This window comes from Rhodococcus sp. HM1, assembly GCF_023218075.1.
Classification (GTDB): Bacteria; Actinomycetota; Actinomycetes; order Mycobacteriales; family Mycobacteriaceae; genus Rhodococcus.
In genome coordinates this window covers 1-57,142 of record NZ_JALPTB010000037.1, presented here as the reverse complement: position 1 = coordinate 57,142, position 57,142 = coordinate 1, and the positions used below count along the sequence as shown (strand labels likewise).

Genomic DNA, 57,142 nt, shown 5'->3' with positions numbered 1-57,142 from the left:
GCAGACGGTGGTGCAGGTGCATCTTGTCCGGGCTGAACGGGCTGACGCCCGCCCGGGTGCGCCGCACGATGGCGAGCAGCAGGTCCAGGATCGGGATGAACATGACGGCGCCGACCAGGAGCAGCGGCGACAGCAGACCGAGCAGGTCGCGGGTGCCGTACGCGGCCAGCGGGATCCTGCCGGAGGCGCTCGTGGACACCGCGGCGAGCATGAGTCCGATGAGCATCGATCCCGAGTCGCCCATGAAGATCCGGGCCGGCTGGAAGTTGTGCGGCAGGAAGCCCAGGCACGCACCGGCCAGGGCCGCGGCGATCAGCGCCGGCGGGTAGGCGCTGACGTCGCCGCCCTGATCGTGCAGCAGCCCCACGGAGAACAGGCAGATCGCGACGGCAGCGATGAGCCCGATACCTGCGGCGAGACCGTCGAGACCGTCGACGAAGTTCATCGCGTTGATCATCACCGCCGCGACCGCGACCGTGACGAGACCGCCCTGCAGTTGGTCGAGAACCAGGGTGTTGCCGCTGAACGGATCGAAGATGACGATCCAGCTCACCCCCATCACCGCGAGCACCCCCGCGGCGGTGACCTGACCGACGAACTTCGTCAGCGCGTCGAGACCCCAGCGGTCGTCGATGATGCCGACGACGACGATGATCGACCCTGCCACGAGCGCCGCGCTCATGTCGGATGTGTATTCGAATCCCCGTGTCAGCGCGGGCAATTGCTGTGCGAAGACCAAACCGGCGACGAGCCCGAGATACATGCCGACGCCACCGAGCCGGGGCGTCGGAATCACGTGTACGTCGCGTTCGCGGGGTGCCGCGACGGCACCGAACCGGATCGCGGCGATCCGGACGAGCCCGGTCGCGAGGAACGTCACGACAGCGGCGGTGAGCAGCACCAGCAGCAGTTCGCGGAGAGGCACACCGGCGCCGCGGCCCGACTGGGCCAGCACCAGGGCAGTGTCGACGGAAGTCACCTACGCAGGTCCCTGCCCGTCACTCCCCGCCGGGGCGCAGACGGGCCGGGTCCTCGCCCAGCACCTCCGCGATGTCCTCGATCGGCACGGCGCCCTCGCGGAGGATGCGCGGACGGTCCGAGGTCATGTCGACGATGGTCGAGGCGACCGCGTGCTCCGACGGTCCGCCGTCGAGGTAGACGCTCACCGAGGCGCCGAGCTGCCGGCGGGCGTCCTCGACGACCGCGGCGGGCGGCTGCCCGGAGACGTTCGCGCTCGAGACGGCGAGCGGGCCGACATCGCGCAGCAGTTCGAGGATCACCGGGTGCAGCGGCATCCGCAGCATCACCGTGCCGCGGGTGTTTCCGAGATCCCAGGCGAGTGACGGCGCCTGGGGCACCACGAGGCTGAGCCCGCCCGGCCAGAACGCCCGGATGAGTTCCCGGGCCTCGGGACGGACCGTGCTGACCAGGCCGTCGATGGTGTTCCATGAGCCGACGAGCACCGGGACCGGCATGTCCCTCCCGCGACCTTTCGCGCGCAGCAGACTCGCCACCGCGTCGCCGTCGAAGGCGTCGGCGGCGATTCCGTAGACGGTGTCGGTCGGCACCACGACGAGCCTGCCCGCCTTGAGGGCACCACGTGCCGCGTTGATGCCTGCTGATCGGGAATCCGGCTTACTGCAGTCGTAGACGGTGCTCACGCGACCATCCTTCCATCCGCGATTGCGTGCCCGACGTCACCCTGTTCCGTCACGCGTCCGCTCCGGTTCCCTTGGCTGCACGGGAGCGTTGCGCCTCGACGTCCGTGGGCACCCGCATCGCGACGACGAATCGCGGCCGCCCCGCCAGATCGGGGTGTTCGGCGACCTCGCCGAACACCCGGCGCTGGGCGAACAGCTCTGCGGTCTGCGCGCCGTTGGTGTCGTCGTGTTCGACGGCGACGGCCCCTCCGATGCGCAACCAGCGCGCGATGTTGGAGACCATCGGCTTGATGACCGACAACCCGTCGGGGCCACCGAAGAGCGCGGAGTGGGGGTCGTGGTCGATGACCTCGGGCTCGAGTTCGGCGCCTTCGGGAATGTAGGGCGGGTTCGCGACGATCAAGTCGACGCCGCCTTCGAGTTCGGTGAGCAGCTCGCGGTCGGTGACGTCACCCTGGTGCAACACGATCGGGGTGTCGCCCTGCGACGCCCGGTACTCGGCGTTCCGCCGGGCCCACGCGAGCGCCTTCGGCTCGAGCTCGACCGCGTGGACGACCGCGTCCGGCCGGGCGTGCGCGATCGCCAGTGCCAGCGCACCGGAACCGGTACACAGGTCGAGCACGACCGGGGACCGTCGCGGGTAGCTCTCGAGGAACGCCAGTGCCCAGCCGAGCAGCAGTTCCGTCTCGGGACGCGGCACGAACACTCCGGGTCCCACGGCGAGGTCGATCTCCCCCATCGCCGAGGTCCCGGTGATGTATTGCAGCGGGATTCGCTTGGCGCGCTGGGCGATCATCGCCCGGTAGGCATCGACCATCGCAGCATCGACCAACGGCACCAGGCCCAGCCTGGTCCGTTCGATTCCGAGCAGGTGCGCGGCGAGCAGTTCGGCGTCCGCGCGGGGGCTCGGCACACCCGCTTCCTCGAGCACCGACACCGCCTCGATGATGGCCAGGCGCAGAGGTTGACGATTCACGGCGTACAGACTGCCATGCCGGTCACGATCGGAGAACGGACAGGTCGGGGTCGGCACGACCGTAACCGTTCCGGGTCGACCCTCGGACCCGCCGGGCAGGGGTAGCAGCAGGCCGGTCGGCGGCGGATTGAAGAACGTGTCGGGCGGGAAACAGAACAGTGACCGATACCTTCGGGTCGGTTCTGTCGACGGAAAGGATTTCTCGTGAAGACACGGACTGTTCGCGGATTGACGATTCTCGCTGCTACCGGCGCCGCCGCGCTCACGGCACCCGCACTCTCGGGTGCCGTGCCCATCGATGTCCAGCCGATCCCGATCGGATGCCCCGCGGGAATCGGGCCGGTGGACACCGAGACGGTCGTCGACGAAGAGGATGTCGCGACCGACGAGATCGAGTACGAGATCGAGCAGGACGGCAGCGGCGGTGGCCAGGTCGCCTGGCTCAACATGTCGACGCTGCAGCAGGGCACAGACGCGTTCCCGGGTCCGGTGGACGACGAGGAACCCGCCGTCGTCGTCGAGACGGGAGAAGGCCTCGTGGTGAGCGCCGTGTGGGGCACCCACGAGAACGCCGACGGCGAGTCCTGCTTCCTGCTTCCGGGCTTCGACCTCAGCGACGTTCCTGCCACGCCTCGTCCCGCAACCGAATAGGCCGTGGCCGATCCGGCCTCACCGCAGACGACGATCCGAGCCCGGCTTCGACCGTTATTCCGCGGCGAGCCGGGCTTCGCGGTCGGCCTGCCCCAGCGCGTCCAGCAGAGCGTCGAGGTCGCCGTCGAGCACGGCGTCGAGGTTGTGCGCCTTGAACCCGATCCGGTGATCGGTGATGCGGTTCTCGGGGAAGTTGTAGGTGCGGATGCGCTCGGACCGGTCGACGGTACGGACCTGGCTGGCACGGTCCGCGGACGCCTCGGCCTCGGCGGCCTCTTCGGCGGCGGCCTGCAGGCGGGCCGCGAGAACCTGCATGGCGCGAGCCTTGTTCTGCAGCTGCGAGCGCTCGTTCTGGCAGGTCACGACGATTCCGGTGGGCAGGTGGGTGATGCGCACGGCCGAGTCGGTGGTGTTGACACCCTGGCCGCCCTTGCCCGATGAGCGATACACGTCGATACGCAGATCGTTTTCGTCGATCTGCACTTCCTCGACCTCGTCCGGCTCGGGGTAGATGAACACGCCCGCGGCGGACGTGTGGACCCGGCCCTGCGATTCGGTGACCGGCACGCGCTGCACGCGGTGCACGCCACCTTCGAACTTCAGGCGTGACCACACGCCGTCGCGCACGTCGGTCTTCGACTTGATCGACAGCGTCGCGTCCTTGTAGCCACCGAGATCGGAGTAGGTGGCACCGAGGACCTCGACACGCCAGCCGGCACGCTCGGCGTACCGGGTGTACATGCGGGCCAGATCCGCCGCGAACAGAGCGGATTCCTCGCCGCCCTCCCCCGACTTCACCTCGAGGACGACGTCGTCGCCGTCGTGCGGGTCGCGCGGAGCGAGCAGGTCGGTGAGCGTCTTCTCGAGTTCGGCGACGGTCTCTTCGAGTCCGGGGACCTCCGCGGCGAACGCGGAATCGTCCGACGCCAGCTCACGGGCCGCCTCGAGATCTTCGCGGGCGGTCTTCAGCTTCGTGTAGGTCGCCATGACCGGGGCGAGCTCGGCAAAACGCTTGCCGACGCGGCGCGCCGCCGCCGGGTCGTTGTGCAGTGCCGGATCGGACAACTGCTGTTCCAGACCCGCGTGTTCGGCCAGGATGTCGTCGACGGCCGACGGCTTGGTCTGCCCCGCCATGGGTTCGCTCCACTCTGTCTGTCGTGCTGTTCGTGTGTCGGTGCACGCGAACGGGAAAAGCCTGTGAAAACACCGACGCCCGGTCTGTGACGATGACAGAACCGGGCGTCGGCAGGGCTGCTAGCTGTCGGCAGCGGCCTTCTTCGGGGCGCGCTTGCCGTAGCGAGCCTCGAAGCGGGCAACGCGTCCGCCCGTGTCGAGGATCTTCTGCTTGCCCGTGTAGAACGGGTGGCACTGCGAGCAAACTTCGACCGTGATCCGGCCGGACTCGGCGGTGCTGCGCGTCTCGAACGTGTTCCCGCAACCGCAGACGACGGTCGTCGCCACGTAGTTCGGGTGGATTCCTGCCTTCATGGTGTCCCTTTCGATGGCCGCCGGGTCGCCTTCGCCGTTCGAAGACGTGAACCGGGACCGGACTCAGCTGTTCGATTATGCCAAACGCCTGCCCGGGGAAAAAATTCCCCGGGCCGCGCTTCTAGTCCTCGAGCGCCCCGGGCGCGGTCTTGGCGACCTGCAGGAGGAACTCGACGTTGCTCTTGGACTTCTTGAGCCGGTCGATGAGCAGATCGATCGCCTGGTGCGAATCGAGTCCGGAGAGCACGCGGCGCAGCTTGTGCACCACCGCGAACTCGTCGGGGCTCATGAGCAGCTCGTCCTTGCGGGTACCCGACGGATTGACATCCACCGCCGGGAACACACGGCGCTCGGCGATCTTGCGGTCGAGCTTGAGCTCGGCGTTGCCGGTGCCCTTGAACTCTTCGAAGATCACGGTGTCGCCGGTCGAACCGGTCTCCACCATCGCGGTCGCGATGATGGTGAGCGAACCGCCGTTCTCGATGTTGCGGGCAGCACCGAGGAACCGCTTCGGCGGGTACAGCGCGGTCGAGTCGACACCACCGGACAGGATGCGTCCCGATGCCGGCGAGCTGTTGTTGTACGCGCGCCCGAGACGGGTGATCGAGTCGAGCAGCACCACGACGTCCCGGCCCTGCTCGACCAGGCGCTTCGCCCGCTCGATGGCGAGCTCGGCGACCGAGGTGTGGTCTGACGGCGGACGGTCGAACGTCGAGGCGATGACCTCGCCCTTCACCGAACGCTGCATGTCGGTGACCTCTTCGGGACGCTCGTCGACGAGAACGACCATGAGGTAGCACTCGGGGTTGTTCGTCGAGATCGCGTTCGCGATGTCCTGCAGCACCGTGGTCTTACCGGCCTTCGGCGGCGAGACGATGAGTGCACGCTGGCCCTTGCCGATCGGCATGATCAGGTCGATCACGCGGGTGGTGAGCACATTCGGCGTGGTCTCGAGACGCAGCCGCTGGTTCGGGTACAGCGGGGTGAGCTTGTTGAACTCGGGGCGACGCTTCGCCGCCTCGACCTCACCGCCGTTGACCGAGTCCAGACGCACCAGCGGGTTGAACTTCTGCCGCTGGTTGCTCTGCTCGCCCTCGCGCGGGACCCGGACGGCACCGGTGATCGCGTCACCGCGGCGCAGGCCGTTCTTGCGCACCATGTTCATCGACACGTACACGTCGTTGGGGCCGGCCAGGTAGCCGGAGGTCCGCACGAACGCGTAGTTGTCGAGGACGTCGAGGATGCCTGCGACGGGCTGCAGGACGTCGTCCTCGCGGATCTCGGGCTCGCGCGAATCGGTGCCGGTCGCCTCACCGCGGTCACGTCCACGACGGCGCTCACGGAAGCGACGACCCCGGCGGCCGCGGCCGCCTTCCTCGTCCTCGCCACCGCGGTTGTCGCGGTCCTGGCGCGGGCCCTGGCCGCGATCCTCGCGCTGGGCACGGTCGCCCTGGTCGCGCTGAGGCCGCTGGCGGCCGTCGCCCTCGCCCTTGTCCTCGCCGCGTCCACCCTGCTCGGGGGCCTGCTCCGGGGCCGGAGCCTCGGTCTTCCGATCCTGCTCACCCTGTTCGGTGGCCTGCTCGGCACCACGGCGACCGCGACGCTGACGACCGCGGCGGGGGGCTTCGACCTCGCCGTCACCCTGCGGACGCTCGCCGGCCTCGACCTGGGTCTTCGGCTGCTCGGCAGCCTCGGCCTTCGGCTGCTCGGCAGCTTCGGCCTTCGGCTGCTCGGCCTTCGGCTCGTTGTCGGCGCTTTCCGGTGCGGCCGTACGCGTCCGGCGCGTCCGCGCCGGTCGTGTGGTCTCGGCGGGCGCCTCGGACACCGCCGCCTTGTCTGCGGCCGGAGCGCTCGACACGCCCCCGCCCTGGCGTTCCTTGATCGCGGCGATCAGGTCGCCTTTACGCATCCCGGAGGTGCCCTTGATGCCGAGTTCGGACGCGAGGGCCCGCAGCTCGGCGAGCACCATGCCCGAGAGGCCGGCGCCGCGACGCCCAGCGGCGCGCGGCGAAGAGGTCTGCGAAGAATCGTCCGCCTGCTCCCCCGCGGATGACCCCGGGACGTCGAGAACAGGCGTAGCGATCAGATCCGTATCGGTCACGGAGATCCTTTCCTTCCCTCACTCGCGCCACGCAGAGTCGAGGGTTCGTTCCCACAGATCAGCTCGTGCACCGATCCGGGATTTGCCTAACTGTTCACAGGATCGAACGGTCGGCACGTCCGCTATCACGCCATCCCCCGGCAGTTACAGTCCCTTGACCCCTGGAACGAGGACATGTGAGGGTCGGTCAGGATCTGGCGCTCCGATGGAGCTGGAGACAATATCCTGAAGAGCCGACGGCTGAAACGCACGACGTGCGGACAAAGCACAGGATAGCGACGAACTGTACGTTGAGCAAGAACGCGATCCCGCCCCGGCGTGTTCCCGGCCCCGCAAGGAGGCTCAGATCACCTCGACCCCGCCGGCGACCTCGAGTTCGAGGACCGTCAGGTCGTCCGCTTCCGCCGCAGCGCGCAGTTCGGCGGGGAACGGCTCGGTCGTCAGCGCCAGCACGGTGGGTCCGGCTCCGGACACCGTAGCGGCGATTCCCGCCTCGCGGAGCCGCGCGATCCACTTGGTGGTGAGCGGCAGCGCCGGAGCCCGCTGCCCCTGGTGCAGCATGTCCTCGGTCGCGGGCATCAGCAGGTCGGGACGCTGGGTCAGCGCGACCACCGCCAGTGCGGCGCGGCTGACGTTGAACGACGCGTCGCGATGCGGCACGAGATCGGGCAGCAGTCCGCGGGTGTGCGCGGTCGACGAGCGGACCGACGGGACCAGCACGACGACCTTGATCGCCGGGTCCACGGCCAGCTTCACGGCCCGGTAGACACGCTGCTCGGCGTCGACACCGGCTTCGCTCCACGATACGACGGCACCGCCGAGGACGCTCGCCGACGCGTTGTCCGGGTGCCCCTCGAACTCGGAGGAGAGCTGCACGAGCTGCGCGTCGTCCAGTGCCCGCTCCGGCGCGACCTTGCGCACCAGGCCGTTCGCCGCGGCGAGCCCGCCGACGACGGCGGACGCCGAGGACCCCAGACCCCGCGAATGGGGAATGACGTTGCGGCACACGATCTCCAGGCCGTCGGCCCACACACCCGCGGCTTCGAGGCCACGTTCGACCGCACGCACCACCAGGTGGGTGGGGCCCCACGGCACCTCCTCGGCGCCCTCCCCTTCGACGCGGACGTCGAGACCGGATCCGGTTGTGGTGACGGTGATCTCGTCGTACAACCCGAGAGCGAGACCGAGCGAGTCGAATCCGGGCCCCAGATTCGCACTCGACGCGGGAACCCGGGCCGTCACCGAGATCCCTACCGGCAGAGTCTGCGTCATGTCGTGATTCCCAACAGAGGAGGGCGAGGCGGTCACTGTGTCTGCTCGAGGACTAGGCCAGTTCGAGCGCCGAGGCCACAGCGACGGGGTCGACCGGGATCGGCTGCACCACGGGAACGTCGCGCAGGGCGGTGTCCGGGTCCTTGAGGCCGTTGCCGGTGACGGTGCACACAACCCGGAGGCCGCGCGGCAGCCAGCCCTCCTTGCTCGCGGCGAGCAGACCCGCGATCGACGCCGCCGACGCCGGCTCGACGAAGATCGACTCGGACTTCGCGAGCAGGTGGTACGCCTCGAGGATCTCCTCGTCGGTGGCGGCACGGAACGCGCCGTCCGACTCCTCCTTCGCGGCGACCGCACCGTTCCACGACGCGGGAGCGCCGATCCGGATCGCGGTGGCGATGGTCTCGGGATCCTTGACCGGGTGGCCGAGCACGAGCGGGGCCGCACCGGCGGCCTGCACACCGAGCATGCGGGGACGGCGGGTGCTCACGCCGTCGGCGAAGTACTCGGAGTAGCCCTTCCAGTACGCGGTGATGTTGCCCGCGTTGCCCACCGGGAGCACGTGCACGTCGGGAGCGTCGCCGAGCGCGTCGACGATCTCGAACGCGGCGGTCTTCTGTCCCTCGATACGGACCGGGTTGACGGAGTTGACCAGGCCGATCGTCGGGAACTCGGCGGTCGTCTTGCGGGCCAGCTCGAGGCAGTCGTCGAAGTTGCCCTCGACCTGGACGATCCGGGCGCCGTGCATGACGGCCTGGGCGAGCTTGCCCATGGCGATCTTGCCCTGCGGCACGAGCACCGCGCAGCCGATTCCCGCGCGGGACGCGTACGCGGCAGCCGACGCAGAGGTGTTGCCGGTGGAGGCGCACAGCACCGCCTGCTTGCCGGTCGCCAGCGCCTCGGTGACGGCCATCGTCATGCCGCGGTCCTTGAAGGAACCGGTGGGGTTGAGCCCCTCGACCTTGACGTGGACCTCGCAGCCGGTGATCTCGGACAGGCGGGGTGCCGGGAGCAGCGGCGTACCACCCTCGCGCAGCGTCACCGTCTTCCAGCCCTCACCGATCGGCAGTCGAGAACGGTACGCCTCGATCAGGCCGGGCCACGGGGTGTGCACGGGGGTGATGTTCTTCTCGGCCGCGCTCATTCGGCGGATCCCTCCAGTCTCAGGACACTGGTCACAGCAGTTACGGATTCGAGTTCATCGAGTGCTGCGACGGTACTCGACAACGCTTCGTCGGTGGCGCGGTGCGTGAGCACCACCAGGCGCGCACCGTTCCCGGCGCCTTCCTGGCGCACGGCGGAAATGCTGACCCCGCGCTTGGCGAACTCGGCGGCCACGGCGGAGAGCACACCTGCCCGGTCCGCGACCTGCAGGTTCACGTAGTAGCGGGTCATGATCTCGCTCATCGGCGCGATCTCGAGATCGGCGTACTTCGATTCGCGGGGACCGCGACCGCCCTGCACGCGGTTGCGCGCGGCCATCACCAGGTCGCCCATCACCGCGGACGCGGTGGGAGCGCCGCCGGCACCCTGGCCGTAGAACATCAGGCGGCCCGACGCCTCCGCCTCGACGACGACGGCGTTGAACGCGCCGGACACGCTCGCGAGGGGATGCTCCCGCGGAACCAGCGCGGGGTAGACCCGCGCCGAAACCTTGTCCTTGCCGTCCTCGGTGGTGATGCGCTCGCAGATCGCGAGGAGCTTGACGGTGCAGTTCAGCGCGCGAGCGGACGTCAGGTCGGCGGCGGTGATCTTCGAGATGCCCTCGCGGTACACGTCGGCGGCGGTGACGCGGGTGTGGAAGGCGATGGACGCGAGGATCGCGGCCTTGGACGCGGCGTCGAAGCCCTCGACGTCCGCGGTCGGATCGGCCTCGGCGTAACCGAGCCGGCCCGCCTCGGCGAGCGCCTCGGCGTAGTCGGCTCCGGTCTCGTCCATCGCCGACAGGATGTAGTTGGTGGTGCCGTTGACGATGCCGATGACGCGGTTGACGCGGTCGCCGGCCAGGGACTGGGTCAGCGGGCGGATCACCGGGATCGCACCGGCGACGGCGGCCTCGAAGTACAGGTCGACGTGCTTGGCCTCGGCGGCCTCCGCGAGTTCACCGGTGTACTCGGCGAGCAGCGCCTTGTTCGCCGTGACCACGGACTTGCCGGCGTCGAGCGCGGTCCGCACGAGCTTGCGGGGCAGGTCGATGCCGCCGATGACCTCGACGACGATGTCGACGTCGTCGCGCGCGATCAGTCCCTCCGCGTCGGTGGTCAGCAGCTCGACCGGGATGCCGCGGTCCTCGGAGACGGTGCGCACGGCGACACCGCGCAGCTCCAGCGGCGCACCGATGCGTGCCTCGAGATCGGCTGCGTCGTCCCGGATGATGCGGACGACCTCGGCGCCCACGGTGCCGTGGCCGAGCACCGCCACGCCGACGGGACGCGGCGCCTGACTGGTCCCCGTTTCGGTCGTCACTCCGTAACCTCCAAGCTGAGCAGATCTTCCACGGTTTCCCGACGCAGGATGACGCGGGAAACGCCGTCCTTGACCGCCACGACGGCGGGACGGGCCAGCAGGTTGTACCTGCTGGACATCGAATAGCAGTATGCACCGGTCGCGGCGACGGCCAGCAAATCCCCGGCTTGGACGTCCTCGGGCATCCAGGTGTCGCGGATCACGATGTCACCGCTCTCACAGTGCTTGCCGACGACTCGCGAGACGACCGGATCCGCGTCGCTGACGCGGGAGACCAACCGGGCCTCGTACTCCGCCTGGTACAGGGAGGTGCGGATGTTGTCGCTCATGCCGCCGTCGACGCTGATGTAGCGGCGGCTGTGACCCGCGGCGACCGCGACGTCCTTGATCGTGCCGACCTCGTAGAGGGTGATCGTGCCCGGTCCGGCGATGGCGCGGCCCGGCTCGACCGCGAGGGTCGGGGTGGGCAGTCCCGCCAGCGCGGATTCGGTGCGCACGATGTCGAGGAGCTTCGCGGCGAGTTCCTCGACCGGCGGCGGATCGTCGCTCGGCACGTACGAGATGCCGAGTCCACCGCCGAGGTCGACGATGTTCAGCTGGGACGTCTTGTCCACACCGAACTCGGCGACGATGTCGCGGAGCAGGCCGATCACGCGGTGTGCGGCCAGTTCGAAGCCGTCGACGTCGAAGATCTGCGAGCCGATGTGGCTGTGCAGGCCGACCAGCCGGAGGTTGGCGGTCTCGAAGACCCGGCGCACCGCGGACATCGCAACCCCTCCGGCGAGCGAGAGACCGAACTTCTGGTCCTCGTGCGCGGTGGAGATGAACTCATGGGTGTGCGCCTCGACACCGACGGTGACCCGGATCAGCACATCCTGCACGACCCCGGCTTCCCCGGCGATCGCGTCGAGCCGGTCGATCTCGGCCATCGAGTCGAGCACGATGTGCCCGACGCCGGCCGCGACCGCGGTGCGCAGTTCGGCGACGGACTTGTTGTTGCCGTGCATCGCGATCTTCTCGGCGGGGAACCCGGCGTGCAGTGCGACCGCGAGTTCACCGCCGGAGGCGACGTCGAGGCACAGGCCCTCCTGCTGCACCCAGCGGGCGACCTCGGTGCACAGGAACGCCTTGGAGGCGTAGTGCACCTTGGTGTCGGGCCCGAACGCCGCGGCGATGTCGCGACACCGGGACCGGAAGTCGTCCTCGTCGATCACGAACAGCGGGGTGCCGTACTTCTCGGCGAGTTCGGTGACGGGAACCCCGGCGATGCGGACGGCGCCGTCGTCGCCGCGGCTCGTGCCGCGCGGCCACACCTGCCGGTGCAGCGCGTTCAGTTCCTCGTGGGTGGTGGGCCGTTCGGGCAGGCCCGGTGCGTGCGGGATCTCCGCGTGCCGCGGACCGGCGGGGTGCGCGTTCACATCCGCTCCGGAGCGCTGACGCCGAGCAGGCCGAGGCCGTTGGCGAGAACCTGACGGGCCGCTGCGCACAGCGCGAGCCGCGCGGTGTGCAGGTCTCCGGGCTCCTCGTCGCCCTGCGGGAGGATGCGGCACGCGTCGTAGAACCGGTGGTAGGCGCCGGCGAGTTCTTCGAGGTAGCGTGCGACCCGGTGCGGTTCGCGCAGTTCCGCGGCCTTCGCGACGACGCGCGGGTACTCGCCGATGGTGCGGATCAGGTCGCCCTCGCGGTCGTGGGTGAGCAGCGCGAGGTTCGCGCCCTCGGCGCTGAGACCGAGGTCGGCGGCGTTGCGCGCGATCGACGAGAGGCGGGCGTGCGCGTACTGCACGTAGTAGACCGGGTTCTCGTTGCCGGCCGACGCCCACAGCTCGAGGTCGATGTCGATGCTCTGGTCGACCGACGAGCGCACGAGCGCGTAGCGGGCGGCGTCGACACCGATCGCCTCGACGAGGTCGTCGAGGGTGATGACGGTGCCGGCACGCTTGCTCATCTTCACGGCCTGGCCGTCGCGCACGAGGTTGACCATCTGGCCGATCATGACCTCGACGGTGTCGGGGTCGTCACCGAATGCGGCCGCGGCGGCCTTGAGCCGGCCGATGTAGCCGTGGTGGTCGGCGCCGAGCATGTAGATGCACAGGTCGAAGCCGCGCGAGCGCTTGTCCTGGAAGTACGCGATGTCGCCGGCGATGTAGGCGGCGTTGCCGTCGGACTTGATGACGACGCGGTCCTTGTCGTCGCCGAAGTCGGTGCTCTTGAGCCACCACGCGCCGTCGGCGTTGTACAGGTTGCCGGAGCCCTTGAGCGTCTCGACGGCCTTGTCGACCGCGCCGGATTCGAACAGCGAGTTCTCGTGGAAGTACACGTCGAAGTCGACGCCGAACTCGTGCAGCGTGCGCTTGATGTGCGCGAACATCAGGTCGACGCCGATGGACCGGAACGTCTCGTGCCGCTCGGCCTCGGGCAGGTCGAGCGCGCCGGGCGCACGCTTCTGCACCTCGGCGGCGATGTCGACGATGTAGTCGCCGGCATAGCCGTCCTCGGGGGCCGGTTCGCCCTCGGCCGCGGCGATCAGCGACCGCGTGAAGCGGTCGATCTGCGCGCCGTGGTCGTTGAAGTAGTACTCGCGGGTGACCTCGGCGCCCTGCGTCGACAGGATCCGGCCGAGCGCGTCGCCGACCGCGGCCCAGCGGGTGCCACCGAGGTGGATCGGGCCGGTCGGGTTCGCGGACACGAACTCGAGGTTGATCTTGCGGCCGGCGAGCGCATCGGAGTTGCCGTACGCCGAGAGCTCGGTGAGCACCTTCGCGACGATCGCGCCCTGCGCGTCGGCCGCGAGGCGGATGTTGAGGAAGCCCGGTCCCGCGACCTCGGCCGATTCGATGCCGTCGGCGGCGGTGAGCGCTTCGGCGAGCCAGGTTGCGAGCTCGCGCGGGTTCACACCGGCCTTCTTCGCGACCTGCATCGCCACGTTGGTCGCATAGTCGCCGTGCTCCGGGTTCCGGGGCCGCTCGACGGTGAGGGTCTCGGGCAGGACGGACACGTCGAGGTCACGCTCGGCGAGCACCCTCGCAGCGGTTCCGTGGAGCAATTCGGCAAGGTCGGCAGGAGTCACAGGAGTTCATCCTATTGGCTGGCCCCTGCGAGCACCGACGGTGCCCCACAGGAGCGCGCCCGTACAGTTGTGGGGGCACGCGGCCCGGGGCCGCGGTCTCGTTGTCCATCCGATGTTGTCCATCCGATCGAAAGAGCTACCAGCGATGCCCAGCGGTTCGGTTAACGGTGGTTCCGGCAAGAAGTCCGGCGCCAAGTCCGCGAAGGCCATTTCGGCCGCCGCGAAGAAGAGCGGCGGGGGCCGCGGACTTCCCAAGCAGCGTCAGATCCCGTGGATGGTGATCGGTGGCGTCGTCGCGGTCGTCGCGCTGATCGCCGTGATCGCCGTCAGCATCGTCCCGAAGTACCAGGATCAGCAGAAGCTGGCTGCGTGGACGCCGTCCGAATCGAATCAGGATCCGTCGACCGCGCTCGAGGGCATCGTCACGGTCGACTATCCCGCCGGGCAGCACATCGATTCCACCCAGCGGGTCGCCTACGACCACACCCCGCCGTTCGGCGGTCCGCACGACTCGATCTGGGCCACGTGCACGGGCGTCGTCTACCCGGAGGCGATCCGTACGGAGAACGCGGTGCATTCGCTCGAGCACGGTGCGGTGTGGATCACGTACAACCCGGACCTGGTCGACGCCGCGGGGGTCGAGACGCTCAGCGCGAAGGTCGACGGCAAGTCCTACACCATGATGTCGCCGTATCCGGGCCAGGCTTCGCCGATCTCGCTGCAGTCGTGGGGCCACCAGCTCACGGTGGATTCCGCCGACGACGAGCGGATCGACCAGTTCATCGCCTCGCTGCGTCAGAACCGGTACACCTACCCGGAGGTCGGTGCGAGCTGCGCGACGATCCCCGGCTCGTACGATCCGGCGAACCCGCCGCCGTTCGATCCGTCGGCTCCCGGCCCGGACGCCGTGCCGATGACCGGCGGAACGGTCGACTCCGCCGAGGTCCAGACGGACATGCAGGCTCCGGCGGGTAGCTGACCATGAGCGACGGTTTCTCGCAGGGTTCGGGACAGCGCCGAATCCTCGTGGCACTCGGGATCATTGCTGCGCTCGCGATCGGTTTCCTGGTCGGTTTCCTGATCCCGCGCGGGGATGCGCAGGAGGTTCCGGCGGCCGATTCCGTGGCCGTCGGTTTCTCCCAGGACATGAGCGTGCACCACAACCAGGCGATCGAGATGGCGTCGATCGCGCTGACCCGTTCGACGGATCAGCGGGTGCAGAACCTGGCGTACGACATCCTCACGACCCAGCAGAACCAGGTCGGGCAGATGCAGGGCTGGCTGACGCTGTGGAATCAGGCGCCGTTGCCCCCCGGTGAGTACATGACGTGGATGAGCGACGACAGCGAGACCATGCACGACGGTCACGCCGCGGGTCACGGTTCGTCCGCCGCGGCGGTCCCGATGCCGGGCATGGCGACCTCGCAGGAACTGGCGGCGCTGCGGGCCGCGTCGGGTCCGGAACTCGACGTGCTGTTCCTGCAGTTGATGCTGCGGCACCACCAGGGCGGGTTGCCGATGATGGAGTACGGCGCCGAGCACGGCGAGGTCGCCGCGGTGCGGACGCTGGCGCAGACGATGGTCGATACGCAGACCGGCGAGTCGGAGTTGATGACGGCGATGCTCGCCGAGCGCGGCGCACAGCCCCTGCCGATGAACTGACCCCCGATCCGGGCCGAAAAACCCGCGCTGACCAGGCGATGTGGCGTATGGGCAACAATGCGCTAGGCTAACTCCGCACCGCCGGTCAGCTGGTGGGCCCGGATTGCCCTCGTAGCTCAGGGGATAGAGCGCTTGCCTCCGGAGCAAGAAGTCGCAGGTTCGAATCCTGCCGAGGGCACCACGAGCAGTAGGCCCCGCTTCGAATTCGAAGCGGGGCCTACTGCTTTTCGTAATTTTCGGGCTGGTCGCCGGTCCCTATCCTGTGGTCGCCGCGAGCGGGCCCATGTCGAAGTAGTCCCGCCACGCGGCGATCTTCCCGTCGGCCACCTCGAACGAGCCCATGACGGGGACCTCGACCGTGCGCCCGTTGACGGTCAGCACGTCGGTGCGCTCGTTGAGGACGAGGTTGTCGCTCGCGAGCTGGCGATGGATGCGGAAGTCGATACCGCCGAACGTCGCGACCATCCCGGCGAAGTACTCCTCGATGGCGGCACGGCCGTGGACCTCCTCCAGCGGAATGTTGTGGTACACGGCGTCGTCGGTGAAGTACGCAGCGAGCGCGGCCGGATCCGGTTCCGCCCAGGCGGCGCAGAATTCGGTGACGAGCTGGTCGGGCGTCATCGCCTGCCTCTCCGTTGCAGTCCGATCGAGTGTCACACGCGGACGAACCGCGCCGGATCGGTTCCGGGGACGCGGCGGGCGCGCCCCCGCTCGATGAGGTGGCGGATGTGCGCCGAGCCTTCGGACATGGCCATCTGCTTGCCGCGCGGCGGTGTCTCGTCCCACGGCCGGTACCACGTCATGCGTTCGGTGGCCTGCCACAGCGTCAGCTCCTCGTCCCCGAACGACTCGTAGAGATCGTCGAGGCGACGTTCGTGGTGTTCGACGAGCGCCTCCGTCCGGGCTGCGAGGTCGTCGATGGGCTGCCGGTGCGCGGGCAGGGTGCGGCGGGCGGGCAGAGTCGCGACGGCGCGCAGCGAGTCGAGGAACTCCCCCAGCGCGTCGCGTTCGGCCACGGGGAAGTCGAATTCGCCGACGTGCGGGGTGGTCTTGGCGAGCACGTGGTCGCCGCTGAAGAGGATGCCGTGTTCCTCGATGAAGAAGCACGCGTGGCCCGGGGTGTGGCCGGGGGTGAACACGGTTCGCAGGGTGCGTCCGGCGAGCGGGATGATCTCGTCGGTCTTCAACACCCGGTCCGGTTTCTCGTCCGGGACGCCGTCGCGATCACGGCCGGCGGCGAGGAATTCCTCGATGTACTCGGCGGGCGCCCCGGCCTTGACCCACTGGTCGAGTTCCCGGTTCGTCCAGTCGTGGCCGGCCATCATGTGTCCGAGCTGTTCGAAGTCCGCTTCGTGCATGCCGACCCAGCATCCGGACGCTTCGCGGATGCGGCCGGTGAGGCCGACGTGGTCGGGATGGAAGTGTGTGACGACCACCCCTTCGACGTCGGTCACCGACAGTCCGGCCGATGCGAGCCCGGCCTGCAGCGCATTCCAGGAGGTGTCGTTGTTCCACCCCACGTCCACGAGGATCACGCCGCGTTGGGACTCGACTGCGTAGACCTGGGTGTCGCCGACCGGCAGGTCCGCGACGGGAACGGGGATCGCGTGGATGCCGTCCCCGATGTCCCGGGCCTCGTTGAACTGTTCCATATTTGCGCCTCCGAAATCTGCACTACTGCATCTTCTTTCTTCGAAGCTAGCGCAAAAGGTTCAACTATTCTTCGGACAGGGGCTCGATGATCGCGAGAATCGAACGGATCTCCCCCGCCGGGATGTCGAAGTGCTCGGTGATCGACACCGTCATATCGGCACCACTGCCGGTATCTATCTCGAGCAGGAAGCGCGCAACGACGTTGTTGCCCCACTCGTGGAACGTCAGATTCCGCACCCGGCGGAGCGGCCGGTACTCCGGGCCGTGCTCGAGCCGGTACCGGATCTCGGCCCCGGTGTCGCCGGTTCGCTGCCCGTTCTCCACCCGCCAGGCATCGGCGGCCAGGCGGACGTGGGACGCATCGTGGCTGATCAGCGACCGGATGTAGGCCCGAGCCATCGCGACCCGGGGGCTGTCGGTCGGCGCGGTCGCGTGCTCGGCGACGGCCGCCATGAGCGTCGGCGCCCAGTCCGGCCGGCAGATCACCAGATCCGGCAGATAGGGGTGGGGGCGGTTGTATTCGAGTTCCGAGCCGTCGATCCGCGCGCAGAACAATCCGGCCGCCTGCGCGACGGCGACGGGGGCCGCCGAGTCCCACTCCCACTGGCCACCGGCGTGAACATAGGCGTCGACCTCGCCGCGGAGCACCGCCATCGCCTTCGCGCCCGCCGAACCCATGCGCACGAGGTCGGCACCGACGGCGCGGGCCACCGCACCGGCGAACTCCGGCGGGCGGCTACCGCTGACCACGATGCGGGGACGTCCCTCGCCGAGCGGACGCCGTTCGACGACGGGCGCCTCGTCGGTGCTGTACACGGCGCCGAGGCCCGGCTGGGCGACCGCCCCGGCGGTCAGGCCGCGACCGGCCTCCCACAACGCGACGTGCACGGCCCAGTCGGTGTGGCCGAGCATCCCGTATTCCTTCGACCCGTCGAGCGGGTCGATGATCCATACCCGCTCGGCGTCGACGCGCGCCGGATCGTCCGCGGATTCCTCGGACAGCACGGCGTCGCCGGGACGGTGCTCGGCCAGCATTTCGAGGATGAGCACGTTCGCGTCGTGGTCACCGCGGCGGCCGAGTTCGCGCCCGCTCAGGGCGTCGGCCTCGGCGGCTCGAACGGTCAGCAACAGTTCTCCTGCCGCCGTGGCGATCTCGGCGGCGAGAGCAGCATCGTCTGTCATGGCATCAACACTTCCATGATCCGGGCGGCCTGCGCGACCGGATCGCCGTCGGAGGGGCGGAGCACCAGGTCGGGGTTCTGTGGCGGTTCGTACGGATCGTCGACGCCGGTGAAGCCGCTGATCTCCCCGGCCCGGGCCCGGGCGTACATGCCCTTGGGGTCGCGGGCCTCGCAGTCGGCGAGCGGGGTGTCGACGAACACCTCGACGAACGGGATGCCGGCGTCGGCGTGCTGCTGCCGGATCCGGTCGCGGTCGGCTCGGTAGGGGCTGATCAGCGAGCAGATCGCGACGAGGCCGGCGTCGGCCATCAACTGGGCGACGGCCCCGACGCGGCGCACGTTCTCGGCGCGGTCCTCGGGTCCGAATCCGAGGTCGGAGTTGAGTCCGTGGCGCAGATTGTCGCCGTCCAGGCGATAGGCGGGAATTCCCGCCGCGAGCAGCTTTCGTTCGAGTTCCGCTGCGACCGTGGACTTTCCGGATGCGGACAGCCCGGTCAGCCACACCGTCCTGCCCGTGGTGGCGCGGTCGGCGCGGACGACCTCGGCGGGGTGCCACACGGCGCCCGTCTCGGCGAGGGTGGGTCCGGTGATCATGCCGGCGGCGACGGTGTTGCCGGTGGCCTCGTCGACGAGGACGAAGCTGCCGGTGGTGCGGTTGCGCCGGTACGGATCGGACAGCAGCGGCTGCTGAGTGCGCAGCTGTACGCGCCCGATCTCGTTGAGGCTCAGCGTGGTTGCGGTCTCGTCGCGGTGCAGCGTGTTGACGTCGAGCCGGTAGTCGAGCCGCACAGGCCGGGCATGGACCGCCTTCGTGGTGTGCAGCAGGGTGTAGCGGGTGTCCGGATCGAGGCTCGAGCGTTCGGTGAGCCAGCAGACCATGGCATCGATGTCGGTGCCGACCAGCGGCCGGTTGTTGGGCCGGCACAGCATGTCCCCACGGCCGAGGTCGAGTTCGTCCGCGAGTTCGACGCACACGGCGACGTCGGCGAACGCATGCTCGAGCGGTTCTCCGCCGGGACCCCAGATGCGCTCGACGCGGGTACCGAACCCGGACGGCAGTGCGACCACCTCGTCGCCGGGTTTGAACACGCCGCTGGCGACGGTGCCCGCGTAGCCGCGGAAGTCGCCGGTGCCCGCGTAGCCGCGGAAGTCGCCGGTGCCCGCGTAGCCGCGGAAGTCGCCGGTGCCCGCGTAGCGGCGGAATTCGCCACTGCGGCGGATGACGTACTGCACCGGCAGGCGCGCGTCGATGAGGTTGTGGTCGGACCCGATGTGCACCTGTTCGAGGTGATGCAGCAGCGAAGTCCCTTCGTACCACCGCATGTTCGCGGTGCGGCTGACGACGTTGTCGCCCTGCAGCGCCGAGATCGGCACGAAGTACAGGTCGTGGATCTCCAGTTTGGCTGCGAAGAGCCGGAATTCGTCGCAGATCTCCTCGAACCGTTCCTGCGACCAGTCCACCAGATCCATCTTGTTCACACACAGCACCAGGTGCGGCACCCCGAGCAGACTCGCCAGGAAGGCATGCCGCCGAGTCTGTTCGAGGATGCCCTTGCGGGCGTCGACCAGGATCAGCGCGAGGTCGGCGGTCGAGGCGCCGGTGACCATGTTGCGGGTGTACTGCTCGTGTCCCGGCGTATCGGCGATGACGAAGCTGCGGTGCGGCGTCGCGAAGTAGCGGTACGCGACGTCGATGGTGATGCCCTGTTCCCGTTCCGCGCGCAGGCCGTCGGTGAGCAGCGCCAGATCGGTCTGTTCGGCGCCGCGGTCCCGGCTGGTACGGGCCACGGCCTCGAGTTGATCCTCGAAGACGGCCTTGGAATCGAACAGCAGCCGGCCGATCAGCGTGGACTTGCCGTCGTCGACACTGCCGGCGGTCGCGATGCGCAGCAGTCGGGACATCAGAAGTACCCCTCCTTCTTGCGGTCTTCCATGCCCGCCTCGGAGATCCGGTCGTCGGCGCGGGTGGCGCCGCGTTCGGTGACGCGGCTGGCGGCGACCTCGGCGACCACCTGTTCGGCGGTGGCTGCGGTGGATTCGACGCAGCCGGTGCAGGTGGCGTCGCCGACGGTGCGGAAGCGCACGAGCGCCTCGCGCGGCTGCTCTCCGGGCTGCAGAGCGAGAAACCTTGTGTGCGCCAGGAGCATGCCGTCGCGTTCGACGACGGGCCGGCGGTGCGCGTAGTACAGCGCCGGCAGGTCGATGTTCTCGTCGCGCAGGTACGACCAGATGTCGAGTTCGGTCCAGTTCGACAGAGGGAAGACGCGGATGTGCTCGCCCTTGCGGTGCCGCCCGTTGTACAGGTGCCACAGTTCGGGTCGCTGCGCCTTGGGATCCCACTGGCCGAACCGGTCGCGGAAGCTGAAGATGCGTTCCTTGGCGCGGGCCTTCTCCTCGTCGCGGCGGGCGCCCCCGAAGACCGCGTCGAAGCCGCCTTCGCGCAGGGCACGCAGCAGAGTGCCGGTCTGCAACCGGTTGCGGCCGCCGTGCGGACCGGTGTCCTCGACGGCACGGCCGGCGTCGATGTCGTCCTGGACGGACGCGACGATCAGACGCAGGCCGAGTCGCTCGACGACCCGGTCGCGGAATTCGACGACCTCGTCGAAGTTGTGGCCGGTGTCGATGTGCAGGACCGGGAAGGGCAGCGGCGCGGGCCAGACCGCCTTGGCGGCGAGGTGGAGCATCACCGCCGAATCCTTGCCGCCCGAGAACAGCAGCACGGGCCGCTCGAAGGTCGCCGCGACCTCCCGGAAGATGTGCACGGATTCGGCTTCGAGCGCGCGGAGGGGCGGCAACTCGTAGGACGGTGGTCGAAACGGCTGCGCCGTGGTCATCGAGGTACTCCCCACCCGGGATGTCGGTCCAAATATGTACCGATTCGGTCGAAGTCGGACTATCGAAACGATAGAACGAGTTTCAATTCGGGGTCAACGGTTTGGGGAGACCCGGAGCGGCGGTCAGCGCTCCGGACGTCGCCCGCCGAGCTCCGCGGTGATCGCGTCGGCCGCCTCGACGAGCGCCGCGCCGCGCCGCGCGATCTCCGCGGCGTCGATCTCGGCCTCGACGTGCAGCGCGAGGACCAGCGATTGGTGTCCGTCCGGGTCGTAGGCGGGCGCGGCGATCAGGTTCACCGCGAGCGGTTCACCGGCCGGGGCCTCCTCCGGGAACAGGACGCGCTCGCCCGGACTGGACACCAGCTCCCCGAGCAGTTCGCGCAGTTCCGGCGCCAGGTCGTGCGCGACCACGCCGGCCATCAGCGCGTACAGCCGCCGCCCGCCCCGGGTGAGCGATTCGACGAGGTATCCCGTGCGCCGGCACCGGTCGACCACGCGCTGCAGATGCGGGCGGTCGAGCCGTACCGGCAGGGTCGGCTCGCGGCGCAGCCATTGTTCGAGGCGCCGGTCGGTGTCCCACAGCACGTACATCAGGCCGACGGGCGGCGCGAACGGGTACACCTCCCCCACCCGCGCGCTCGCCGTCGCACCCCGGGGTCCCACCACGTCGAGCACCGCGATGCGGTCGCCGACCACGGCGGAGGCGGTGCAGGCGGCGTCGAACCGGGCGCTGAGCCGGGCGAGATGCCGGTGCGCGACCGGACCGGCCGCGAAGCCGCGCTGCGCCGCGCGCCCGGCGACGATCAGGGCGGGGCCGAGCCCGTAGGTCTTGTCGACCGGGTCGCGCATGAGATAGCCCGCGTCGGCGAGCGCGGTGAGGATGCCGAGGCAGGTGGGTTTGCTCAGGCCCAGCTCGCGGGCGAGCTCGGAGAGGCCGAACCGGACGCCGGGGTGCGCGACGAGGTGGTCGAGGACCTGCACGACCCGTTCGGTCGGCGGCGAGCGCCGGGCGGACCCGGCAGCGTCCCCGCTCGGCGCGGTGGAATCGCTGAGACGAACCATTGACCACTTCCTGTAACACGTTCTATCGTCGGTCCAACCAGACCTTACCGCAGCGGTACATATTTGGACCACAGGGAGATCGATGTGATCACCGATCCGCTCACCGCGGCGATCGCCGAGGCCGAGAAACTCGTCGCCACCGCGCCGCACGTCCGCACCGACCAGGATCTCGCCGAGGGCTACGGCTACCTCGCCGGGGGAATCGCCGCGTGCGTGCACGCCGCCTGGGCCCACAGCAGCACCCACCCGGTCCTCATCACCGGCACCGGTCCCTACACCAAGATGGGCCTGGACAACCCCGACACCCTGTACTGGGGTGCGGCCGTGCGCGACGACGCCGAGTACGTGGTCTCCGGACGCCGCGGCACGACCTGCGACCTGAGCTTCCAGGTGCTCGCCGGCAACTACACCGACGCCGACGTGCCCGGCAACGTCACCGCCTTCGACGACCGTGCGATCCACATCGAGGACGACGGCACGTTCGAGGTGCGATTCGGCCCCGGCCCCGCCGATCCGGAGCGCAACTACTTCACCCTCGCGCCCGGATCGTCGCAGCTCGTCATCCGGGAGGTGTACAACGACTGGTCGCAGCGACGCGGCACCGTCCGCATCGACCGGGTCGACACGCTCGGCACCCCCGCGGCCGAACCGACGCAGGAGGACGCCGTCAAACGCTACGAGCGCGCCGGACGTGCGCTCGTCTCGCGGGTGAAGACGTGGCTGCAGTTCCCCGAGTGGTTCTACCTGAAGCTGCCGGTCAACACCGTGACCGCACCGCGCCGCACCCCCGGAGGCCTGGACACGCAGTACTCGTCCGTCGGGCACTACGAACTCGCCGACGACGAGGCGATGATCCTCACCGTGCCCGCGTCCGACGCCCCCTACCTGGGGTTCCAGATCGGCAGCCTCTGGTACATCTCGCTGGACTACATCCACCACCAGACGTCGCTGAACAACACTCAGGCCCAGGTGGATCCGGACGGCAAGGTCCGCATCGTGATCTCGAACCGCAACCCCGGCATCACCAACTGGATCGAGACGCTCGGCCGCAGCCGCGGCATCCTGCAGTTCCGCTGGCAGCGCATCGACCGCGAGCTCACGTCCGCGGACGGTCCGACGGCGCAGGTGGTTCCGTTCGACAAGATCGCCGAGTCGCTGCCGTTCCACGAGTCCAACCGCATCACCCCCGAGGCGTGGTCCCGGCGGATCGCGGCGCGCCAGACCGCGATCGCCGATCGGATGCAGGCGTGAGCGCGCCGGCGGGGTTGCTGCACGACCGGGTGGTCGTGATCTCCGGCGTCGGGCCCGGCCTCGGGCACACCCTCGCGGTCCGGTGCGCCGAACATGGAGCCGACGTCGTGCTGGCAGCCCGCACCCGCGAGCGGCTCGACGAGGTCGCCGCGGAGGTCACCGCGCTGGGCCGGCGCGCCTTGGGAGTGCCCACCGACATCACCGACGACGAGTCCGCGGCCGCATTGGTCGCCGCGGCCGCCGAGGAATTCGGCGCCGTGCACGTGCTGGTCAACAACGCCTTCTCGGTCCCGTCGATGAAGCCGTTGGCGCGCACCGACTTCCAACACATCCGGGACAGCGTGGAACTGTCCGTGCTCGGCGCGCTGCGCTTGACCCAGTTGTTCACCCCCGCCCTCGCCGAGGCGAAAGGTGCAGTGGTGAACATCAATTCGATGGTGGTGCGGCACTCCCAGGAACAGTACGGCAGTTACAAGATCGCGAAGTCGGCGTTGCTGTCGATGTCGCAGTCGCTGGCGACCGAACTCGGCCCCCAGGGAATCCGCGTCAATTCTGTTGCTCCCGGCTACATCTGGGGCCCGATTCTCCGGAGCTACTTCGAGCACCAGGCCGGTAAGTACGGCACCACCGTCGAGCAGATCTACGAGCACACCGCAGCCGCCAGCGACCTGCGTCGCCTGCCCACCACCGAGGAGATCGCCGACGCGGTGATCTTCCTGGCCTCGCCGATGGCATCGGCGATCACCGGGCAGTGCCTCGACGTCAACTGCGGCGAATTCCACCATTGAGCCGTGTGCCTTTGTGGCGGCGGGAGCCGCCACAAAGGCACACGGGGACGGAGTCCACCATGTCCGAACGCACCACGGTCGGCAGCGCCGAATCCCTGCACGAGTCCGCAACCCGGATCACCGGGCTGACCGACTTCGGCAGCGACGACTACCGCGAGGCCCTCGACGTCCTGCTCGAGTCGTACGCCCGCGACGAGAAACTGACGCCGCTCGGCAGCAAGATGTCGCGGGTGTTCCTGCGCGGCGCCCTCGTCGCGCGCCTGCTGTCCGAGGCCGCCTGGAAGCAGCATCCCGAGCACGCCGACGTCGAGATCACCCGCCCGATCTTCGTCACCGGGCTGCCCCGCACCGGCACCACCGCGCTGCACCGGCTGCTCACCGCCGACCCGGCCCATCAGGGGCTCGAGATGTGGCTGACGGAGATGCCCCAGCCGCGGCCGCCGCGGGACACGTGGGCGGACAATCCGGTGTTCGCCGGGATCGAGGCCGGGTTCGCGCAGCACCACATCGAGCATCCGGAGTTCATGGGTGTGCACTACATGTCCGCCGGTGAGGTCGAGGAATGCTGGCAGCTGCTGCGTCAGTCCTTCCGGTCCGTGTCGTACGAGTGCCTCGCGCACCTGCCCACCTACTCCCGGTGGCTCGCCACCCAGGACTGGACGAGCGCCTACGAACGGCACCGCCGCAACCTGCAGCTCATCGGCCTGCCCGACGCCGACAAGCGCTGGGTGCTGAAGAACCCGAGTCACCTGTTCGCGCTCGACGAGTTGCTCACCGTGTACCCGGACGCGCTCGTCGTCGTCACCCATCGCGACCCGCGCACCGTCATCCCGTCGGTGTGCAGCCTCACCGCGCAGGCCTCGGAGGGGTGGTCGGAGGTCTTCGTCGGCGACACGATCGGCCGCAGCCAGCTCGACCTGTGGGCGCGCGGTTTCGAGAAGTTCACCGAGGTCCGGGCCCGGCACGACCGGGCCCGGTTCGTCGACGTCGCCTACCGCGACTTCGTCGAGGACCCGATCGGCACGATCGGGTCCCTCTACGACCGCTTCGAGATCGGTCTCAGCGCCGAGGCCGAAGCGGCGATGGTGGCCCTGCACACCGAAAGCCGCCAGGGCGACCGCAAACCCGCGCATCGCTACACCCTCGCGGAGTTCGGGCTCACCGTCGAAGACGTCGACGAACGCTTTCCCGACTACGCCTTCCGCTGACCATCCGCGGGCACGAAACATGCGGTGGCACCCCATGGTTGGTGATCACCGTCGGAACAGCGGTCGTTTCGGGTCCCGGTGCCGGCCGTTCGAGCCCTCACTGCCCCGAAATCACCGTCCGCGACACCCGCGGAATCGATTTCGGACGGTGTCCGCTATCCGCTGAGGCGTTCCGTCGTGGGATGATCGACGTATGCCTGCACCGCTACCGCTCGACCCCATCGCCGAAGCCCACCGCCAGTGGATCGACCACGGCTGGGGTGAGGTCGCGGACGGCATGGCCGTGGTGACGTCGCTGATGCGGGCCCAGCAGATCCTCATGGCGCGGGTCGAAGAGGTGCTCAAACCGTTCGGCCTCACCTTCGCGCGCTACGAACTGCTGACGTTGCTGCACTTCACGCGCCAGGGCGCCCTGCCGATGGCCAAGGCCAGCGCGCGGCTGCAGGTGCACCCGACCAGCGTCACCAACGCGGTGGACCGGCTCGAATCGGCGGGACTGGTGCGCCGGACCCCGCACCCGAGCGACCGCCGCGCGACGCTGGTCGAACTCACCGACGAGGGTCGCGCGCTGGCGATCGCCGCGACCGAGAAGCTCAACACCGAGGTGTTCTCGCGACCCGGCATTCCCGACGATCAGCTCGAGCCGCTGCTGCGCATCCTGGCCGGGATGCGGCACGACGCCGGGGACTTCGACACCGGGGGTGCGCCGACCAAGTGGTGACGGCGCCACCTCCGATCACGAAAACGACTGCAGGGCCGCCCCTTCCGGGTCGGCCCTGCAGTCGTATCACGCTCAGGCGTGCTTGAATTCCGGCGCGCGCTTCTCGATGAACGCGGCCATGCCTTCCTTCTGGTCGGCGGTGGCGAACGTCGAATGGAACAGGCGCCGTTCGAACTTCACGCCCTCGGCGAGGGTCGTCTCGAACGCGCGGTTGACCGCTTCCTTCGCCATGATCGCCGCGGACAGCGACATCGACGCGATGGTGGTGGCGGTCTCGAGCGCGACGTCGAGCAGCTCGGCGGCCGGCACGATACGCGAAACCAGGCCGGCGCGTTCGGCTTCCTCGGCGTCCATGTTGCGTCCGGTCAGGCACATGTCCATGGCCTTCGCCTTGCCGACGGCGCGGGTCAGGCGCTGCGAACCGCCGATGCCCGGGATGACGCCCAGCTTGATCTCGGGCTGCCCGAACTTCGCGGTGTCCGACGCAATGATGAAGTCGCACAGCATCGCCAGCTCACAGCCGCCGCCCAGCGCGTAGCCGGAGACCGCGGCGATGATCGGGGTGCGGGCGGACGAGATCTTGTCCCAGTCGGAGAAGAAGTCCTCGCCGTACGCCTCGGAGTAGGTCTTCGGCGCCATCTCCTTGATGTCGGCGCCGGCGGCGAACGCCTTCTCCGAGCCGGTGATGACGATCGCGCCGATCTCGCGGTCGGCGTCGAGTTCCTCGACGGCCGCGACCACTTCGCGCATCAGCTGGCTGTTGAGCGCGTTGAGCGCCTTGGGCCGGTTGAGCGTGATGAGTCCCACGCGACCCTTGCGGTCGAGCAGGATGGTCTCGAAATCGGTCACTGGTTGTCCTCTGCATTCGAACGGGCACGGATGTCGGTGATGATGGCGGAGAAGTCGAGTCCGCCACCGCCACCGGTGTTGAACCGATGGTAGAGCTCGGCCGCGCGCAGCCCGAGTTCGCCCTCCACTCCGTTGGCCCGCAGCGCGTTCGCGGCCAGCCCGAGGTCCTTGTCCATGAGCGCTGCCGCGAAGCCCGGCTGGTAGTCGTTGTTCGCCGGGGTCGTCGGGACCGGTCCGGGGACCGGGCAGTTGCTGGTCAGCGCCCAGCACTGGCCGGATGCGTTGGACGCGACGTCGAACAGCGCCTGGTTGCTCAGGCCCAGCTTCTCGCCGAGCACGAACGCCTCGCTGATCGCGATCATCGACACGCCGAGGATCATGTTGTTGCAGATCTTCGCGGCCTGTCCGACACCGGAGCCGCCGCAGTGCACGACCTTCTTGCCCATGACGTCGAGCAGCGGCTGCGCGGTGGCGAAGTCCTCCTCGGAACCGCCGACCATGAACGCCAGCGTGCCGGCGGCGGCACCCGCCACACCGCCGGAGACGGGGGCGTCGATGGCGCGGTGTCCGGCCTTGTGGGCGCGTTCGGCCGCTTCGCGGGCATCGGCGACGTCGATGGTGGAGCTGTCGATGAACAGGGTGTTCGGCTTGGCGGCGGGCAGGATCTCGTCGTAGAGATCGAGCACGAGCTTGCCGTTGGGCAGCATGGTGATGACGACATCGGCGTCGCGCACGGCCTCGACGGCGGAGGCCACGACGGTCACGCCGTCCTTGGTCGCCTGTTCCTGGGCGGCGGGTACCGGGTCGAACCCGGTGACCGAGTAGCCGGCCTTGACGAGGTTCGCGGCCATCGGCCCGCCCATGTGGCCGAGACCGAGGAACGCGACGGTGGGGAGAGCACTCATGTCATTCTCCTTGGGAGGCGGCGAGGCCGAGTTCGAGCTCGCCGAGCGGCTGGAAGTAGGCATCGACGTCGACGGAGGTCACGTCGGCGAGGGTTGCCGGCGACCACTGCGGGTTGCGGTCCTTGTCGACGACCTGGGCGCGGATGCCCTCGACGAGGTCGTGCGACTTCAGCGACGCGAGCGACACCCGGTATTCCTCGTCGAGCACCTGCTCGAGGCTGCCGGCCTGCCGGGCCTGCCGCAGCGAGCGCAGCGTGACCTTCAGCGCGACCGGCGACTTGCCGAGGATCTGCTCGGCGGTGGCCTGCGCTTCGGGAAGGTCGGAGGCCTGCAGGCGTTCGACGATCTCCTCGACGGTGTCCGCGGAGTAGGCGGCGTCGATCCACGACTGCTGTGCGAGCAGTTCGGATTCCGGTGCAGTCCCGGAGTATTCGGCGATCGCGTCGTCGAGCCCGGCGCTTCCGATCGCGGCGACGAACTTGTCGAGCGACTCGGACGGGACGAAGTGGTCGGCGAAGCCGAGGGCGATCGCGTCACCCGCCTTCAGCCGGCCGGTGGTGAGCGCGATGTGGGTGCCGAGTTCGCCGGGGGCACGCGAGAGCAGGTAGGTGCCGCCGACGTCGGGGACGAAGCCGATGCCGACCTCGGGCATGGCGATGGTGGAGCGTTCGGTGACGATCCGCACGTTGCCGTGGGCGGAGATGCCGACGCCGCCGCCCATCACGATGCCGTCCATGATCGCCACGTAGGGCTTCGGGTAGCGGCCGATCGCGGCGTTGAGGATGTACTCGTCGCGCCAGAACTCCTGCGATCCGGTGCCGCCGTCCTTGGCGTCGTGGTAGATCGAGACGATGTCGCCGCCGGCGCACAGCCCCCGCTCCCCCGCCCCGGACACGACGACGGCCCGGATCGAGTCGTCGTCGGCCCATGCGGAGAGATTTTCGGCGATGGTACGGACCATGCCGTGGTTGAGAGCGTTGATCGCCTTGGGGCGATTGAGGGTCAGACGGCCGACGCCGTTCGACACCTCGACGAGAACTTCCGGTTCCTGCCCGGTCATGCCGCTCCTGTCTGCGCCGCGGCCACCACGCTGCGCGCGACGACCACCCGCATGATCTCGTTGGTTCCTTCCAGGATCTGGTGCACACGCAGATCCCGCACGATCTTCTCGATACCGTACTCGGCGAGATAGCCGTAGCCACCGTGCAGCTGCAACGCCTCGTTCGCGGCCTCGAAACCGGCGTCGGTCGCGAAACGCTTTGCCATCGCGCACAGTTCGACGACGTCGTCGGCGCCCCGGTCGAGCGCGTCCGCCGCCCGCCACAGCAGCGTCCGGGCAGCCTCGAGTTCGGTGCGCATGTCCGCGAGGCGGAACTGCAGCGCCGGGGAGTCGAGGAGCCGGTCGCCGAACGCCTTGCGTTCGGCGAGGTAGGCGACGGTGCGGTCGAGGGCGGTCTGGCCGCCGCCGACCGAGCACGCGGCGATGTTGAGGCGGCCGCCGTTGAGGCCCTGCATCGCGATGCGGAAGCCGCCGCCCTCGGCGCCGAGCAGGTTCTCCGCCGGTACCCGCGCGCCTTCGAGGATGACCTGGCGGGTGGGCTGGGCGTTCCAGCCCATCTTCTTCTCGTTCGCGCCGAACGACAGACCCGGCGTGTCCTTCGGGACGATGAACGCCGAGATGCCGCGCGGGCCGGGTTCTCCGGTCCGCGCCATCACGACGTACACGTCGGACGTGCCGGCGCCGGAGATGAACTGCTTGACGCCGGTCAGCACGTAGTCGTCACCGTCGCGGACGGCCTTGGTGCTCAAGGCCGCCGCGTCCGAGCCTGCGCCCGGTTCGGTGAGGCAGTAGCTGCCGAACTGTTCCATCGAGCACAGCCCCGGCACCCAGCGGCGCCGCTGATCGTCGTTGCCGAACTTGTCGATCATCCACGTGACCATGTTGTGGATGGACATGTACGCGGCGATCGACGGGCAGCCCTTGGCGAGTTCCTCGAAGATCCGCACCGAGTCGAGTCGACGCAGTCCGGAGCCGCCCACGTCCTCGCGGACGTAGATGCCGCCCATGCCGAGTGCCGCGGCCTTGCGCATCACGTCGACCGGGAAATGCTTGGCCTGGTCCCATTCCACTGCGTTCGGTGCCAGGTACTCGGTGGCGAAGTCGCGGGCGGTGTCGCGGATCGCCCGGTCGTCGTCGGTGAGGGTGAACATGCTGATCCTGTCTGGGGTCTGTCGTCCGGTCCGGTCCGAGGCGCTCAGTCCATCGTGGGGATGACGAAGTGGTCGGTGTCGCTCACGTGGGCACCCTCGAGGTCGCCCTCCTTGACGCCGGACGGCCAGCGCTGCGTGATCGTCTTGGTCTTGGTGTAGAAGCGGAAGGCGTCGGGACCGTGCTGGTTGAGGTCGCCGAAGCCGGAGGCCTTCCAGCCGCCGAAGGTGTAGTAGGCGATCGGGACCGGGATCGGGACGTTGACGCCGACCATGCCGACCTGGACACGGGTGGCGAAGTCGCGGGCGGTGTCGCCGTCGCGGGTGAAGATGGCGACGCCGTTGCCGTACTCGTGCTCGGTCGGCAGACGCAGCGCGTCCTCGTAGTCGCGGGCGCGCACGACGGTGAGCACCGGGCCGAAGATCTCCTCGCGGTAGATCGACATGTCGGTGGTGACCTTGTCGAACAGGGTCGCACCGGAGAAGAAGCCGTTCTCGTTGCCCTCGAGGACGAAGCCGCGGCCGTCGACGACGAGCTCGGCGCCTTCCTCGACACCCTTGGCGATGTAGTCGTGGACGCGGTCGCGGGCGGCGGCGGTCACGAGCGGACCGAAGTCGGCCTTCTCGTCGAAGCTGGTGCCGATGCGCAGCTCGGCGATGCGGTCCTGGAGCTTGGCGACGAGGCGGTCGGCGGTCTCCTCGCCGACCGGGACGGCGACGGACAGCGCCATGCAGCGCTCACCGGCCGAGCCGTAGGCGGCACCGACGAGTGCGTCCGCGACCTGGTCGAGGTCGGCGTCGGGCATGATGATCGCGTGGTTCTTCGCGCCGCCGAAGCACTGCGCGCGCTTGCCGTTCTTCGCGGCGGTCTCGTAGATGTACTGCGCGATCGGGGTCGAGCCGACGAAGCCGAGGGCCTTGACACGCGGATCGTTGAGCAGGACGTCGACGGATTCCTTGTCGCCGTTGACGACGTTGAAGACACCGGCGGGCAGGCCGGCCTCGATGAACAGCTCCGCGAGGCGCAGCGGCACCGAGGGGTCGCGCTCGGACGGCTTGAGGACGAACGCGTTGCCGCAGGCGAGGGCCGGGGCGGCCTTCCACAGCGGGATCATCGCGGGGAAGTTGAACGGGGTGATGCCGGCGACGACACCGAGGGGCTGGCGCATCGAGTAGACGTCGATGCCGGTGCCGGCGGACTCGGTGTATTCACCCTTGAGCAGGTGCGGGGCGCCGAGAGCGACCTCGACGACCTCGAGGCCGCGCTGGACGTCACCCTTGGCGTCGGGGATGGTCTTGCCGTGCTCGCTCGACAGCAGCCGCGCGAGTTCGTCCATGTTGTCCTGCGCGAGCTGCAGGAACCGCATCAGCACCCGGACGCGCTTCTGCGGGTTCCACGACGCCCATTCCTTCTGGGCCTCTTCGGCGTTGGCGATGGCGGCCTCGACCTCGCTCTGGGTGGCGAGCGGGACGCGTGCCTGCACCGCGCCGGTGTTGGGGTCGAAGACGTCCCCGAATCGCCCGGACGTCCCGGCGACGTGCTTGCCGCCGATGAAGTGGGTGAGTTCACGAATGCTCATTGTCGCGAGTCCTTTGCTGATCGACGGTTCGGACACAGGGCGCCGAAAGCGGGCCCCTCGAAGTCTGTGTCCATCCTATAGTTGGAAGTCCATGTATGTCTACCGTCACATCCCGTCGGTCCCCCCGCGACGCCGCGTCACCCCCAGGCAACGCCGCGTCATCGCAGGCGGCGGTACAGATCCTCCAGGTCGGACACCGCGCGGATGACGACGGCCTCGTCCGTGCCGCCCGCGCGCAGCGCACGCCGCAGCAGCATCGGGTCCAGGTCCTCGAGCGCCGGGCGGAACCGCTCCATCGGCAGTTCCGGCAGTTCCGTGTCGTCGCCGTAGAAGTCGTCGGCGGGCGGCTCCGACGCATCGACCTCGCCGATCAGCCGCTCGAGACCCACGCCCCGGAGGGTGAGCACGGCCAGCGGGTGTTCGTCGACGTGCTCGGCCAGCAGATACGCCACCGCCGCAGCGTGCTTGCAGGGCCAGCCGTCGTCGGGGCACGTGCAGTCGAAGTCGAGTTCTCCGGCGCGCCGCGGCAGCAGCAGCGGCCCCAGCTCCTCCGGCAGCGCCCCGGCCGCGAGCCGCGCGAGCATCCCGGGCGCCGAACGCACCTGCTCGACCAGTTCGGCGATCGCCTCGTCGTCGAGGGTGCGGACCGTGACGGTCGCGGTGAACGGGCGCAGCTGGCTGCCCTGCACGTCGCCGACGACCGCGCCCGGTTCGAGCCGCATCGAGAGCACCTGACCCGAGCGCGCGTAGGTGCGGCCGCGGGTCAGCCGGCCCTTGTCGGCGACCTGCTCCATCGCACCGATCAGTTCCTTCGACCACCAGCTGCGCCCGATCGCACCGCGTTTGGTGCGGGCCTCGATGCCGCCGTCGACGCGGATCGGTGTGCCGTATCTGCGGAAATTGTTTCGCGCCATGGTCATTCACCCACCGCGTCGTCGCTCAGGGTCAACAGGGCGTGGAGCTGGTCGGTGGACAGCTCGGTGATCCAGCTCTCCCCCACACCGACCGCGAGGTCCGCGAGTTCCTGTTTGCCGGTGAGCATCTCGTCGATCCGTTCCTCGACGGTGCCGACGCAGACGAGCTTGCGCACCTGCACGTCGCGACGCTGGCCGATCCGGAACGCCCGGTCGGTGGCTTGGTTCTCCACCGCAGGATTCCACCATCGATCCAGGTGCACAACGTGATTGGCCGCGGTCAGATTGAGTCCGGTTCCACCGGCCTTGAGCGAGAGCAGCATGATCGGCGGCCCGTCCGGTTCCTGGAACCCGGTGACCATCGCGTCGCGGCGGGTCTTGGACACCCCGCCGTGCAGGAAGGGCACCTGCGTGGAGAACCGCTCGGCGAGATAGGGGGCGATGAGCTCCCCGAACTCGCGGAACTGGGTGAACAGCAGGACCTTCTCGCCGTCGGCGAGCACCGATTCGACGATGTCCTCGACCAAGCCGAGCTTGCCGGAGCGGTGACGGCCGCGGCGCAGCACCGGCGATCCGTCGGCGAGATAGTGCGCCGGATGGTTGCACACCTGCTTGAGCCGGGTCAGCGCCGCGAGGACCGCGCCCTTGCGGGCCATCCCCTCCTTCTCCTTGATCTTGCGCATCATGTCGTCGACGACCGCCCGGTACAGCGCGGCCTGCTCCGCGGTGAGGTTCGCGCGCACGGTCTGCTCGAACTTCTCCGGCAGGTCGGCGATCACGTCCGGGTCGGTCTTGACGCGCCGCAGCACGAACGGGGCGGTCAGCGCCCGCAGCCGGGCCGCGGCCGCCGCGTCGCGTTCGCGTTCGATGGGCACCGCGAACCGGGCACGGAACGACGCGGGCGACCCCAGCAGCCGCGGATTCGCGAAGTCGAGGATCGACCGCAGTTCTTCGAGCCGGTTCTCCACGGGTGTGCCGGTCAACGCGATGCGATGCGAGGCCGCAACCGACCGCACCGCGCGCGACTGCGCGGTATTCGCGTTCTTCACGTGCTGCGCCTCGTCGAGCACCACCCGATGCCAGGTCAGAGCCCGCACGTGCGCCAGGTCGCGGGCGACGATCGCGTAGGTGGTGATGACCAGGTCGCTGTCGTCGACCACCGCGGCCAGGTCGTCGTCACGCAACCGGCCCGACCCGTGGTGGACGTGGACGCGCAGGCCGGGCGCGAATTTCGCGGCCTCGCGCTGCCAGTTGCCGACCACCGACATCGGGCACACCAGCAGCGTCGGCCGGACCGGGCCGCGGGTGCGTTCGTGCACCAGCAACGCCAGCACCTGCACGGTCTTGCCCAGGCCCATGTCGTCGGCGAGCACCGCACCGAGCCCGAGCCCGCTCATGAACGCCAGCCAGTCCAGGCCGCGCTGCTGGTAGGGCCGCAGGGTCGCGTGCAGGCCGGGCGGGGCCGGGACCGGTTCCGGGTGCGCCTGCCCGTCGAGCAGGGTCGCGACCCACCCGGAGGCGCTGATGTCGGTGACCTCGGCGGGCGGCACGTCGTCGCCTGTGAACTGCGCGAACAACGAGCCGAGGGTGGTGTCCTGTCCGGAATTGCGGGTCACGTAGCGGGCGGCCTGGGCCAGTGCGGCGGCGTCCGCCTTGACCCACTTGCCGCGCAACTTGACCAGGTCGCTGTTGGCGGCGACGAGCTGTTCCATCTCGGCCGCGCTGAGCAGCATGTCGCCCACCGCGAGCTGCCATTCGTACGAGACGATCGCGTTCATGCCGACCGCGCTCTCCTCGGCCGCGACCGGGGCGGCGGCGGACTCGACACGCAGCCGCAGCGACGGTTCGACCGTCGCCCACGCGCGCGGGAGCAGCAGGGCCACCCCGGCGTCCTGCAGGGCACGCGCGCCGTGCTCGACGAGATCGACGACGACGGGCGTGGGCAGCAGCAGATCCAGGCTGTCGGGGTCGCGGGGCACGTCCTGCAGCCGCGGGTAGGCCTTCAGCGCGGCGCCGAGCTTGCGGATGCCGATCTGCAGCAGTTCCGCGTCGGTGCCGCCGATCGGCACCGGTGCCGGGGCCTGACCCTCCGATCGCAGGCACACCTCGAGCCGCCACAGGGCGTCCGCGGGATCATCGGCCTCGTCGGGTTCGACGAGCCGCAGCACCAGGTCGGGTTCGTTGCCGGACAGGCTCGCGCGCCACTCGTCGAGCGCGTCGGCCATGCGCTGGGTGCCGGCGTGGTGCGGCGTGCCCTCGGTCAGCGCCGCGATCAGCGGATGCAGCGAGGTGCCGGACCCGAGCATCGCCCGGGTGATCGGGTCGGTGAGCTCGGTGCACAGGTTCTCGAGCAGCCGCGACGGATTGCCCAGCTGCCGCTGCACCGGCGGCATCGCGGCGACCAGTTCGGCCTTCCACGCGCGGGTCCGTTCCCCGCCGAGCAGCTGCCAGCGCACCCACCACTGTTTCTCGGCGCGATGCATCTGCGGTGCGACGCGGCCTGCCTGGGCCCAGCGTTCGATGCCTCGGGCGACGTGCGCGAGGAAACGCAGGTCCCCCGACACGCCGTCGGGCCGGCGCGGCAGATCCAGCAGGAGCTGGGCAGCATCCGGAGGTGCCACGGCGACCGCGGGCAGGGTGCGCGACTCCTCGTCCCCGGGCAAGGTCAGCTCGACGCGATGCCGGAACGGGCGGTCGATCCAGCGCCGCAGCGCCGACGGCAGCACGTCGTCGTCGGGCGGGGCCGAGGGGTCGCGCCACAACAACAGACCCGATCCCGGTGACCAGACCCCGTGCAACATGCCCACCATGGTGCCAGGCGAGTGCGCCTCCGGCGCCGGTGTGTCTTTGTGGCGGTCAGGGCCGCCACAAAGACACACCGGCGGCGGAGCCGCCCTAGGCTGAGCGCATGCCCCTCGCCTACGGTTTCGCCGAATACGGCGGCCCCGAAACCCAGCAGTTCCTCGACCCCGACGTCCCCGTACCGGGTCCCGGGCAGTTGCTGGTGGCGGTGCACGCGGCGGGCGTGAATCCGGCTGATTGGAAGGTCCGGGCGGGCACCCGCAAGGACACGGTGCCGGTCACGCTGCCGGCCGTGCTGGGCCGGGAGGTGTCCGGTGTCGTCACCGCTGTCGGCGACCGCGTCGACGGCTTCGCGGTCGGGGACGCGGTGTTCGGCGCGACCGCGACCGGGTTCGGTGGATACGCCGAGTACACGCTGCTCAACGCGCACAGCGCCGCCCACAAACCTGAGCAGGTGGGTTTCGCCGCCGCCGCGACCGTCGCGGTGGCCCTGGGCACCGCGTTCGACATCGTCGACGCGCTCGCGATCTCGGAGGAGGACACCGTGCTCGTGATCGGCGCCGGCGGGGGCGTCGGATCCGCCGCGACCCAGCTCGCGCGGACACGCGGCGCGACCGTGCTCGGGGTCGCGTCGGCCGGCAAACGGGACCTGGTGGAAGGCAACGGCGCCACCTGGATCGAATCCGGCGACGACACGGCGACCCGTGTCTCCGGCGTCACCGCGATCGTCGACCTGGTCGGCGGCGCGACCCTCCGGACGTTCGCCGCAGCCGCTCCCGGAGCCCGCATCGTCAGCGTCGCCGATCCGGCCGGAGCAGCGGAACTGGGTGGTTCCGGAGTGGAGCGGCGGCGCACCACCGAGGTGTTCGCGGCCGTTGCGGCTCTCGTCGCGGACGGCACCGTGGACCCGCACATCGAGCGGACGTTCCCGCTGCGGGAGGCCGGTGCGGCGCTCGCCGTCGTCGAAGGTGGCCACGCCCGCGGCAAGGTCGTCATCGTGGTTCGCTGAGCGCACCCGCGGATCGGACGCGCAGCGGGAACGACACTGGGACACTGGTGACCAGGTCCCTCACCAGGAGTCCGCCATGACGATTCTGATCCAGGTCCTCGAGCAGACCTACAGCTCCAACACCCCCTGGGAACAGGTCAAGTACGCGTTCGTCGATTCCGGTCATGTCACCACCCTGCGGCTGGACGGCCAGTGCGGGGTGTGGCTCGACGGCACCAAACACGGCGAATCCCATCGCCTGGCCGCGACCGTGAGTCCCGAGCAGGCGATCTTCTTCCTGCTCACCGTGTTCGACCGGATCGCCCAGTGCAAGCAGAGCGGCGGATCGTGGATCATCGGGCACGACGGCCGAACGGTCTCGTCCATCCACGCCGCCCGGTTTCCGATGACCGTCGACGGATGAGCACCCGGGGCTGATCGATCTCGGTTGTCGGTGCCGGCTGCGACGATCGGCCGGTGCGCGGGGGCAGGGGCGTCTGGGTCGTGGTGGTGGCGGTCGCGATCGTCGCGTCGTTGGGGTGGGAACGAACCGGACCCCCTGGGCCGGCCGCGCCCGGCAGCCCGTCCCGCGAAGACCTCGGGCGGTTGCTCGCCGGCGTCGAGGTGGTGTTCCGGCGCCCGCACGTACCGGGATATCAGCGTGGCTGCGACACCGGCGAGGCGTGCGTCTTCGGACCGGCCTGGTCGGACGACCATCCCGGTCGCGGTGGGCACGACGGCTGCGACACCCGCAACAACGTGCTCGCGCGCGACCTGCGCGAGGCGACGTTCCGTCCCGGCACGGGCGATTGTGTCGTGCTGTCCGGAACCCTCGACGACCCGTACACGGGAGAACGAATCCGGTTCCGGCGCAGCGACGCCCGGGCGGTGCACGTCGACCACATATTTCCCTTGGCAGCGGCGTGGGATCTCGGCGCCGCGACGTGGCCACCGCAGCTGCGCCGGCAGTTCGCCAACGACATCGACTTCAACCTCGTCGCCGTGGACGGCGAGGCCAACGAGGACAAACGCGACCGCACTCCCGCCGACTGGCTGCCGCCCGCTTCGAGCACCCGCTGCTGGTTCGCGGGCAAGTATCTGACGGTCGCGGTGCGGTACGGACTGCCGGTGACCGCGGCCGACCACCGCGCCCTCACCGACGCGGCCGCGACCTGCCCCGATGCGAATCAGCTTTCGCCGATGACGCCGAACGCGCCGTGATCGCCGGAAGGACACACACGCCGCCGAGCGATCGGGTCCGAGCTGTCCACAGGGTCGGCGTACGGTGTCCGTCCGTCTTCAGTGCCGCTCGACTGCCCCGATGTCCCGGCGCCCGTTCATCAGCTTTTCCAACAGCATGATCAGGAGCTGGCGTTCGATCGGGGTGAGCAGAGATGCCCACTCGTGTTCGCGCCGATTGTGATCTGCGAATGCCTTCGTGATGACCGCAGTGCCTTCGGAGGTCAGGCTGAGCGTCGCACCCCGCCCGTCTTCAGGATCGTCCTGCCGATCGATCAGGCCGGCTTTGCGCAAACTGGCCACCAGACTGGACACCGTCGGCCTGGGCATCGAGGACAAACTCGCCACCATGTGCGGACTCAGCGGTCCCGCCACCCACAGGACGAACAGCACTCGGAATGTCGAGTCCGTTTGGTGAAGCGGTCGCAGTGTCTGGACCTCGAGGTCGTAGATCACGGTCCGGGTGGCCCGGTTCAGCGACATGACGAGGCGGCTTGCCTCCATGTCCACACCATCGACGTGGCTGGGGATCAGCCCCTGCGCACGGTCGACCAGGCTCCAATAGTCCGCCACATCGCTGTTGGGGACGTTCGATGAGTCGTTGGGCACGTGGACACACTAGCCGCATGTAGTTCGACATGACCAGAAACTGATTCGGGTTCGAACTTGATTCGGCCGCGGTTCCAGCCGGATGAGCTACTGGGCGGCGACCGCCGACCTGCCAATTTGGGACCGATTACCAGCTAAAAGAGTCCATCACTCCCTATGCCTCGGCAGAGCGGGGGATGTAGACATCCATTCGGTCGTCTTGACATCCGGATGTATGTAATTCAGACTCGTATCACTTTATGTGACCTGCGACTCAGTGAAGTCGCGCCATGACGCCCACCACCGAGTCCCCGTCCGGGAAGCCGGTGCGCCCCAGCCAGCGCGCGAAGAGGAAGAAGTACGCAATGTATTACGAATGGCAGCAATTCGATCCGTCACCGGTCCCCGATACCGCCGAGAGCAGTCGAGTTCACGACGTGGCCGTGATCGGTGGAGGACCGGTCGGTCTTGCCACGGCGATCGCACTGCAGCGACGGGGAATCGACGCGGTCGTTCTCGAGGCCCGTACCCAACTCTCGGACGGAAGCCGCGCGCTCACCCTCAATCGAGAGAGCCTGCATTTCCTCGACACCATCGGTGTGAGCGAGGACTTCATGAAGCTCGCACAGCCGCGCAGCCGCAGCATCGTGTTCCATGGCAGCACCGAACTGTGGCGTACCGAGTACGAAACCGAACTGCACGAGCGCTTTCCCCAGCTGGCGCTCCTGCAGCAATGCTGGCTGGAGCACGTGCTGTTGGACAACCTCCGAGCCCGTGCGCCTCACGCGATCCGGTGGGGCCACACCGTTACGGGCATAGACGATCTCGGTGACAAGGTGCGCATCGACGTCGACGCGCACGGGAGCAACTACCAGCTTCGAGCCCGCTACGTGATCGGTGCCGACGGGGCTCGGGGCGTCACCCGACGCCTCCTCGGCCTTCGATACGAGGACGTAGTCCCTCGCCGCAGCGCCGATGCCCGTTTCATCATCTGCGACTTCTCCATGGACTACGACCTGCCGCCGGGCCGCCGGCTCTTCATCGGACCGGATTACGCACCCGATTCCGTGGCGATCCTGCACTCTCAGCCGTTCGACGTCTGGCGCCTCGACTACCAGGTGCCCGAAGGCACGGATCCCGAAGCAGCTGCCACGCCCGAGACAGCCGAAACCCGTGTCCGCGAACACCTGTCGATGATGGGTATCGACGCGGAACCGACGATTCTGTGGGTCACCACCTACCGGGCTCTGGGACGCACTCTTCCCCGCTACCGGCAGGGCCGGGTGCTGTTCGCGGGGGACGCCGCGCATCAGTCCCCGATCTTCGGAGGACGCGGCCTGAACATGGGATTCGGCGACGTCAATGCCCTGGCCTGGCGCCTGCCTTTCGCACTGGCCGGCGACGACACCCCACTCGACGAGTATTCCGCCGAGCGGACCCATGTCGTCAGCCGCACCCTCGACGCCCTGACACCGGTGTCCCTGTTCATGACCAGCGCCGACGAAGCCTCCCGCACGCTCCGTCGTGAGGTGATGTCTCTGCTTCCCGAGGCCCCTGCCCTGCGGGAACTCATCGACGGCCATGCCGCCGCACACATCTCGGACTTCCCCGTGGACGCTGCGGACAGCGGCGTCGTCGGTCGCCCGCTCAGCGAGCTTCGCGTCACCACGCAGACGGGCGAGGAACGGTATCTCACCGAACTTCTGCCCCCGCACCACTTCCGTATCGAACGACTCTCCGACTCGAGCGACGACGCCGGCACCGCCACGCTGCTGCTCCGCGACGAGGGATCGAAGTCTCCCATCGCCGACACCCACGAGTCGGCGGCGACGCATGTCGTAATTGCGTCCGAAGACGCGGTGCGCGAACGTCTGGGACTGACCGCCGTCGGTGATGCTCTGGTCGGCCGACCCGATCGGGTCGTGTACGTCCGGGACAGCGCCGCGGTCGCTCCCGTCGATGACCGCCCGCACTCGGCTCTGCAGCGAGTGTTCGTCGAACTGTCCGACTCGATGTCCGCCCTCGGGGTGGACGGCTTCCGTACCGCTGCTGCCCGAGACAGCCTGCGTGCCGCAGCCCTCGAAGGAGCAGCCTCGTGACGCTGCCGAGCTCCGTCTCCGACTTCGACCGTCTCCGAATGGGATTCGACTTCCAGGAGTTGACTCTCTTCGGGTCCCTCTCCACGCGGGCTCGTCGCGATCCCGACCGGGTCTTCCTGACCGATCTGGACACCGGCGCCGAGTACACCTACACCCGGCTTGTCGAGGAGGCCGACCTCTATGCCCGCTGGTTCACCGCACGCGGCGTGTCCCAGGGTGCACACGTCGCTGTGCAATTGCCCAACAGCGTCACGCACATCCTCGTCTACATCGCACTCAGCCGCCTCGGAGCGGTCGCGGTGCCCCTCAACACCCAGGCCGCCGGCGACCTTCTCGCCTACTACCTCAGCAATTCCGATGCATCGATGCTCGTCCACGACGCATCGAACGCCGACTCTGCCCGCGTTGCGCAGGAGGCCGGCCTGACGGCGGTCGGGTTCGCAGGTCCGTGGAGCGAGACCGCAGTCGACGGGATCACCCACGCCGCGATCTGCGACGAGGCCGCCTCCACTGCGCCGCTGCCGCCGCACGAAGTCGATCCGACCGGCCTGGGCTACATCAACTACACGTCCGGCACGACGGGACCGTCCAAAGGCGTGATGATGCCGCACATCCGCGCGATGCTGTGGGGCTTCAGCCACGCCGTGTCGTTCGGATATCGTGCCGACGACCGGGTATACATCTGCCTTCCGTTGTTCCACGTCAACGCTTTTCAGGGAGCACTGCACTGCGCGATCGGCGCGGGCTCCCAGGTCTTCCTCCGTCGGCGGTTCTCCGCGTCCAAGTTCTGGGACGACGTGCGCACCGCTCGCATCACCGCCACGAACCTGCTCGGTTCCATGGCCGCGATCCTGTGGAAGAAAGACCCTCGGCCGACGGACGCGGACAATTCCCTTCGCATGGTGATGACCGTGCCGATCCCCGCCTACGCCACGGACTTCGAACGCCGGTTCGGGTTGCGTTTCACCTCCGGCTACAGTCTCACCGACTACGGCCCGAGCCATGCGTACACCCTTGCCGATCCGTCGGAGAAGCTCGGCTCGGCCGGGCGGCTCCGCCCCGGGATGGAGGCCCGGATCGTGGACACCCACGATCTCGAGGTCCCCCCGGACACGAAGGGGGAACTGGTCATCCGGTCCACCGTTCCGTGGAACGACTCCAGCGGGTATTACGGGATGCCGGAAGCCACCGTGCAGAGTCGGCGCAATGGATGGTTCCACACCGGCGACCTGTGCCGCATCGATGCCGACGGCTACATGTGGTTCGAGGACCGGCTCAAGGATGTGATCCGTCGGCGCGGAGAGAACATCTCCGCCTTCGAGCTCGAAGGGATGGTCTCGAAGATCGACGGCGTGCGCGACGTCGCCGCGATCGCGGTTCCGTCCGAACTCGAAGAAGACGAGATCGCGCTGTTCCTCGAACTCGAGGACAGCAGCCCCGAGGCCCTGGCGTCCCTGCAGAAGGAATGTGAGGAGGCACTGCCCCGCTACATGCGGCCGGAGTTCTACGTGCACGTCGACACCTTGCCACGCAACGCCAGCCACAAGATCGAGAAATACAAGCTGCGGGACCGGTACGCGAGTGCCGCCGCATTGGAGCCCCACCGGAGGACGCAGTGACGAGCACGATCTGGACCCACGGTCGGCGTGTCCCCGGCATCACCCCGGACACCGCCGACTACTGGACCGGCGGAGCAACCGGCCGGTTGCGTATCCAGCACTGCTCCGCGTGCGAGCAGTGGCAGCACCCGCCGAGCCCCGTCTGCCGACGGTGCCGCACGGCCACCCATCTGGCATCCGACGCTGTCAGCGGACACGGCCGCGTCGCATCGTGGACCACCAACGAGCAGCCCTGGTTTCCCGGCCAGCCGGTGCCTTTTCGTGTCGGATACGTCGAACTGGTCGAACAACCCGGCCTGTACGTCTTCGGAGGTCTGATCGGCGGCGCCGATATCGACGACCCCACCGACAAGCCCGTCGTCACCCGCTTCCAGCAGCAGGGTGAGGCGTGGCTGCCCGTTTTCGAGATCACGGACGAGGAGTGACGCCGGTGCATGCCGAACGAAACGTAGCCATCACCGGTATCGGTTTGTCCGAGGTGGGGCGCCGCACCACCGCGAGCGCCCTGTCCCTGACCGTGGACGCGGCCCTGGCCGCGATCACCGACGCCGGGCTCACGGTCGACGACATCGACGGCATCTCGACCTATCCGGGAGCCGCGAACACCGGCGGCGGGTTCGCTCCCGTCGGCGCACAGGACCTGCGTCTTGCGCTGGGACTGAACGTCAACTGGTACTCGGCCGCCGCCCTGGACTCGCCGAGCCAGTTCAGCGCGATCGTCAATGCGATCGGTGCACTGTCCGCAGGGCTCGCCCGTCACGTCCTGGTCTTCCGCACCGTGACCGAGGCACAGTCCCGGGCGCGGGACAAGCAGGCGCAGAGTTGGGCCGGATCATCCGGGGAGATCCACGGCTTCTGGGAATGGACCGCACCGTACGGTGTCGAATCCCCCGTGCCTTGGTACGCGACCTACGCACAGCGGTACATGTACGAGCACAAGCTGACCCACGAACAGCTCGGTGCCATCGCCGTGAACGCCCGTACGAATGCGGCGGGCAACCCCTCGGCCGTCTACCGCGAACCGCTCACGCTCGACGACTACCTCGACAGCCGCATCGTGTCCTGGCCCCTACGCCTCTACGATTGCGACGTCCCGGTCGACGGATCGGTCGCTTTCGTGCTCTCCCGACTCGACGACGCCCGGCACATGACCAATCCACCGCTACGATTCGAGGCCGTCGGCACCGCGATGGGGGCCGGCGGATTGCGTGACCCTCTCGACCTGACCTCGTTCGGGGCCGAGAAGGCGGCTGCGATGCTCTGGGATCGGTCCCGGATTTCTCGTCGTGACGTGCGCGTGGCGCAGATCTACGACGGCATGAGCATCCTGACGGTGCACTGGCTCGAGGCTCTGGGCTTCTGCGCCAAGGGCGAGGTCGGGGCGTTCGTCGAAGGTGGCACGAATATCGGATTGAACGGAGAACTACCGATGAACACCGGTGGCGGCCAACTCTCGGCCGGGCGCTTGCACGGACTGGGACATCTCCACGAGGCCTGTGTCCAACTGTGGGGACGCGGAGGATCGCGGCAGGTCGGCCGAGAGCCGGACGTCGCCGCAGTAAGCATGGGCGCCTACGGCCTCGGCTGTGCACTGCTGATGAGAGAGGACTGACGATGCCGAATCTGTTCGATCCCATCGACCTCGGCCCGTTGTCCCTTGCCAATCGAATCGTCATCCCTCCCATGTGTCAGTACAGTGCCCGCGACGGACTGGCCACCGACTGGCACCTGATCCACATCGGCAGCCTGGCCCTGTCCGGCGCGGCACTACTGATCATGGAAGCGACCGCGGTCTCCGAGGAAGGACGGATTACGCCGGACTGCCTCGGCCTGTGGCGCGACGACCAGTCCGAAGCCCTTGCAGCACTGGTGAAAACAGCACGATCCCACTCGTCGATCCGGCTCGGTATCCAGCTGTCGCACGCCGGTCGCAAGGCTTCCAGCCACAGCCCGCGAACCGGCGGATCGGGCCCCCTGGAAGCGACCGAGGGCTGGCCGACGATCGGTCCGAGCGCCGTTCCGGTGTCCGAGCGGTGGCCCGTTCCGACGCCACTGACCGTGGACGATATGGACCGCGTGGTCGAGCACTATGTCGCCGCCGCGAATCGAGCCGTCGATGCCGGGTTCGACCTGATCGAACTGCACGGTGCTCACGGATATCTGCTCAGCTCCTTCCTTTCCCCGTTGGCGAATCAGCGAACCGACGAGTTCGGCGGTGACTACGACAACCGTGCACGCTTCCCCCTACGGGTCTTCGACGCCGTGCGCGCAGCCGTACCGCACACGGTGGCACTCGGTGTGCGCGTCAACGGAACCGACTGGGCAGAAGGGGGAATCACCCCCGACGAGGCATGCCGCTTCGCAGTCGACCTCGAACAGCGTGGGGCCGATTTCATCCACGTCAGCAGTGGCGGGAACGCGCGCGGTGACATCCCGCTCGGCCCCGGCTATCAGATCCCGCCGGCGCGGGTCATCCGCCGGCACGTGAACCTCCCGGTCATCGGCGTCGGCCTGATCAGCAGCCCGGTCCTCGCCGACGAGTTGATCGCGGACGGCAGCGTGGACCTGGTCGGAATCGGCCGAGGCCACCTGCACAATCCGCACTGGACCTGGTCGGCGGCGGAAGTTCTGGGCCATCGCCTCGATGTGCCGTACCAGTACGCCCGGGCCAGAACCAGCACGTTCGAACCCCCGAAGTCATGGCAACATCTCGGCCGCCAGGAGGTACAGCCCACCACGTGAACAGACTGTCGGGGCTTACAGAAATTCTTCGCGCCACGGCGCGACGCGAACCGAACACCTTGAAAGCCCAACGCATCCTTCCCCTTTCAACGAAGTGGACTTTCACATGACCTTTCTCCAAATCGCCTCTGTGGTGATACTCCTCGGATCGTTCATCGTCGCATCGGTGTGGACGATCAACATGGGACTGCTGCTCCTGGTCGGCGGCACCGCGATCGCATACTTCAGCGGAATCTCGCTGGATGTCGTCGCAGAGTCGTTTCCCAGTGAGACCTTCATCCTGATCGTCGGGATCACGTACTTCTTCGCAGTGGTCGAGTCGAGCAAGACGATGGACTTCATCGTCGACGGGCTACTGCGCCTGCTGCGCGGTTCGATCGCCCTGGTGCCTCCACTGCTGTTCGTGCTCTCGGCCGCGGCGACCGCGATCGGTGCCTATCCGCCGGCCGTGGCCGCTCTCGTCATCCCGGTTGCGATGCGACTGGCCAGGGACTACAACATCAGCCGGTTCCTCGTGACGATCATGGTCGTGCACGGCATCCTTGCAGGCAATTTCGGCCCATTGGCGACTCCCGCGGTCTTCACCGCAAAGCAACTCACCGAAGCCGGACTCGAGCCGATCACCCTCCAGCTGTTCGTGAGCCATGTGGCGATCAACGGTCTCGTCGCCGTCATCGCCTACTTCCTGTTCGGTGGTGCGAAGCTGGTGCGTGCCGGCCGGATGTCGGTGGCGCAGCCGGCGTTGGCCACGGTGGGCGGCGGGCCGGTGTCCGGATCCGCAGGTGGCTCCGCCGATACTCCGGACATCGACGACCCGTCCTCCGCTGCAGGCCGGGGCACAGGACACGGACGGCCGAACGCCTACCAGATCGCCACGCTGATCGCGCTCACCACCTTGCTCGTCGCGTCGCTCGGTTTCGGCATGGACATCGGGTTCAGTGCGTTGGCACTGGGTCTGCTGCTGACACTCCTCTTCGAGCGCAAGCAGAACACCTTCATCAACGCCATGCCCTGGGGCGTCATGCTGATGCTCGCCGGTGTCCTGATCTACATCGGCATTCTGACCGAGATCGGCACGATCGACGCGATCAACGACTCGCTGTCCAGCATCGGCTCCGCGTCCGGCGCCGTCCTCGCCCTGTCCTGGCTCAGCGGCATCATCTCGGCGTTCGCCTCGTCGATCACCGTCATCGGCGCCACCTTGCAGCTCGCCCTCCCGCTCGTCTCGGGTGACATGAGCACCCTGTCTGTGGTCGGCCCGGTCACCGTGTCCACCACGATCGTCGACGCGAGCCCCCTGGGCATCATCGGAGCCCTCGCTCTGGCGACGGCCGAGCCCGAAGCTCGTCCGAAGTTGCTGCGCTCGATGTTGCTGTGGGCCGGCACGATGGTTCTCCTCGGTCCCCCGCTGGCGTGGCTGCTGCTGACCGTTCTGTGAACCGCACAGCCGACGAGCAGGAAAGCCGACAAGGAGAATTCGGATGAACACCCAGATCCCGTGCCCGACCCAGGTGTCGACCGACGACGTCGTCGCCGTGCACCAGCTCTACGGACGCCAAAGTCACGCCATCGACTCCGGTCGGGCCGAGGATTGGGCTGCCACGTTCACCGTGGACGGGGAATTCCTCTCGCCGAGCTATCCCGCTCCCGCCCGCGGAGCCGACGAGCTGGTCGCGTTCGCCGAACGGTTCCATGCCGACTGCCGAGCACGTGGTGAAGTCCTGCGTCACGTGCTCGGCACGGTGGAGGTTCGACCGGCAGGCCCGGGCACACTGCACTCTCGGGCATACCTGCAGATCGTCGGCACCCCCGCAGGTGATTCGGTTCGACTGCACCGAATCACCGTGCTGGAGGACGAACTCGAGATGACCGCGGCCGGATGGAAGATCCGACGCCGTACCGTGCATCCCGACCGGTGAAACCACCGCCGCCCAGACGGGATCCGTTGCCACGACGGTCACGGCAGTACAGGCGGAGGCAAGTGCCACGTCGGCCGTCGACAGCGCCAGCTCGATAGCTCAGTGCCGCCTCACCATTCACCGTGCGGGCCGAACCACTCCGGTTCGGCCCGCACGGTGTTTCACGTGACGGCCACGGGTTCGGCCCCGTCAACCACTCCCGTCGCTGCTGCAGCCCGACACTGTCATCGCGAGTCCTTCGGGTTCGGCGCCAGCTGCGCAGCCCGGCCCTGCAGGTAGCGCTGTTCGGGAACGCTCGCCGTCAGCCTGGCCGCGTCGAGGTACGCCGCGCGCGCCGCGGCCGCCTCACCCGCCATCTCCAGCAGGTGCGCCCGGACCGCGACCGCCCGATGGTTGCCGGCGAGCCGCCGGTCGTCCGCCACCGTCGCGAGGAGATCCAGGCCGGCGCGGGGGCCGTCGAGCATGCCCACAGCGGCCGCTCGGTTCACCGTGACCATCGGGTTGGGTGCGACGTGCGACAGCACCCGGTACAGCGCGACGATCTGCGCCCAGTCGGTGTCCTCGGCGCGGTCGGCCTCCGCGTGCAGCGCGGCGATCGCGGCCTGCAGTTGGTACGGCCCGGGCGGGGCGGCGCTGAGCGCGGCGGTGACCAGCGCGATTCCCTCGTCGATCTGCTTCCGGTCCCAGCGGGTCCGGTCCTGTTCGGTGAGGGGAATCAGCGCGCCGGACGGGTCGGTCCGGGCGTCGCGGTGGGCATCGGTGAGCAGCATGAGCGCGAGCAGGCCGGTGGTGTCGGCGTCCTCGGGCAACAGCGCGTGCAGCAGGCGGGTCAGGCGGATCGCTTCGGCGCTGAGTTCGTGGGAGGTCAGGTCGGGTCCGCCGGAGCTGGTGTAGCCCTCGTTGAAGATCAGATAGAGCACGTGGCGAACCGCCTGCAACCGTGCGGCGCGGTCGGCCGCAGCGGGCAGGGTGAAGATCGCGCCGGCGTCGCGGATCGCCTGTTTGGCGCGGGTGATGCGCCGGGTCATCGTCGCCTCCGGCACCAGGAACGCCCGCGCGATGGACACGGTGTCGAGCCCCCCGACCGCGCGCAGGGTCAGCGCGATCTGTGAGGACGGTGACAGCGCCGGATGGCAGCACAGGAACAGCAGCGTCAACGTGTCGTCGCCGTCGTGCCCCACGTCGGCGAGATCGATGACGGACCGGTCCGATTCCATTGCCGCCCAGGAATGTTCGCGGTCGCGGCGGGCACTGTCGCTGCGCCACTCGTCGGTGAGCCGCCGCTGCGCGACTGTGATCAGCCAGCCGCGCGGATTCGACGGCACACCCTCCGCCGGCCACTGCCGGTGCGCCGCGAGCAGCGCCTCCTGCACCGCGTCCTCGCACGCGTCGAACTGTCCGTGCCGCGCCGCGAGGTACCCGAGGACCTGCGGCGCGAGGGTGCGCAGCAGGTCCTGCGGGTCGCTCACATCTCGGCCCCGCCGTCGTGCATCACGGCCCGGACCTCCATCGCCCCGCCGTAGCGCACGTCGGGCCAGCGCGCGGCGATCTCCACGGCGCGGTCCCGGCTGTCGACATCGACCTCGACGTAGCCGCAGAACTGTTCCTTGCTCTCCATGAACGGCCCGTCGGTGACGGTGTGCGCGGTGGTCGTCCCCTGCCGCACGGTGCGGGCGGTCGACGGGTCGGTCAATGCCTGTCCGCCGACGAGTTCACCGGATTCGGTGAGTTCGGCCATGATCGCGTCGACCTCCGCGAACAGTTCCTCCCGCGCGTTGTCGCTCAGGTCCTCGACGAAGTCGGGACGGTTGTAGATCAACAGCATGTATTTCACGGTCGTCTCCTCTGCCGTGCCCCCGGATGGGGCTTCACCCCTGAAGTCGGATCTGCGGAGCAGATCCGGACATCGCGGATCGCGCATTTCTGTTCGCCGATGTCCGGACGACGTCGCGGTCTCCGACTTCACTGTGACACGGGAACGATTTCCACCGGACGATTCGAAGGAGTTCGACGATGGCACGGCTTCGGGTACAGAATTTCGCGATCACGGTCGACGGTTGCTCCGCCGGGCCGGATCAGAGCCTGCAGAACCCCGGCGGGATCGGCGGGGAACGGATCCTCGGGTGGGTGCACGAGACCCGGTCGTTCCACCGGTCGTTCGGGAAGGACGGCGGAGAGACCGGGATCGACGACGACTTCATGGCCCGCGGGATCGACGGGATCGGCGCAACGATCATGGGCCGCAACATGTTCGGTCCCATCCGCGGAAGGTGGGAGGACAGCGACGAGTGGTCGGGCTGGTGGGGCGACGAACCGCCGTTCCATCACCCGGTTTTCGTGCTCACCCACCATCCCCGCGATCCGATCACCCTGGGCGGCGGCACCGTCTTCCACTTCGTCACCGGCGGCATCGAGGACGCGCTCGCACAGGCCGTCGAGGCCGCCGGCGGCGCGGACGTGCGGGTCGGGGGCGGTCCCGCGACCGTCCGGCAGTATCTGCGCGCGGGGCTGGTCGACGAGATGCACCTGGCGATCGTGCCGGTGCTGCTCGGCCGCGGCGAGCGCGTGTTCGACGACGATGTGCTCACCACCGATCTCGAGTGCGTCGAGTTCGTCGCGTCCCCCTCCGTCGCCCATGCCCGATTCGTCCGCGTCGGAAGCGCCCCTTATGACGGTTGATGTACCGATATTTCTGTACACCGATCGTCATCTCCGGCGCGGACGGAGTACCTGGCGGTGTGCGACGGGTTTAGGTTGGAGGTCATGGCTCCGCGGATCAACAAGGACACCCGGCTGTGCATCTCCCTGTCGGGCCGGCCCAGCAACATCGGCACCCGATTCCACAACTATCTGTACGACGAACTCGGCCTGGACTACGTGTACAAGGCGTTCGCGCCCACCGACATCGAGGCCGCGGTCACGGGTATCCGCGGGCTCGGCATCCGGGGTGCTGGGGTGTCGATGCCGTTCAAGGAAAAGGTGATCCCGCTCGTCGACGTGATGCACGAGTCGGCCCGCGCGATCGATTCGGTCAACACCATCGTCAACGAGGAAGGGGTGCTGCACGCCTACAACACCGACTTCCAGGCGGTGCTGGACCTGCTCCGCGACCACGGCGTCGATCCGGCTCTGTCGGTCGCGGTCGCGGGCAGCGGCGGCATGGCCAAGGCGGTGGTCGCGGCGGTCCGGGAACACGGCTTCACCGACGTCACCGTCATCGCGCGGAACGAGGCCGCCGGGACCGCACTCGCCGACCGGTACGGATACGTGTGGCGAGCCGACCTCGGCGACTCCTCCCCCGCCGTGCTGATCAACGCGACCCCGATCGGGATGGCGGGCGGTCCCGAAGCCGACGCACTGCCGTTCCCCTCCGCCGCGGTCGAGGCCGCGACGGTGGTCTTCGACGTGGTCGCGATGCCGCCCGAGACACCGCTGATCCGGGCGGGACGCGCCCACGGTCACACGGTCATCACCGGCGCCGAGGTGATAGCGCTGCAGGCGGCGCTGCAGTTCGCGCTGTACACGGGCGTGACCCCGACACCCGACCAGGTGCGCCGCGCGTCGGAGTTCTCCCGCTCCTGACGTTGCCGATCACGGCCGGTCGCGCAGTTCCTCGGCCTTCGCGAGCAGAACCGCGCGCTCCCGTTCGTTGCCGGTCAGCCGCGCAGCCTCGAGCAGCTCGGCGCGGGCTTCGTCGATGCGGCCCAACTGCCGGAGCAGCTCGCCGCGCACACTCGGCAACAGGTGGTAGCCGGCGAGTTCGCCGTCGGCGACGAGCTTGTCGACGTATTCCAGCGCGGGCGCCGGGCCGTACGCCATGGACACGGCCGCGGCGCGGTTGAGTTCGACCACCGGCGACGGCGCTACCTGCCCGAGCGCCTCGTAGAGAAGCACGATCGTCTCCCAATCGGTGTCCTCGAAAGTGGCTGCGCGCGCGTGACACTCGGCGATCGCCGCCTGCAGGGCATACGGTCCGCGACCCCGGCCGACCGCGTCGGCGCGGGCGAGGGCCGCGACGCCGCGGGTGATCTGGGCGCGATCCCAGCGCGTGCGGTCCTGGTCGGCCAGCAGGATCGGTTCTCCCGTCGGCGTGGTGCGGGCGCCGAAGCGAGCCGCCGTGAGTTCCATCAGGGCGACGAGCCCGTGGGCTTCGGGTTCCTGCGGCACGAGTTCGGCGAGGATCCGGGCCAGCCGCAACGCCTCCGCCCCGAGATCCGTCCGCATCCATTCGGATCCCGAGGTCGCGGCGTATCCCTCGTTGAACACCAGGTAGAGCACGTTGAGGACGGCGCCCAGCCGGTTCGCGAACTCCGCGCGCGGCGGCACCTCGAACGGGACCTTGGCCGCGGTGAGGGTCTTCTTGGCACGCACGATGCGTTGCTGCACCGTCGCGGTGGGGATCATGAAGGCGCGGGCGATCTCCTCGGTGGTCAGGCCGCCGACCACCCGGAGCGTCAACGCGACCTGCGCTTTGCGGCCCAGCACCGGGTGGCACGCGATGAACATCAGCCGGAGCACGTCGTCGTCGATGCGATCGGGATCCCAGGCCTCGTCGTCGAAGCGCGACGCGTCGAGGTCGCGCGCGATCGCCGCGTAGCGCTCGTCGAGCAGGTCCCGGCGCCGCCACCCGTCGATCGCCCGGCGTTTGGCGACGGCGGTCAGCCAGGCCGCGGGGTTGCGGGGAACCCCACCGGCCGGCCACTGCTCGAGGGCTTCGAGCAGCGCCTGGCCGGCGAGGTCCTCGGCGAGATCGAGGTCGCCGACGATACGGGTCAGCGCTGCAACGATTCTCGCCGATTCGATGCGCCACACCGCCTCGACGGCCCGGCGTGCGCGTTCTGCGTCGGCGTTTTCGCCCACGGCTCAGCCGCTGATCGGACGGTCCGTGCCCAGCTGCTCGCGCCAAGCTGCTTGCTTCCGGATGTACTCGTTGCTCTGGTCGAAGTCCTCGAGTTCGTTGACCCGGCGCACTTCGAGTTTGCTGCCCGGACCCAGCGGGCAGCGTCTCGCCCATTCGGCTGCCTCTTCCTTCGAGGCGGTCTGGATGATCCAGAAGCCGGAGAACAGTTCCTTCGTCTCGCCGTAGGGGCCGTCCGACACGAGCGGAGGATCGGAGTCGAAGTCGACGACGAATCCTTCCTCGGGGTCGGACAGCCCGTCTCCGGCGAGCAAAACACCCGCCTTGATGAGCTCTTCGTTGTATCGGCCCATCGCGTTGACGATTTCCGTGAAATCCGCTTCCTTCGACGCTGCGAGGGCCTGGTCGGTGACTCGCAGGATCAGCATGTACTTCATGAGGTTCTCCTCCGTCACGGGACCGCATCTCCGGTCCGTTCACGTACACGTCGAGCAGCGCGGCCGGCGATCGACACTTCGCGGAGAATTTCTCGGCTCCGTGGGCCGGCGGCATCGACCGTAGTCGGATCCACGGACGAGGAGGGCCGAATTCAGATCGTCCGAGCCTCCTCGAGCAGATCGAGAACCTCGCCCGCCACGGCGGTGGCGATCCGCATCTCGGCACGTGTCGCGTCGCGGGTCGTGGGATTCTGCAGACCGAAGTTGTTGACCCACGCGACCGTCCGGGCGGATTGGAACATCAACGTCGTGGTCCGCTCGGCGCCGAGCAGATCGCCGACGAACCAGCCGGTGAAGAACGGTCCGAGGTCGGTGCCGTACACGGCCTTGAACTCTTCGGCGATGCGCGGTGCGGCGGCGACGAGGGCGTTCCCGAAAGTGTAGAAATCGCGGGTGTGTTCGGGACCGGATCCGATGGTGACGAGCGCTTCGGGGAAGTCGGTGACGAGATGTGCGACGATCGCCGCGGTCAGCACCCGGCCGGGACTGCGATCGCACTGCTCGGTGAGCGCGAACGCGTCGGCCCAGTGCGGCGCCGGGGTTCCGCCGGTGACGTACTCGTGCAGGTTCGCGACGTACAGGCGCACGACCTCGACGGCAAGATCGCTCGCCCACTGCTCGTCGTCGTAGATGCCGGCGTTGAGCGTCGGACCGGTCAGCTCGAGGATCTCGTCGAACGCCAGCACGAACGTGCCGCGATAGTCGCCACTGTGGACGAGCAGCTCGCGCAGCTGCGCGATGCGGTCGCGCGCGGCGTCGAACGAGTCGATACCGGCGGGATCGGTGACCTCGGCGAGGCGGGCCTGTTCGAATCCGGAGGCCGCGGGCACGCACTGCGACGAGACAGGGGCACCCGTATCCGCGGCGCCTGCGGCGGGAGCAACCAGGGCACAACCGAATGCGAGAACTACGGCCGATGTCGCGAATCCAGTCAATTTACGCATCCTAAAAAAATACAAATTTTTAGACCCTAAGCAAGTACCAATTTATAAATCCTAAGAAAATAAATATGCACCGAGAATGCCTCTATTTGTCCGCCGTGGCGGTGCACGAGCGGACGCCGCGGCCCGGGCTGCGGCAGAATCCCGTCGGTGACCACCGACTCGCAGACACCGGTTCCGCTCTCCCAGCCGATCGGCGCCGGAATCGTCACGGCCCTGGTCGGATTCACCAGTTCGTTCGCGGTCGTGCTCACCGGCCTGCACGGAGTGGGCGCATCGGGGCCGGAGGCCGCATCGGGCCTGCTCACGCTGTGCGTGACACAGGGCGTCGGCATCCTGTGGCTGGCACGGCGCTACCGCACCCCGATCACCCTGGCCTGGTCGACGCCGGGCGCCGCCCTGCTCGCCGGGACCGGTGCGGTCGCCGGGGGCTGGCCCGCCGCGGTCGGCGCGTTCGTCGCGGTCGGGCTGGCCGTTGTGCTGACCGGACTCTCGCCCCACCTGGGGCGCCTGATCGCGGCGATCCCGACGTCGCTGGCGCAGGCCATGCTCGCCGGTGTCCTGGTGCCGTTGTGCCTGGCCCCGGTGACCTCTCTGACCGCCGACCCCGCGGCGATCGCCCCGGTCGCGCTGACCTGGCTGATCGTGCTGCGACGACGCCCGCGGTGGGCGGTCCCGGCCGCATTCGCCGCGGCCGCGGTCGTGATCGCGATCGACCTGGCGCGCTCGGGAACTCGTCCGGCGCCGACGGATCTGCTGCCCTCGGTAACGTTCACCGCACCGGCGTGGACCTGGCAGGCGCTGCTCGGCATCGCGTTGCCCCTGTACATCGTGACGATGGCCTCGCAGAACATCCCCGGAACCGCGGTGCTGTCGTCGTTCGGCTACCGAACGCCCTGGCGCGCAGCGATGACGGTGACCGGGCTCGGCACGGTGCTCGGCGCCCCGTCCGGCGGGCACGCCATCAACCTGGCGGCGATCAGCGCTGCCCTGTCGGCGGCGCCCGAGGCCGACCCGGACCCGAACCGCCGCTGGGTGGCGGCGTGGACGGCCGGCTGGTCGTACCTGGCACTCGCCCTGCTGTCCACCGCGGTGGCGACACTGGTGGCGCTCGCCCCGGCCGGGGTCGTCGAAACGGTTGCCGGGCTTGCACTACTGGCCACCCTGGGCAGCGCGCTCGCATCCTCGTTGCGCGACACCGACGGTCGTGAAGCCGCGGTCGTGACGTTCCTGGTCGCGGCGTCGGGGCTGAGCGCCTTCGGCATCGGAGCGGCCTTCTGGGCGCTGGTGGCGGGTCTCGCGGTGCGCGCGGTCCTGTCGTTCGAACAGTCGAATTCGGGTACAGGAAAGGTTGTGGAGCGGTAACGATTCGGCCCGAGCAAGCCTCGACGGTCTCTCTTCAGGTGAAGTTCGATGCTTCCTGACACAATGATCTAGTGACCAACCGCCAGCCGACGACTCCCGACGCGCAGCCCGACCCGGCCCGCTTCCCGGCGCTGTGGCCGATGCAGACACGTTGGGCGGACAACGACCACTACGGCCACGTCAACAACGTCACCTACTACTCGTACTTCGATTCCGCGGTCAACGGCTGGCTCATGGCGACGACCGGCGTGGACATCCGCGAGCTCGACGCCATCGGTGTGGTCGCCGAAACCTCCTGCCGCTACATCGCGGAACTCTCGTTCCCCGACCGATTGCAGGTGGGCATCGACGTCGACCGCCTCGGCAAACGCAGCATCACCTACCAACTGGCGATCTTCCGCGAGGGCCCGGACGGCGCGCTGACAGCGGCAGCGACCGGGCGTTTCGTGCACGTCTACGTCGACGCGCGCACACGCAGACCGGTACCGATTCCGGACGAGATCCGCAAGGCCGTGATGCAGCTGGTCAAGGGCGCGCCGGAACGACCGGCACCCTGAACCGCAGCCCTTACCAAGCATCCGCTTGGCAGGGTATTCATTTACCGGATTAGACTTCGTCGGGACTGTGCAGTTCCATCCAGAGGAAGTGATCCGAAGACATGCGCGATGCAGTGATCGTCGAGGCTGTACGTACCCCCATCGGCAAGCGCGGCGGCGGCCTGTCCGGCGTCCACGCCGTCGAACTCTCCGCCCACATCCTCCGCACCATCGCGGAGCGGACCGGAATCGACCCCGCCCTCGTCGACGACGTGCACTGGGGCACCGTCCAGTCGGTGGGCATGCAGTCCGGCAACATCGGCCGCATGGCCGTGCTCGGCGCCGGCTGGCCCGAATCCGTCCCCGGCTTCACCATCGACCGGCAGTGCGGCTCCTCCCAGCAGGCCATCTCGACCGCCGCGGCCGCCGTGATCTCCGGCCAGGCCGACCTCATCGTCGCCGGTGGCGTCGAGATCATGTCCGCGATCCCGCTCGGCTCGTCCTCCCCCGAGGGCACCGGCCCGATGGGCGGCCCGGCCCGCGACCGCTACTCCGAGGAGCTCACCGCTCCCGGCTTCAACGGCCGCTTCAACCAGGGCGTCGGCGCCGAGATCATCGCCCGGCAGTGGGGTCTTTCCCGCACCGAACTCGACGAATACTCGGTGCAGTCGCACGAGCGCGCCGCCCGCGCGCAGGACGAGGGCCTGTTCGCCGACGAGACCGCCCCGGTCACCCTGCCCGACGGCACCGTGATCGACACCGACGAGGGCGTGCGCCGCGGTTCGACCGTCGAGAAGCTCGCCGGGCTCAAGGCTCCGTTCCTAGAGAACGGCGTCGTCACCGCCGGTAACGCCTCGCAGATCTCCGACGGCGCGTCCGGCGTCCTCGTCACCACCTCGGAGAAGGCGAAGGCCCTGGGCCTCACCCCGCTCGCGCGCGTCCACACCGCCGTCGTGACCGGCGACGATCCGGTCAAGATGCTCACCGGCCCCATCCCGGCGACCGCGCTGGCGCTGAAGAAGTCGGGTCTGACGATCGACGACATCGACGCCTTCGAGGTGAACGAGGCGTTCGCGTCGGTGCCGCTGGCGTGGCTGCGCGAGACGGGTGCCTCGATCGAGAAGCTGAACCCGCTCGGCGGTGCGATCGCGCTCGGTCACCCGCTCGGTGGCTCCGGTGGCCGTCTGGCCGCGACGCTGATCCACCACCTGCGTCGCACCGGTGGTCGCTACGGTCTGCAGACCATGTGCGAGGGCGGCGGCACCGCAAACGCCACCATCTACGAGATCCTCTAACCGCGGAACGGTCTGTGGGCGGCGGCAGGGCCCAGCAGCGCCGCCGCCCCGGCCACCAGCGCGTCGCGCCGGTGCGCGTAGTCGTAGCCGCCGCAGAATTCGCGGTAGTCGACGTCGAATCCTTTCGCGCGCAAGAGGTCCCGAGCCTCGCGATTCTCCTCGATCAGCCGCGGTTCGAGTTCGCCCGCGGTCATCCAGAATCTCGAGCCGTGCGTCGCGAGGTCGTCGAGTTGCCGCTGCACGGACTGCGCCGTCTCGTCGGGTTGCCCGGGCATACCGGGTCGCGGCCACCAGAACGACCCGGACAGGCTCACCGCACCACCGAAATGCTGCGGAGCGTGCAGCGCCGCGTAGGTGGCGGCGAGCCCGCCGTAGCTCGATCCACCCACCAGGACGGAATCCGCCGCGCCGGTCGCATTCCACTCCGCCCGCAGCCACGGCAGGAGGTCGCCGGTGAGCGCTTCGAGAAATTCTGCGCTGCAGGGAAGTTCGCGTGATCGCGTCGCGGGATCGATGCTGTCGATCATCACCACCAGCGGAACACGCACGCCGCGTTCGGCGAGCAGGTCGAAGGCCAGCGCGTGCGGGATCTCCACCGCCGCAACCTTGCCGTCGAACACCACGAGGACGGGACGGTCGGCCGCGGCGAGTCCGGGAGGCTCACAACAGTCGACGAGAAGTCTGATACTCCGTAATACTCTCCGATTCTTCCTGTTGTTCTGCTGCGTTTCCCGGAAAGGGCGGGATCGGCACGCACCGCAGGGCCGGTCACCGCATCGGCGCAGACCCGACCCGGTCGTGACGCGGACCGCACCGAATCTGTCGGTGCCCGACGCTACGGTCGACGCCGCAGTCGAGCACGACGAGATGTTCCCGGCAGGAACCGATCGACGACGACACGGGGCGGGGGGTGAACGGATGAGCAACACCGCACCGATGGGCCGGCGCCCGTTCGCGTTCACCACCCGCCCCCATCGTGCGGTCGACGACAGCACCGGCGAGCCGATCGGACTCGACGACCTCGATATTCGCATCGCATGGCTGCTCGACCTGATCACCGGCGCCGAAACCGAACTGCTCACCCGACTGTGGCACCCGGACACCTTCGACACCCTGGCCGCCGGCCGTGACCGCGACGGCCGGGCACTGCCCCAGC

The 57,142-nt window shown here is 68.8% G+C and carries 53 protein-coding genes, 1 tRNA gene and 1 pseudogene (1 of these 55 cut by a window edge); 24 read left to right on the top strand and 31 right to left on the bottom strand.

Annotated features, from left to right (window positions below):
* The 3 genes in view from M1M07_RS19240 to prmC are tightly spaced (at most 49 nt apart) and all read right to left on the bottom strand, a layout consistent with a single transcriptional unit that may run on beyond the window.
* Positions 1-979: the 5' portion of an MraY family glycosyltransferase gene (locus M1M07_RS19240; RefSeq protein ID WP_248675232.1), read on the bottom strand. The gene continues 248 nt to the left of window position 1, outside the view; the window shows 979 of its 1,227 coding nt (coding positions 1-979); its start codon is at positions 977-979; its stop codon lies beyond the left edge, outside the window.
* Positions 980-998: 19 nt separating this feature from the next.
* The gene (locus M1M07_RS19235; RefSeq protein WP_197252041.1) at positions 999-1,661 is read right to left on the bottom strand and encodes an L-threonylcarbamoyladenylate synthase; all 663 of its coding nucleotides are present in this window, start codon (positions 1,659-1,661) and stop codon (positions 999-1,001) included.
* A 49-nt stretch (positions 1,662-1,710) separates the two neighbouring features.
* Positions 1,711-2,637, bottom strand: coding sequence for a peptide chain release factor N(5)-glutamine methyltransferase (gene prmC / locus M1M07_RS19230; RefSeq protein WP_248675231.1), 927 nt, complete (start codon positions 2,635-2,637; stop codon positions 1,711-1,713).
* Positions 2,638-2,841: 204 nt separating this feature from the next.
* On the opposite strand from prmC, the gene M1M07_RS19225 reads away from it, so the two are divergent.
* Positions 2,842-3,288: a hypothetical protein gene (locus M1M07_RS19225; RefSeq protein ID WP_248675230.1), complete on the top strand. Its 447-nt coding sequence runs from the start codon at positions 2,842-2,844 to the stop codon at positions 3,286-3,288.
* A 54-nt stretch (positions 3,289-3,342) separates the two neighbouring features.
* On the opposite strand, the gene prfA is transcribed toward M1M07_RS19225, so the two are convergent.
* From prfA to argS, 8 genes are all read right to left on the bottom strand, one after another.
* Positions 3,343-4,422 (bottom strand): peptide chain release factor 1, encoded by a 1,080-nt coding sequence (prfA, locus tag M1M07_RS19220; protein WP_197252044.1) that lies wholly within the window; start codon positions 4,420-4,422, stop codon positions 3,343-3,345.
* Between the two features lie 120 nt (positions 4,423-4,542).
* Positions 4,543-4,776, bottom strand: a complete 234-nt coding sequence (gene rpmE / locus M1M07_RS19215; RefSeq protein ID WP_248675229.1) for a 50S ribosomal protein L31 — start codon at positions 4,774-4,776, stop codon at positions 4,543-4,545.
* Between the two features lie 121 nt (positions 4,777-4,897).
* Positions 4,898-6,877, bottom strand: a complete 1,980-nt coding sequence (gene rho, locus M1M07_RS19210; RefSeq protein WP_248675228.1) for a transcription termination factor Rho — start codon at positions 6,875-6,877, stop codon at positions 4,898-4,900.
* A gap of 342 nt (positions 6,878-7,219) precedes the next feature.
* Positions 7,220-8,149, bottom strand: a complete 930-nt coding sequence (thrB, locus tag M1M07_RS19205) for a homoserine kinase (RefSeq protein WP_248675227.1) — start codon at positions 8,147-8,149, stop codon at positions 7,220-7,222.
* Between the two features lie 52 nt (positions 8,150-8,201).
* Positions 8,202-9,293, bottom strand: coding sequence for a threonine synthase (gene thrC / locus M1M07_RS19200; protein ID WP_197255218.1), 1,092 nt, complete (start codon positions 9,291-9,293; stop codon positions 8,202-8,204).
* Positions 9,290-10,615, bottom strand: coding sequence for a homoserine dehydrogenase (locus M1M07_RS19195; protein WP_197255219.1), 1,326 nt, complete (start codon positions 10,613-10,615; stop codon positions 9,290-9,292). The genes thrC and M1M07_RS19195 overlap by 4 nt, the downstream gene beginning before the upstream one ends.
* Entirely contained in the window at positions 10,612-12,033 is a 1,422-nt protein-coding gene (lysA, locus tag M1M07_RS19190) for a diaminopimelate decarboxylase (RefSeq protein ID WP_248675226.1), read from the bottom strand. The genes M1M07_RS19195 and lysA overlap by 4 nt, the downstream gene beginning before the upstream one ends.
* Complete coding sequence (gene argS / locus M1M07_RS19185) at positions 12,030-13,682, bottom strand: arginine--tRNA ligase (RefSeq protein ID WP_248675225.1); 1,653 nt, start codon at positions 13,680-13,682, stop codon at positions 12,030-12,032. The genes lysA and argS overlap by 4 nt, the downstream gene beginning before the upstream one ends.
* Positions 13,683-13,827: 145 nt before the next feature.
* Between argS and M1M07_RS19180 the strand changes: the two genes are divergently transcribed.
* The 3 genes from M1M07_RS19180 to M1M07_RS19170 all read left to right on the top strand — a co-directional run bounded on the left by M1M07_RS19180 (position 13,828) and on the right by M1M07_RS19170 (position 15,525).
* Positions 13,828-14,661: a DUF3105 domain-containing protein gene (locus M1M07_RS19180; RefSeq protein ID WP_197255221.1), complete on the top strand. Its 834-nt coding sequence runs from the start codon at positions 13,828-13,830 to the stop codon at positions 14,659-14,661.
* A gap of 2 nt (positions 14,662-14,663) precedes the next feature.
* Positions 14,664-15,344 carry a DUF305 domain-containing protein gene (locus M1M07_RS19175; RefSeq protein WP_248675224.1) on the top strand — a complete coding sequence of 227 codons (681 nt, stop codon included), beginning with the start codon at positions 14,664-14,666 and terminating at the stop codon, positions 15,342-15,344.
* 105 nt (positions 15,345-15,449) lie between these two features.
* Positions 15,450-15,525: transfer RNA gene (locus tag M1M07_RS19170), tRNA-Arg, on the top strand.
* A gap of 74 nt (positions 15,526-15,599) precedes the next feature.
* On the opposite strand, the gene M1M07_RS19165 is transcribed toward M1M07_RS19170, so the two are convergent.
* The 6 genes from M1M07_RS19165 to M1M07_RS19140 all read right to left on the bottom strand — a co-directional run bounded on the left by M1M07_RS19165 (position 15,600) and on the right by M1M07_RS19140 (position 22,074).
* Positions 15,600-15,965 (bottom strand): SgcJ/EcaC family oxidoreductase, encoded by a 366-nt coding sequence (locus M1M07_RS19165; protein WP_248675223.1) that lies wholly within the window; start codon positions 15,963-15,965, stop codon positions 15,600-15,602.
* A 32-nt stretch (positions 15,966-15,997) separates the two neighbouring features.
* Positions 15,998-16,996 carry an MBL fold metallo-hydrolase gene (locus tag M1M07_RS19160; RefSeq protein ID WP_248675222.1) on the bottom strand — a complete coding sequence of 333 codons (999 nt, stop codon included), beginning with the start codon at positions 16,994-16,996 and terminating at the stop codon, positions 15,998-16,000.
* Positions 16,997-17,060: 64 nt separating this feature from the next.
* Entirely contained in the window at positions 17,061-18,179 is a 1,119-nt protein-coding gene (locus tag M1M07_RS19155; protein WP_248675221.1) for a 3'(2'),5'-bisphosphate nucleotidase CysQ, read from the bottom strand.
* Complete coding sequence (cysC, locus tag M1M07_RS19150; protein ID WP_248675220.1) at positions 18,176-20,080, bottom strand: adenylyl-sulfate kinase; 1,905 nt, start codon at positions 20,078-20,080, stop codon at positions 18,176-18,178. Before cysC ends, M1M07_RS19155 begins: the two co-directional genes overlap by 4 nt.
* Positions 20,080-21,012, bottom strand: a complete 933-nt coding sequence (gene cysD, locus M1M07_RS19145; protein ID WP_248675219.1) for a sulfate adenylyltransferase subunit CysD — start codon at positions 21,010-21,012, stop codon at positions 20,080-20,082. The genes cysC and cysD overlap by 1 nt, the downstream gene beginning before the upstream one ends.
* A 123-nt stretch (positions 21,013-21,135) precedes the next feature.
* Entirely contained in the window at positions 21,136-22,074 is a 939-nt protein-coding gene (locus M1M07_RS19140) for an IclR family transcriptional regulator (protein WP_248675218.1), read from the bottom strand.
* A gap of 84 nt (positions 22,075-22,158) precedes the next feature.
* Here M1M07_RS19140 and M1M07_RS19135 point away from each other — a divergent pair, with 84 nt between their 5' ends.
* The 4 genes from M1M07_RS19135 to M1M07_RS19120 all read left to right on the top strand — a co-directional run bounded on the left by M1M07_RS19135 (position 22,159) and on the right by M1M07_RS19120 (position 26,042).
* Positions 22,159-23,325, top strand: coding sequence for a hypothetical protein (locus M1M07_RS19135; protein WP_248675217.1), 1,167 nt, complete (start codon positions 22,159-22,161; stop codon positions 23,323-23,325).
* Entirely contained in the window at positions 23,322-24,113 is a 792-nt protein-coding gene (locus tag M1M07_RS19130) for an SDR family oxidoreductase (protein ID WP_248675216.1), read from the top strand. The genes M1M07_RS19135 and M1M07_RS19130 overlap by 4 nt, the downstream gene beginning before the upstream one ends.
* A 59-nt stretch (positions 24,114-24,172) precedes the next feature.
* Positions 24,173-25,321, top strand: coding sequence for a sulfotransferase (locus tag M1M07_RS19125; RefSeq protein WP_248675215.1), 1,149 nt, complete (start codon positions 24,173-24,175; stop codon positions 25,319-25,321).
* Between the two features lie 193 nt (positions 25,322-25,514).
* Positions 25,515-26,042 (top strand): MarR family winged helix-turn-helix transcriptional regulator, encoded by a 528-nt coding sequence (locus tag M1M07_RS19120; RefSeq protein ID WP_248675214.1) that lies wholly within the window; start codon positions 25,515-25,517, stop codon positions 26,040-26,042.
* A 72-nt stretch (positions 26,043-26,114) separates the two neighbouring features.
* On the opposite strand, the gene M1M07_RS19115 is transcribed toward M1M07_RS19120, so the two are convergent.
* From M1M07_RS19115 to M1M07_RS19085, 7 genes are all read right to left on the bottom strand, one after another.
* On the bottom strand, positions 26,115-26,891 hold the full coding sequence (locus tag M1M07_RS19115; protein WP_197252435.1) for an enoyl-CoA hydratase: 777 nt from the start codon (positions 26,889-26,891) through the stop codon (positions 26,115-26,117).
* Entirely contained in the window at positions 26,888-27,796 is a 909-nt protein-coding gene (mmsB, locus tag M1M07_RS19110; protein ID WP_248675213.1) for a 3-hydroxyisobutyrate dehydrogenase, read from the bottom strand. The genes M1M07_RS19115 and mmsB overlap by 4 nt, the downstream gene beginning before the upstream one ends.
* Position 27,797: 1 nt before the next feature.
* On the bottom strand, positions 27,798-28,856 hold the full coding sequence (locus M1M07_RS19105) for an enoyl-CoA hydratase/isomerase family protein (protein ID WP_248675212.1): 1,059 nt from the start codon (positions 28,854-28,856) through the stop codon (positions 27,798-27,800).
* Positions 28,853-30,007 (bottom strand): acyl-CoA dehydrogenase family protein, encoded by a 1,155-nt coding sequence (locus M1M07_RS19100; protein ID WP_248675211.1) that lies wholly within the window; start codon positions 30,005-30,007, stop codon positions 28,853-28,855. Before M1M07_RS19100 ends, M1M07_RS19105 begins: the two co-directional genes overlap by 4 nt.
* 44 nt (positions 30,008-30,051) lie before the next feature.
* A complete protein-coding gene (locus M1M07_RS19095; protein ID WP_248675210.1) occupies positions 30,052-31,584 on the bottom strand; it encodes a CoA-acylating methylmalonate-semialdehyde dehydrogenase in 1,533 nt (510 codons plus the stop codon).
* A gap of 158 nt (positions 31,585-31,742) precedes the next feature.
* Positions 31,743-32,498, bottom strand: a complete 756-nt coding sequence (locus M1M07_RS19090; protein WP_248675241.1) for an SWIM zinc finger family protein — start codon at positions 32,496-32,498, stop codon at positions 31,743-31,745.
* A gap of 2 nt (positions 32,499-32,500) precedes the next feature.
* A complete protein-coding gene (locus M1M07_RS19085; RefSeq protein ID WP_248675209.1) occupies positions 32,501-35,299 on the bottom strand; it encodes a DEAD/DEAH box helicase in 2,799 nt (932 codons plus the stop codon).
* Positions 35,300-35,406: 107 nt separating this feature from the next.
* Between M1M07_RS19085 and M1M07_RS19080 the strand changes: the two genes are divergently transcribed.
* From M1M07_RS19080 to M1M07_RS19070, 3 genes are all read left to right on the top strand, one after another.
* The gene (locus tag M1M07_RS19080) at positions 35,407-36,309 is read left to right on the top strand and encodes an NADP-dependent oxidoreductase (protein ID WP_248675208.1); all 903 of its coding nucleotides are present in this window, start codon (positions 35,407-35,409) and stop codon (positions 36,307-36,309) included.
* Between the two features lie 76 nt (positions 36,310-36,385).
* Complete coding sequence (locus M1M07_RS19075) at positions 36,386-36,712, top strand: hypothetical protein (protein WP_248675207.1); 327 nt, start codon at positions 36,386-36,388, stop codon at positions 36,710-36,712.
* 86 nt (positions 36,713-36,798) lie between these two features.
* Entirely contained in the window at positions 36,799-37,509 is a 711-nt protein-coding gene (locus M1M07_RS19070; protein ID WP_248675240.1) for an HNH endonuclease family protein, read from the top strand.
* Positions 37,510-37,587: 78 nt separating this feature from the next.
* Here the strand turns inward: M1M07_RS19070 and M1M07_RS19065 are convergent, their stop codons facing one another.
* Complete coding sequence (locus tag M1M07_RS19065; RefSeq protein WP_197252428.1) at positions 37,588-38,136, bottom strand: MarR family transcriptional regulator; 549 nt, start codon at positions 38,134-38,136, stop codon at positions 37,588-37,590.
* Between the two features lie 269 nt (positions 38,137-38,405).
* Between M1M07_RS19065 and M1M07_RS19060 the strand changes: the two genes are divergently transcribed.
* The 7 genes from M1M07_RS19060 (at position 38,406) to M1M07_RS19030 (ending at position 46,494) form a co-directional block, all read left to right on the top strand.
* Positions 38,406-40,214 carry an FAD-dependent oxidoreductase gene (locus M1M07_RS19060; protein ID WP_248675206.1) on the top strand — a complete coding sequence of 603 codons (1,809 nt, stop codon included), beginning with the start codon at positions 38,406-38,408 and terminating at the stop codon, positions 40,212-40,214.
* On the top strand, positions 40,211-41,833 hold the full coding sequence (locus M1M07_RS19055; protein ID WP_248675205.1) for an AMP-binding protein: 1,623 nt from the start codon (positions 40,211-40,213) through the stop codon (positions 41,831-41,833). Before M1M07_RS19060 ends, M1M07_RS19055 begins: the two co-directional genes overlap by 4 nt.
* Positions 41,830-42,258, top strand: coding sequence for a Zn-ribbon domain-containing OB-fold protein (locus tag M1M07_RS33040; protein ID WP_248675204.1), 429 nt, complete (start codon positions 41,830-41,832; stop codon positions 42,256-42,258). Before M1M07_RS19055 ends, M1M07_RS33040 begins: the two co-directional genes overlap by 4 nt.
* A gap of 5 nt (positions 42,259-42,263) precedes the next feature.
* Complete coding sequence (locus M1M07_RS19045; protein ID WP_248675203.1) at positions 42,264-43,445, top strand: thiolase family protein; 1,182 nt, start codon at positions 42,264-42,266, stop codon at positions 43,443-43,445.
* Positions 43,446-43,447: 2 nt separating this feature from the next.
* Positions 43,448-44,575 carry an NADH:flavin oxidoreductase/NADH oxidase gene (locus M1M07_RS19040; protein ID WP_248675202.1) on the top strand — a complete coding sequence of 376 codons (1,128 nt, stop codon included), beginning with the start codon at positions 43,448-43,450 and terminating at the stop codon, positions 44,573-44,575.
* A gap of 106 nt (positions 44,576-44,681) precedes the next feature.
* Positions 44,682-46,013, top strand: coding sequence for an SLC13 family permease (locus tag M1M07_RS19035; protein ID WP_248675201.1), 1,332 nt, complete (start codon positions 44,682-44,684; stop codon positions 46,011-46,013).
* Between the two features lie 43 nt (positions 46,014-46,056).
* The gene (locus tag M1M07_RS19030; RefSeq protein ID WP_248675200.1) at positions 46,057-46,494 is read left to right on the top strand and encodes a nuclear transport factor 2 family protein; all 438 of its coding nucleotides are present in this window, start codon (positions 46,057-46,059) and stop codon (positions 46,492-46,494) included.
* Between the two features lie 224 nt (positions 46,495-46,718).
* Here the strand turns inward: M1M07_RS19030 and M1M07_RS19025 are convergent, their stop codons facing one another.
* Positions 46,719-47,963, bottom strand: a complete 1,245-nt coding sequence (locus M1M07_RS19025; protein WP_248675199.1) for an RNA polymerase sigma factor — start codon at positions 47,961-47,963, stop codon at positions 46,719-46,721.
* Complete coding sequence (locus tag M1M07_RS19020; protein WP_248675239.1) at positions 47,960-48,319, bottom strand: YciI family protein; 360 nt, start codon at positions 48,317-48,319, stop codon at positions 47,960-47,962. The genes M1M07_RS19025 and M1M07_RS19020 overlap by 4 nt, the downstream gene beginning before the upstream one ends.
* A 188-nt stretch (positions 48,320-48,507) precedes the next feature.
* Here M1M07_RS19020 and M1M07_RS19015 point away from each other — a divergent pair, with 188 nt between their 5' ends.
* Together M1M07_RS19015 and M1M07_RS19010 are read left to right on the top strand one after the other, a co-directional pair.
* On the top strand, positions 48,508-49,173 hold the full coding sequence (locus tag M1M07_RS19015; RefSeq protein WP_248675198.1) for a dihydrofolate reductase family protein: 666 nt from the start codon (positions 48,508-48,510) through the stop codon (positions 49,171-49,173).
* An 84-nt stretch (positions 49,174-49,257) separates the two neighbouring features.
* Complete coding sequence (locus tag M1M07_RS19010) at positions 49,258-50,076, top strand: shikimate 5-dehydrogenase (protein WP_248675197.1); 819 nt, start codon at positions 49,258-49,260, stop codon at positions 50,074-50,076.
* Positions 50,077-50,085: 9 nt separating this feature from the next.
* Here M1M07_RS19010 and M1M07_RS19005 read toward each other — a convergent pair whose 3' ends face one another.
* The 3 genes from M1M07_RS19005 to M1M07_RS18995 form a co-directional block, all read right to left on the bottom strand.
* On the bottom strand, positions 50,086-51,354 hold the full coding sequence (locus tag M1M07_RS19005; RefSeq protein WP_248675196.1) for an RNA polymerase sigma factor: 1,269 nt from the start codon (positions 51,352-51,354) through the stop codon (positions 50,086-50,088).
* Between the two features lie 3 nt (positions 51,355-51,357).
* Positions 51,358-51,789 carry a YciI family protein gene (locus M1M07_RS19000; protein WP_248675195.1) on the bottom strand — a complete coding sequence of 144 codons (432 nt, stop codon included), beginning with the start codon at positions 51,787-51,789 and terminating at the stop codon, positions 51,358-51,360.
* A 152-nt stretch (positions 51,790-51,941) separates the two neighbouring features.
* Positions 51,942-52,793, bottom strand: coding sequence for a DUF5995 family protein (locus tag M1M07_RS18995; protein ID WP_248675194.1), 852 nt, complete (start codon positions 52,791-52,793; stop codon positions 51,942-51,944).
* Positions 52,794-52,940: 147 nt separating this feature from the next.
* Between M1M07_RS18995 and M1M07_RS18990 the strand changes: the two genes are divergently transcribed.
* The 3 genes from M1M07_RS18990 to M1M07_RS18980 all read left to right on the top strand — a co-directional run bounded on the left by M1M07_RS18990 (position 52,941) and on the right by M1M07_RS18980 (position 55,986).
* On the top strand, positions 52,941-54,155 hold the full coding sequence (locus M1M07_RS18990) for a benzoate/H(+) symporter BenE family transporter (RefSeq protein WP_248675193.1): 1,215 nt from the start codon (positions 52,941-52,943) through the stop codon (positions 54,153-54,155).
* Positions 54,156-54,226: 71 nt separating this feature from the next.
* The gene (locus tag M1M07_RS18985) at positions 54,227-54,712 is read left to right on the top strand and encodes a thioesterase family protein (RefSeq protein ID WP_248675192.1); all 486 of its coding nucleotides are present in this window, start codon (positions 54,227-54,229) and stop codon (positions 54,710-54,712) included.
* Positions 54,713-54,813: 101 nt separating this feature from the next.
* Complete coding sequence (locus M1M07_RS18980; RefSeq protein ID WP_197252412.1) at positions 54,814-55,986, top strand: thiolase family protein; 1,173 nt, start codon at positions 54,814-54,816, stop codon at positions 55,984-55,986.
* Here the strand turns inward: M1M07_RS18980 and M1M07_RS32800 are convergent.
* Positions 55,983-57,020, bottom strand: coding sequence for an alpha/beta hydrolase-fold protein (locus M1M07_RS32800; RefSeq protein ID WP_282582156.1), 1,038 nt, complete (start codon positions 57,018-57,020; stop codon positions 55,983-55,985). The two genes, M1M07_RS18980 and M1M07_RS32800, sit on opposite strands and share 4 nt — an antisense overlap.
* Between M1M07_RS32800 and M1M07_RS18970 the strand changes: the two are divergent.
* Positions 56,905-57,142, top strand: a pseudogene (locus M1M07_RS18970) (transposase); the annotation flags it as partial. The gene M1M07_RS32800 and the pseudogene M1M07_RS18970 sit on opposite strands and share 116 nt — an antisense overlap.

Bases quoted from the DNA above. Each gene is read 5' to 3' on its own strand.
- M1M07_RS19095 (WP_248675210.1), bottom strand. From the start codon at position 31,584: ATGAGCATTCGTGAACTCACCCACTTCATCGGCGGCAAGCACGTCGCC.
- M1M07_RS19085 (WP_248675209.1), bottom strand. From the start codon at position 35,299: ATGTTGCACGGGGTCTGGTCACCGGGATCGGGTCTGTTGTTGTGGCGC.
- M1M07_RS32800 (WP_282582156.1), bottom strand. From the start codon at position 57,020: ATGCGAATATCGAGGTCGTCGAGTCCGATCGGCTCGCCGGTGCTGTCG.
- prfA (WP_197252044.1), bottom strand. From the start codon at position 4,422: ATGGCGGGGCAGACCAAGCCGTCGGCCGTCGACGACATCCTGGCCGAA.
- M1M07_RS19015 (WP_248675198.1), top strand. From the start codon at position 48,508: ATGGCACGGCTTCGGGTACAGAATTTCGCGATCACGGTCGACGGTTGC.
- mmsB (WP_248675213.1), bottom strand. From the start codon at position 27,796: ATGAGTGCTCTCCCCACCGTCGCGTTCCTCGGTCTCGGCCACATGGGC.
- M1M07_RS19175 (WP_248675224.1), top strand. From the start codon at position 14,664: ATGAGCGACGGTTTCTCGCAGGGTTCGGGACAGCGCCGAATCCTCGTG.
- rpmE (WP_248675229.1), bottom strand. From the start codon at position 4,776: ATGAAGGCAGGAATCCACCCGAACTACGTGGCGACGACCGTCGTCTGC.
- M1M07_RS19040 (WP_248675202.1), top strand. From the start codon at position 43,448: ATGCCGAATCTGTTCGATCCCATCGACCTCGGCCCGTTGTCCCTTGCC.
- M1M07_RS19060 (WP_248675206.1), top strand. From the start codon at position 38,406: ATGACGCCCACCACCGAGTCCCCGTCCGGGAAGCCGGTGCGCCCCAGC.
- M1M07_RS19035 (WP_248675201.1), top strand. From the start codon at position 44,682: ATGACCTTTCTCCAAATCGCCTCTGTGGTGATACTCCTCGGATCGTTC.
- cysD (WP_248675219.1), bottom strand. From the start codon at position 21,012: ATGACCACGGCGCAGCCGTTTCGACCACCGTCCTACGAGTTGCCGCCC.
- M1M07_RS18980 (WP_197252412.1), top strand. From the start codon at position 54,814: ATGCGCGATGCAGTGATCGTCGAGGCTGTACGTACCCCCATCGGCAAG.
- M1M07_RS19105 (WP_248675212.1), bottom strand. From the start codon at position 28,856: ATGACCGGGCAGGAACCGGAAGTTCTCGTCGAGGTGTCGAACGGCGTC.
- M1M07_RS19180 (WP_197255221.1), top strand. From the start codon at position 13,828: ATGCCCAGCGGTTCGGTTAACGGTGGTTCCGGCAAGAAGTCCGGCGCC.
- M1M07_RS19155 (WP_248675221.1), bottom strand. From the start codon at position 18,179: ATGACAGACGATGCTGCTCTCGCCGCCGAGATCGCCACGGCGGCAGGA.
- M1M07_RS19010 (WP_248675197.1), top strand. From the start codon at position 49,258: ATGGCTCCGCGGATCAACAAGGACACCCGGCTGTGCATCTCCCTGTCG.
- M1M07_RS19020 (WP_248675239.1), bottom strand. From the start codon at position 48,319: ATGCTGTTGATCTACAACCGTCCCGACTTCGTCGAGGACCTGAGCGAC.
- M1M07_RS18995 (WP_248675194.1), bottom strand. From the start codon at position 52,793: ATGCGTAAATTGACTGGATTCGCGACATCGGCCGTAGTTCTCGCATTC.
- cysC (WP_248675220.1), bottom strand. From the start codon at position 20,080: ATGTCCCGACTGCTGCGCATCGCGACCGCCGGCAGTGTCGACGACGGC.
- thrC (WP_197255218.1), bottom strand. From the start codon at position 9,293: ATGAGCGCGGCCGAGAAGAACATCACCCCCGTGCACACCCCGTGGCCC.
- thrB (WP_248675227.1), bottom strand. From the start codon at position 8,149: ATGACGCAGACTCTGCCGGTAGGGATCTCGGTGACGGCCCGGGTTCCC.
- M1M07_RS19030 (WP_248675200.1), top strand. From the start codon at position 46,057: ATGAACACCCAGATCCCGTGCCCGACCCAGGTGTCGACCGACGACGTC.
- M1M07_RS19075 (WP_248675207.1), top strand. From the start codon at position 36,386: ATGACGATTCTGATCCAGGTCCTCGAGCAGACCTACAGCTCCAACACC.
- M1M07_RS19165 (WP_248675223.1), bottom strand. From the start codon at position 15,965: ATGACGCCCGACCAGCTCGTCACCGAATTCTGCGCCGCCTGGGCGGAA.
- M1M07_RS19000 (WP_248675195.1), bottom strand. From the start codon at position 51,789: ATGAAGTACATGCTGATCCTGCGAGTCACCGACCAGGCCCTCGCAGCG.
- M1M07_RS19125 (WP_248675215.1), top strand. From the start codon at position 24,173: ATGTCCGAACGCACCACGGTCGGCAGCGCCGAATCCCTGCACGAGTCC.
- M1M07_RS19090 (WP_248675241.1), bottom strand. From the start codon at position 32,498: ATGGCGCGAAACAATTTCCGCAGATACGGCACACCGATCCGCGTCGAC.
- M1M07_RS19080 (WP_248675208.1), top strand. From the start codon at position 35,407: ATGCCCCTCGCCTACGGTTTCGCCGAATACGGCGGCCCCGAAACCCAG.
- M1M07_RS19120 (WP_248675214.1), top strand. From the start codon at position 25,515: ATGCCTGCACCGCTACCGCTCGACCCCATCGCCGAAGCCCACCGCCAG.
- M1M07_RS19100 (WP_248675211.1), bottom strand. From the start codon at position 30,007: ATGTTCACCCTCACCGACGACGACCGGGCGATCCGCGACACCGCCCGC.
- M1M07_RS19140 (WP_248675218.1), bottom strand. From the start codon at position 22,074: ATGGTTCGTCTCAGCGATTCCACCGCGCCGAGCGGGGACGCTGCCGGG.
- M1M07_RS19160 (WP_248675222.1), bottom strand. From the start codon at position 16,996: ATGGAACAGTTCAACGAGGCCCGGGACATCGGGGACGGCATCCACGCG.